This is a genomic window from Halobacterium sp. DL1 (genome assembly GCA_000230955.3).
Classification (GTDB): domain Archaea; phylum Halobacteriota; class Halobacteria; order Halobacteriales; family Halobacteriaceae; genus Halobacterium.
This window is the reverse complement of sequence record CP007061.1, coordinates 1-57671: the sequence shown is the minus strand read 5'-3', so window position 1 is coordinate 57671 and position 57671 is coordinate 1. Positions and strand designations below refer to the sequence as shown.

Genomic DNA, 57671 nt, shown 5'->3' with positions numbered 1-57671 from the left:
GGAAGCGAAGGATCGTGAAACTGCGGCGGCGACCGAAGATCGATCAGATCAGCAGAGGACCGCTTCCACGACCGATAGTGATTCGTCGACCAGTGAGGCAAGAGAGACAGATGACGAGCCGCTGAACATCCGCGAGGATTGGGATTCAGCCACGATATACGTCGAACCGGAGCAAAGCGAAGACGTCGAGATCACGTTCACTCGACTGAAAAAGCAGCTCAAACGCGAAGACATCACGCTGGAGAAAAACAAGCACTTCTACCGTGGGGTTTTCGAGGTGGCGTTCGGCGAGCACCAGGAGGAAACGAAGGAGAAGATTCGCGAACTAGCCAAGGAAGACGTCGATCAGTGAATCACTGATTCACAGATTCTCGAATATTATGAGGATGGCCGGCATCGAACGAGGTGCTCAGAATAGACCCTCTCCTGTTCTTTTGAATGCCAAAATGAATCGTCATTCACGATACTATCGAGTCGTTGGTGAGAAACACAGTTTTGGAGGATGTTCGTTTTGGGTCGGATCACCGTCGACTCGTGGTGCTTTTCGCCAATCGAAAGTGGATTTCGAGTCGTCTGGACGATCTCCTCCTGAGAAGGGCTGATTCTCTTGTGAATCTGCGTCTTCTTGCGTCTCGTCGACGATCTGTGCCTTTGGCCGGACCTCGGATGCGGGGATGTCGTGATCGTGGACTTCCTTGACGACGAAGTGAGCAGCAGCGTAGACGTATTCGTGGGCTGCGTCGTAGGAGCGATTTCGCTACGCTCGTGAGAACGCCGATTCGTCAGGCACTCGGCTGAAGCCGAGAATAATGGCGACTTCCGGTTGCCGGGTGAATCGTGGAATAACCCCTGGTTTTGGTACGGATCGTCCAGTATCGAGATCGGCTACTGGCTCGTGATCAACAAACGTGAGGGCCTCCACACGCACAGCATTCGAGAGGCTTCAGCTCTCTTGATTCTCCGCCAACCGTTCACGGTGTCGCTGGAACTCCTCTTCGCCGATCTCGCCTCGTGCGTAACGGCGTTAGAGAGCTTCTATCGCGGAATCATCACTCCGGGAAGGAGCGTCACCTCACTCCAGTGCCCAGTAGAGGAGTCCACCGACCAGCCCCAGCATTCCGAGTGCCCCGCCGACGAACGGCAGCCCGCCACCCCAGCCACTGTTCCGGCCGTTCATCATTCCAGGGCCAGACCCCATCCCTGGACCCATCATTCCGCCATCGGAGTACCCGTCACCGTCGGTGCTAGATCCATACGCTATCGCGCCCTGTTCAATGATCGCTTCGCTCTCGGGCACGTCACCGTCCGGAATCGGACTGTCTTCTGCTGGACCTCCAGGGCTGCCGACGACGATGCGACCGACCATCCCGACCGACTTGTGTGGGATGCAGTAGTAGTCGTACGTGCCCGGTTTTTCGAACGTGTACTCGAACCCTCCCGACGAGATGACCTCACTATCGAATGCGCTGGCGTCGGACGGAATCCGGTTCTCGTAGGCCGTTGCCGAGTGTGTACCGGCTGCTATCTCGAAGCGAACGGTCGTGCCGGGTTCGATGTGGAGCCCAATCGGTTCGAAGTAGTTGTTGCCCATCTTCACGACGGGCGTTTCCTGTGCGCTCACTGGCTGAGAGAGGCCTGTGCTGGCGACTGCGCCGGCACCGAGTACTCCCAGGAACTGACGTCGATTATAGTTCGTCATGTGATTTGAATTGGTCTGGTGATCGTTATTTTCGAACGACATCGACGAGACGTTGGGCGAGTCCAGACGACTGCTCGGTCGCGCGCTCGATGGCTGACTCGAGGTCGTTCCGCTCGACGATACCGATGAACTCGGCGGTCTGTTTACCGTTCGCGTAGACGAGTGTCGTCGGCGTCTTCCGGACGCCGTATTCCTCGGACGTTTCGAGGTCGGTCTGTATGTCGACCTCCCGGAACTCCACGTCCGGATACTTGTCCTCAAGGCCGTCATTTTTTCCCGCTGTGTTGCGCATGCCCCACACGTCTCTTGAGTGAAGAGGATTACTCCGGTCATATTGTAATCTACGGTCTTGTAACTTAACTGCATTTCTATTCAGAATCGTTAGCTGATAGAGCCCCATCTTCGATTCGAAGGCACGCTCACACAGTGGTGATTGGGAATAGCCTAATGAACGAAGTCGAGTACACAGGCTTGGGGCCTCCGCACCGTGGTATGTACTCGTTGTCTACTCCGACCGTTCGAGTCTCTCGCGGCGGGCTTCGAACTCTTCGTCAGTGAGGTCGCCGCGAGCGTACGCCGTGCGGAGTTCCTCCATCGCGGGATCCTGAGACGTCTGCGTTTCGCTCATGCGCCGGAAGACGAGGTAGCCACCGCCGAGGAGGATGAGGAGGAAGATGAGCGGGAAAAGCATCCCGACGAACGGCCACCACCCGCTGGTGGTCCCGCCGTAGCCCACCATCCCGCCGTAGCCCATCATTCCGCCGAATCCCATCCCCATCGTGAGTAACGGGAGCAAGATGATCGCTCCGAGTATCAGGAGCAGGATGGTCGTGGTGTCGAGTTGGTTCGATGAAGCCATCGTTACTTAGACCTCCGACGCGGGTTCAAACTCGTCAGCGACACTGGCGAGAACACGCTCGAAACGCTCGTTGACCTCGGTCGCGATGGAGTCGAGCGCATCGTTGTCTGCGATGCCGACCAACTGCTCCGGGTCGACGGCACTCACCACGATGTCGCCGTCGTCATTCTCGTAGACGATGACGTTACACGGGAGGAGTGCACCGAGTTCGATCTCCTCGGTCAATCCCTCGTATGCCAGCGGGGGATTGCATGCACCGAGAATGCGGTACTGGCGGAACTCCTCGCCGAGTTTCTCTTTGAGCGTCGCCTGGATATCGATGTCACAGAGGACGCCGAATCCTTCGTCTTTGAGCGCTGCGATCGTCGTGTCGACAACGTCGTCGAACTCGCCGGTTACTGCTGTTTGTATTGTGTATTCCATGAAATATCATACTCCGTCCAGGGAGTTAACAGTTGGGTGCCGCAACGGCGGGCGTTGGGAGTGTGATGCATCTGCTGGAACAACACCTGTCCCGGTCATCCGGAACGTTTGAGCTGTTCTCGCCGTCGATCGAATTCGTCGTCCGAGAGCTCACCGCGGGCGTAGAGCTCGCGGAGAACCGACAGCGACTGCTCATCGTTCCCGCCGGATCCTCGGTTGGGGAGCGCTAGACGATGTAGAGCGGGACGGCGATGAGGAGCCCCATCCAGAGAAGTCCCCAGAGACCAACCGCTCCGCCGGAGAGCCCCAACCGCCGCTCATCATACCGCCGCCGGGGTGTAAATCTACACAGTTAAACGTTCGAGAACGTGTATAGAGTGCTCTAAACGCTTTTCAAGAATAGAATCGTTCATCCGGCTCGAATTCGCCGGGTTGGCACTCAACCCTACTCCCAGACAGGACCACGACCACACGAACGGCAGTGTGAACGATCTAAAATCGGGTCTCCAACCTGGTCACTCGACGTATCTCACGACACGCGCCATCCCTGCGTCGAGATGGTACAGATTGTGACAATGGAACAACCACCGGCCGGGATTATCCGCGTGGAAGTCTATCGTCACCTGCCCTCTATGTCCGGGGACGATGACCGTGTCTTTGATCGCGTTGCCGACTTGGAAGAAGTGGCCGTGAAGGTGCATCGGGTGAACGACTGGGCTCTGATTGGTCATCCGAATCCGGACGTGTTCTCCGGGCCGGATCTGGAGCGAGTCGGCGTCCGGATAGGCCTGTCCGTCGATCGTCCACGTGTAGGACTGTCCCCTGCCACGGGAGAGCGTCAGATCGAACGTTCGATCCGGATCTCCATTCACCCCGTCGAGCGAGGAGATCGCCCGCAAGTCCCGATACCGCAGTTGGTTACTAGCCGGTGACGGGCGCTGTGGGCTTCCCTCGCCCGCTGACTCGTACTCGACGACAGCGCTCGCTGGTGGTTCGTTTCCATCGAGCGCATCCGCTTGCACGGCCCACGTGCCCGGATTCGTCGCCTCAACCACGACGTCGTAGCGCTCACCGGCTCCGAAGACGAACGAGTCCACGTCGACGGGTTCGACAGGTCGACCATCGGCGTGGGTCACCGTCATTTCGTGGCCGGCGATCCGGACACCGAAGACTGTCGCGCTGCCGGCGTTCACGAATCGGAAGCGAATCCGCTCACCCTCCGTTACGTCGAACGTCTGAGGATTCTCTGGGAGTCGACCGTTGATCAGGAGCCCTTCGTATGGCGGCCGAATATCTCCCATCATCCCGCCTCCCCCACCCATTCCACCACCTCCCATTCCCCCGTCCGAAGGGAGTTCCGGCTCTCCGGGGAGGTAATCGTCGACCACGACGACGTACTCGTGGTCGTACTCGACGTGTGGGTCACGTTCTTCGACGATCAGTGGGCCGAGCAGTCCACGGTCGAGTTGGAGTCCGACGTGACTGTGGTAAAAGTACGTCCCGGCGGGTTCGGCACGGAACGTGTACGTGAACGTATCGCCGGAAGCGACCGGGTCCTGCGTTACGTTCGGCACCCCATCGACCGGGTTAGCGACGGGAACCCCGTGCCAGTGAATCGTCGTCTCCTCTTGGAGGTCGTTCGTCAGTTCGACGCTGAGTACGTCACCCTCCTGAACGCGTAGCTCCGGTCCCGGGAACTGTCCCTCGTACATCCAGTTGGTCGTCGACGTGTCGGGGGATGGTCGAATCGACCCGGACGCCGCAGTGAGGCTCACTGATGTATCCGGCTCGGCCGTGACTGTCGCGCGGGGCGACACCTCACGGCCCCTAGCACCGTCGTCGGAGCCCGGTAGCTGACCGGTACAACCCGCGAGCGCGCCGAGGCTGGTCGCCCCCGTCAGCTGGAGGAGGTTGCGACGGGAGAGCAGGTGCTGTGATCTATGCGGCACAGTTGTTCGGTCCCAGTTCGAGTTCCGTCGCCTCACTTTCGTCTTCGACGGTCTCTTTGCCGGTGTTAATGGCGATAACTGTCTCGTAGTTTGGAGGTTTCTCCGGGGTATCCTCGGTCAATCGTTCGACGAACGCCTCGCGGTCGAGCCCGAGGAAGTCGAGTTCGTCGCGGAGATCCCCGAGCCGAGCTTCGAGGGGTTCACCCGGAGAACCGTTCTCGTAGCGGCCGTCGCTCGTGACGGTGAGGTGACCTGGTAGAATCGTCGTGTCATCCGGGAGATTGAGGATCGTCTCGTGGAGCGAGTCGTACAGCAGTTCCGCTCCACGCGAGGCGTCGTCCTCGCCGAACTGGAGTTCGGTCCGCCCGACGGAGTCGACGAACAGCGTATCGCCCGTCAACAGGAGTTCGCCGTCGACGAGATAGTTCATCATCTCCGAGGTGTGGCCGGGCGTGTGGAGCGCCTCGATCTCGACGTCGCCGACTTCGATGACGTCGCCATCCGGTAGCGGGTCGTATTCGTACTCGACACCGCGCTCGCGAGCTGCGTCGCCGAGGTGGTAGGGCACGCCAACCTCGTCGGCGAGGGTCGGACTGCCCGAGATGTGGTCGGCGTGGACGTGCGTATCGAGCACGCGCGCTATGGAGAGGCCAGCGTCCTGCGCAGCGACTTTGAACTGGTCGGTCTGTCTGGTGGCATCGACCACGACGGCCTCTCCAACCTCCTTCGAGCCGACGACGTAGCCGAGACAGCCCTTCGCTCGGCGCTGGACCTGCCGAACGACGAGGTCGTCGCTGGACGTCTCGATGGGGACGACCTCGTAGAGTTTGCTCCACTCCTCCATACCGCCGGTGACGACCGAGATGTCGTCGTAGCCGTGCTCGTCCAACTCGAACGCGAACGGCGTCGACGTCAGACCCTTCCCGCAGATCGCGACGACGGGCCGGCCGTCGACCAGTGTGTCCACCTCGTTCAGTTGGTCCTCGCTCAATCCCTCGTCAGGGTCATACGACACGTTCTCCGCGTCGCGCACGTGCCAGGCCTCGAAGCTGTCTTCGGGACGCACGTCGATGAGCGTGAACTGTTCGTCGGCGTCGATCTTCCCCGCTAGTCGTTCCGCAGTGATGTTGTTGACCATCGTATCTCACCTGTGCCGTATCGAGTGTGCCGTTCGTCGGATCTGTCGCGTTCGCGTCGCCGCCTAGCGCGTTCGATTACGCCCTGCATCGGGAAACGTGTTCCTGCGCGGTATCATGGACGTCTCGCAGTACGCCTCGCCGGCCGCGTAGTCGACGCCGGGCTGGATAAACGGATACGGCCCGTCTGCGGGCGTGTTCTGGACTCGGCCGCCATCCTCGGCGGTCTCGACTAGCCCCATCACCTCGTAGTCGACGGGCGAGTGTTCCTCGAGATACTCGACGATGACGTCGACAGGTATCGTATCGTCGTCGACCTCGACGTCCCGGAACGGGAACCCGCAGTTTCCGAGGTCGCGTTCGGGATCACCGGGTCGGCGGAACGTCGCCACCGAGTACGTCTCCTCCGGGTCGACCGGCTCGCCGTCGATTCGCAGTTCGACGAGGCGGCGGCCACGCTTCGCGGTCGGATCGAGGGTCACCTCGACGTTCGAGGAGAAGTTGCGGACGCGGCCGTCCTCCTGGTCGTAGGGGTACGGTGTGAAGTTGTCCCCGAGGAACTCCTCCATGTGGTTCGTGAGTTGCTGGCCGTAGGCGACGCCACGAGCGACGGGCGTCGTCATCGGGAAGAACGTGTAGAGTTCGCCGAGCGTGATGTCGCCGGGTGGGATGGCAGTCCCGTACCGGAACCCGTGCGAGACGGCGAGGTCGGTGCCGAAGTGTGCACGGAGTGCGTCGTTGAACAGCGCGTTCCACGCGCTCTCAAGGAAGGACTGCCGGTAGAGCGGTTCTTCCGTCCGACCGACGACCGCATCCAGCGGACGGTCGAGCGTGCCAGCCCCTCGCTCGAATCCCGGATCGGCCTCGAAGAAGGGCGCACGCACGGCTTCGACTGTCTCCGCCGCATCGGCGTCCGGTTCCGGCGTGTGCTCGCCGTCCTCGGTCAGACAGTAGAGGTGGTGACGGAACTGTATCTCCCCGTCCCGAACGCGGAGGTCCACACGGCCGATCGCCTCACCCATCCCGGACTCGACGACCACGGTTTCGGTCTCCTCGACGACGATCGGATCGTAGGTGTACTCGTGGGTGTGCGCGCTGAACATCACGTCCACGCTCGCACAGTCCTTGGCGGCTTGGACCATCCACGGGAGGCCGATCTCGGTGACCGCGACCACGACGTCCGCGCCGTCCTCGCGGGCGGCCTGTGCGGACTCCTCGAGGAGTGTGGGGTGTTTACCGAAGCGGTACTTCCCCTCGGAGAACGCGGGTGCCATCCGATCGACGTAGACGTTCGTCATCCCGACGACCCCCACGGAGAGTCCGCCGATGTCGAGGATCCGGTACGCGTCGTACAGTCGCTCGTCGGTCTCCCAGTCGTAGAGGTTGTTCGCGAGAATCGGGGCGTCGAGGTCGTCCATCAACTCCACGAAGTTGCCGTCCTCGGCGGCCTCGTTCGAGTAGTCCCAGTTCCCCGGGACATAGATGTCGGGCGCGACGTGGTCGTTGACGGGATCGAGCATCGCTCGCCCATCGGTGTAGGTGGTCACGGCGGAGCCGTGGAACGTGTCGCCGCTCATGAGCGTACACACGTCGTAGTCCTCGCGGAGTTCGTCGAGTTTCGCTGCGAGCAGGGGGATCCCGCCGCCGCGCTCGACGACGCGATCGTCGTCTCCGAAATTAAAGTCCGGCGTCGACGTCGGATTGTCGTAGTAGACCTGGTAGCGCGGCGTCAGCTGCCCGTGGAGGTCGCTGACGTGAGCGAAGACGGCGTCGGCGTCATCGTTACCGTCTCCGACAGGGGCGCCGCCGAGGGACCGCCACTCGCCGATATCCGTTTCATGCTCGTTCATCGTGATGTGACTGTCGTTACAGACACCGAATGTTCGGAATATCCGGTTATAATTATTTATATAGTAAATATAATATATGATTCACTTACTGCTTCAGAGTTGAGCATTACAATAAAAGATGCAGCCGGAGTATCGTTCATCCAGATGCGTACTCTACCGTGGCAACGGAGGCGCGATCGATGACGAGCGACTGGGTAACGACGGGGCTGTCTGCGGTCGTTATCCTCGCCGCGGCCGCCGTTCACGGTATCGCCGGGTTCGGCTTCGCGCAGGTGTCGATGGGCATAATGCCGCTGTTTCGGTCGCCCTCGAGCGCGTCGATCATCTTCACGGCAACGGCGGTGGTGGCCAACGCCCGCGTCTGGTGGAGCGTCCGGGACGCGTTCGACTGGGAGAAGTGGATCGTTCCTGTCGGTGGGCTCGTCGTCGGGATGCCGCTCGGCATCGTCGTGTTCAGTGGGTTCGACGCGGCACAGATGCGCGTCGCCATCGGGGCGGTTCTCGTGTTAGCGGTCATCGTCGTCGGCGCGACCCAGCAACTCGATGTCGTCACGGACTGGATCGAGGAGAAGGACTACCGACCGGGGAAGATAATTGGCGCGACGGCCGGGCTGCTCGCGGGGATTCTCGGCGGCGCCGTCGCCGTTCCCGGCCCGCCGATGATCGTCTACGGGGCCTTCATGTCGGCGAGCGGATTCTGGACCGACAAGGAGATGAAGGCCACGTTCACTGCCTTCTTCGGGACGCTCATGCTGTACCGCCTCGGGAGTCTCACCTACACGGGAGCCGTGACGACGCCGCTGATGATCGAGGCTGCCGTCGCCGTGCCGATGGTGTTCCTCGGTGCCTGGATCGGTGTATACATCTTCGACCACATCCCCGAGCGCATCTTCCAGTGGGTCGTGCTGGCGCTACTGACCGTGAACGCGTTCGTCCTCCTGTTCACGGCGATTCCGGAACTCTAACCGCGTTCAGCCGTCTTCGTACGGCGGTTTCGGTACCCCTCGACACAGCGGTTGTAGCCAAAAAACAGCGTCGCAACGGTGCTGATTCGTGCGCTATTCGGACGTCGGTCAGGCGCTCATCATGTTGCGACAGCTCTCGGCGCATTCCGTGAGGACCTCGGCACAGACCTGGCAGTGCTCGGCATCGTGACGCTCACATTCTTCGGCACACTCCTCGCAGGCGCCGGCGCAGGCTTCGGCCAATTGCTTGCTGTAGTTGGAGTTGCGAGCCATGAATCGGGCATGCAGCGACGCGATGTCCGCGACGTCGCGACAGAGCCGAGCACACTCTTCCATCTCCTCGTCGCCGAGACACTCGTCGGCGCACCACTCACAGACCCCAGCGGCTTCATTGCAGATCTCGATGCATTCGCGCTCTTCCTCGCTCAGATGATCGATCTTGGAGACTGTTTCGGCAAGTGACATTGCACGTCACCGTACGAGGCCCTTCTAGTTCATCGGCCTGCTTGCCCTTGCGGGGCGATACGATGTCTGTGTCGCTAGAAGGCGTCGAAATTCGTTGGCACTGGCGGGCACAGCAGCAGTCGTCTCTGCCGTCGCGATGCTCCTTCTCGGTGTGTTCGGAACGATCGGTGTCTACGAGGGCGCAGTCGAAGCGATGGAGCAGTGGCACCTGTTCTTCGAACCGACCATCGTCGGGACAGTGGCGGGCATGGTCGAGGCAGCGGTGATTAGCTTCGTCTTGATGTACGCCTTCGCGTGGCTGTACAACGCCTTCGCATCATAAATCGGGGACCCAATCCATGTACGTCACAGATAAAGCCGAAATCGTCATCGACGCATCGTCCGAGGATATATGGGAGTACGTAACAGACCCCGTCCATTGGACGGCGTCGAACCCCGAGGAACACTATGGGCTCGAATACGACACGCCCGATAACCGTCCCCGAGAAGGCGCAACGTTCCACCAGGCCGAAGAGGTTGCCGGGATGTACGCCGACCTGCATGGCCGATTCCAGTATATCGACCATCAGGTGGCGGTCTGGGCGGGGACGGCGTACTATCCGCTCCTTCGAGGACTCGTCACCGTTCGGATTCCCGAAGGAGGGACCATTCGACTCGAAGAGACTGAAGACGGGACTCGGATGTCACACGCCGTCTGGATGGACTTCCCGAACAACCGACGGGGACGGGCGCTGAAATGGGTGTTCACGACCGCTCTCGGTGGAAAGGCAAAGCTCTACGACCATACGAACAGGGAACTCGTCTTCTTCAAGGACCGCATCGAATCAGCGGCACCTGAGAAATCGAAGCCGCTAGGGGCGAGTTCGTAGCAGAATCAGTTTACCAACCGAATCGTGTACACCGACATCTCACCCCAGCCGACGAAGTGACCTTCCACACCGTCACCCCGTCCATGGGGGGGACAATTCAAGAGCCACGTCACCGTAGGACAAGGTATGAACGAACCGTCTCCATTCGACGCAATCCGCGAATTCGAGTTCGACGGCACATCCTACCAGATGGCCAACCTCACAGTCCTCGAAGAGGAGGGTCTCTGTGAACTCGACCAGCTCCCCGTCAGTATCCGCGTTCTCCTCGAGTCCGTTCTCCGCAACGTCGACGGGGAGACGATAACCGTCGAAGACGTTCGAAACGTCGCGTCGTGGCAACCTGACGTTCCGGATGTCGAACTCCCGTTCACACCGTCGCGGGTCGTTCTCCAGGATCTCACCGGTGTCCCCGCGGTCGTCGACCTCGCAGCGCTCCGGTCTGCGGCCGACCGAAAAGGCAAGGATCCCGCCATCGTCGAACCAGATGTACCGTGTGACCTCGTGATCGACCACAGCGTGCAGGTCGACTACTTCGGCTCCGCGGACGCCTACGAGAAGAACGTCAAACTGGAGTACGAGCGCAACGGCGAGCGATACCGTGCGCTCAAATGGGCTCAACAGGCGTTCGACGATTTCCGTGTCGTCCCGCCGGGAACGGGTATCGTTCACCAGGTGAATCTCGAATACCTCGGACAGGTCGTCCACGCCCGCGAGCGTGACGGCGAACAGTGGCTCCTCCCCGACACCCTCGTGGGGACGGACAGCCACACGCCGATGATCGGCGGCATCGGCGTCGTCGGCTGGGGGGTCGGGGGTATTGAGGCCGAAGCCGCGATGCTCGGCCAGCCCATCACGATGAAGCTTCCCGAAGTCGTCGGCGTCCGCCTTACTGGAGAACTCCCCGAGGGCGCGACCGCAACTGACCTCGTGCTTCACGTCACCGAACAGCTTCGAGAGGTCGGCGTCGTCGACCGGTTTGTCGAATTCTTCGGTCCCGGCGTGTCGAACCTGACTGTTCCGGATCGGGCGACCATCGCGAACATGGCGCCCGAACAGGGCTCGACCATCTCGATGTTCGGCGTGGACGAGGCGACGCTCGACTACCTCGAACTCACGGGACGCGACGAAGAGCACATCGAACTCGTTCGAGAATATTTCGACGCACAGGGGCTATTCGGCGAACAGAATCCCGAATACTCTGAAACGGTAGAGTTCGACCTCTCGACGATCACTCCCAGCCTCGCCGGTCCGAAGAAGCCCCAGGATCGCGTCGCGATGGGCGACATGAAGACGCACTTCAGGGGACTGGTCCACGGCGAATTCGAGGAGGAACTCGACGATATCGACGAGGAAGCGATCACCCGATGGCTCGGCGAGAGCAGCGCTTCCGACGACCGACCTGATCCCGATCTTCCGGAACCGGATGTCGGCGACCTCGACAAACGAGTCGCAGTCGACGTGAACAGCGAGGGACGAAGTCCCTCTGGCAGCCCGGCGGAGCCCGGCGACGGCGAGACAACCGAAATCGGGCACGGCAGTGTCGTCGTCAGCGCCATCACCAGTTGTACGAACACGTCGAATCCGTCCGTGATGATCGCGGCGGGCCTCCTCGCTCGTAACGCTGTCGAGCGCGGGCTCGACGTCCCCGCGTACGTCAAGACGAGTCTCGCGCCCGGAAGCCGCGTCGTCACCGAATATCTCGAAGCGTCGGGGCTTCTCCCGTACCTCGAAGACCTCGGCTACAACGTCGTCGGCTACGGCTGTACGACCTGTATCGGGAACGCCGGCCCGCTTCCCGAGCCGATCGAACGTGCGATCGACGCCGAGGATCTCTGGACCACGAGCGTCCTTTCGGGGAACCGCAACTTCGAGGCTCGCATCCACCCGAAGATTCGTGCGAACTACCTCGCCAGCCCGCCGCTCGTCGTCGCCTATGGCCTCGCCGGGCGGATGGACATCGACCTCGAACACGACCCGCTCGGAACGGATGCCGACGGCGATCCGGTCTATCTCGCGGACATCTGGCCCGACGCCGACGAGATCCACGCGGCGGTTCACGACAGTGTCGATTCCTCGATGTTCGAAGAGAAGTACGCCTCCGTGTTCGAGGGAGACGAACGCTGGACGGCACTCGATGCGCCGACCGGTGAGGTCTACGAGTGGGACGACTCTTCGACGTACATCCGCGAGCCGCCCTTCTTCAAGGACTTCCCGCTGGAAGAGCCCGGTGTCACAGATATCGACGACGCCCGCACGCTGATGCTGCTCGGTGATACGGTCACGACCGACCACATCAGCCCGGCCGGCCCGTTCAGCCGTGAGCAACCCGCCGGTGAGTGGCTCGCCGAACAGGGCGTGGAACCCCACGAGTTCAACACCTACGGCGCCCGGCGCGGGAACCACGAGGTGATGATGCGTGGGACGTTCGCGAACGTCCGCATCGAGAACGAGATGCTCGACGGCGTCGAAGGCGGCTACACGATCCATCACCCCACCGACGACCAGACGACGGTCTTCGAAGCCAGCCGTCGGTATCGCGAGAACGACACGCCGCTGGTCGTGTTTGCGGGTGAAGAACTCGGAACCGGATCGAGTCGTGACTGGGCGGCAAAGGGAACGGATCTGCTGGGTGTCCGTGCGACGATCGCCGAGAGCTACGAGCGCATCTTCCGCGACAACCTCGTCGGAATGGGTGTCTTGCCGCTCCAGTTCGACGAGGGCGACTCCTGGGAATCGCTCGAACTCGACGGCTCGGAACGGGTCGCGATCCAGGGACTTGACGACGGCCTCGACGTGAACAACGATCTCACCGCCGTCGCAGAACGTGCCGATGGTTCGACCGTCGAATTCCCGGTCACGGCACAGGTTGGGACGCCTGCAGCCGTTCGATACGTCGAAAATGGCGGTATCCTCCATCTGGTGCTCCGTCGACTACTCAGCGAGGAGTAGCCACCTCTCCGGAGAGTCGCCTTTTTCAGGAACTGCGAAGAACGCTGGTGGTGAAACCAGCGAATTAGCAGTTTGTAGGCGGTAAGCCCCCTTCCTCAAGGAGCGACCAGAGGGAGCGAGTAGGGAGGGATACACCGTCCCCAGAAATCTTCGATTTCTGGTGTGCGAACGAATCGCGCAGCGATTCGTCCACGCCGTCATCATATTACAAACACGTTCGACCCCACCACCCAACCATCCCATCGATACAGTTAAGTTGATATAATGTATAAACACAGGTGATGGATAGGCACGAAATAGAAGGCCACGAAGTCATCGAGGGAGAAGTGAAGCCGACCGGGAACGGCGCACACGTTCTCGTCCCGAAACGGTGGCGAGGAGCTGACGTGAAAATCGTCCGAACGTCTGATCCCGACGAATAGCCAATGCACTACACCTACAGATTTCGGCTTGATCCCACGCCTGAACAGCGTGAACTGTTGGATCATCACCGAGATACCTGTAGGCAACTCTACAACCACGCACTCAACGAATTCAAGCAAATTCCCAAATCGGCGGGTACACTTAACCAACGAGTGCGACAAGTACGCGATCAGCTCACCAGCCTCAAAGACTGGTGGGATGAGCTGAACGATGTCTATTCAACGGTCGCACAAGCTGCTGTCATGCGTATCGAAGACAGCATCAAAGCCCTCTCTCAGTTGAAGCAGAACGGCTACAACGTGGGCAGTCTCAATTGGAAGGCCCCCAAGGATTTCCGTAGTTTCACCTACATACAGTCTGGCTTCGAGTTCGATAGTAAGAACGGCCAACCCGTACTGTCGCTGTCGAAACTTGCGGATATTCCCCTCATCAAACACCGCGCAATTCCTGACGCCGAGACTGTCAAAGAAATCACGATTAAGAAGGAGTCAACCGGTGAATGGTTCGCTTCATTCACCGTCGGCGATAAAGAGACTCCTGAGAAACCGACCGACCCAGATCGATGTGTCGGGATTGACGTTGGCATCTTGAAGTACGCCCATGACACAGACGGCACCGCCGTCGAATCGCTCGACTTATCTGACGAACGCGAGCGGTTGGAACGCGCACAGCATGATCTTTCGCAGAAGGAACGCGGTTCCGCGAATTGGGAGAGACAACGGCAAGTTGTGGCCGAGCGCCACGCCGATCTCAAGCGAAAGCGTCGTGACTTCCTTCACAAACTCTCGAACTACTACGCCACCGAATACGACCTCGTAGCGGTCGAAGGCCTCGACGCGAAGGAGTTGGTCGAACTCCCCGGAAACTCACGGAATCGGGCGGGAGCGGCGTGGGGAACGTTCCTTCGAATGCTTGAGTACAAGTGCGAACGCGAAGGAACACACTTTGCCGAAGTCGATCCAAGGAACACGACGAAAGCGTGCGCGTCTTGCGGCGTCAAGACGGACAAGCCGTTGTGGGTTCGTGAACACTCGTGTCCCTCGTGTGGGTTTGAGGCGGACAGGGACGCGAACGCAGCGTGGAACATTCTTTCTCGCGGTCTTAAAAATATAGGAGTGGTTCACTCCGAATCAACGCCTGTGGAGACTGCGCTCCCTACGGACACCGTTGTGTCTGCAAAGCGCGTCATCGAAACAGGAAGCCCCATCACCAGAAGTCAAAGACTTCGGGTTAGCAGTCAGAACTCGGAGAGTTCTGACGACACCCTCAAGGAGCGAACGGCGTCAGCCGTGAGCGAGTAGGGTGGGGTAGTTCACCGGAGGCGGCCGAGGAGCTCGTAATCGTGATCCGGAGTGTACCGACGGAACAGTAGACTGTTCGACAGCACCGACACACTCGAGAAGGCCATCGCGCCGGCGGCGAGGACGGGCTGAAGCAGCCCGAGTGAAGCCAACGGGATCATCGCCGTGTTGTAACCAAGCGCCCACACGAGGTTCTGCTTGATCTTCTGGAGTGTCGCGTCCGAGATGCGGATGGCCTTCACCACGTCCAGCGGGTCGTCGCGCATCAGCGTCACGTCCGCCGCTTCGATGGCGACGTCCGTCCCGCTCCCGATCGCGGTTCCGACGTACGCGACCGCGAGCGCTGGTGCATCGTTGACACCGTCCCCGACCATCATTGCCTTGCGGCCTTCATCCTGGATGGCCTCGACGGCATCAGACTTGTCCTCGGGGAGCACCTCAGCGTGGACATTCTCGGGGTCGATCCCGACCTGCTCGGCGACGGCACGAGCGGTCCGCTCGTTGTCGCCGGTGATCATCATCACGTCGACGCCGCGCTCCTGCAGCTGGCTCACAGCGTCCTTCGCGCTTTCTTTGACCGTGTCGGCGTCAGCGACCACACCGACGAGTTCGCCCTCGTCCGTGCCAGCGGGCACGCGGGCGACGAGCATCGCCGTCTTCCCCTCGTTCTCGAGGCGCTCCATCGTTTCCTGAGCGGGCGAGGGGTCGATCCCGTTATCGCGGAGGAACTTTCGGTTACCGACCAGCACCTCGCTGTCGCCGACGGTTGCGCGGATGCCGTGGCCGGGGACGTTTTCGAAGTCGTCGGGGTCGCTCACGTCGATGCCGCGATCTCTGGCTCCGTCGACGATGGCCCGGGCGAGGGGGTGTTCGCTCCCGCTCTCGGCCGTGGCTGCGAGCCGCAACACGTCGTTTTCGCTGAGACGGTCACGTCCGGTTAGTTGGCCGCCGTCTGTGATCGGCTGACCGTCACCGTCGAAGACGACGACGTCTGTCAGTTCCATCTCGCCTTTCGTCAGCGTGCCCGTCTTGTCGAAGACGACCGTGTCGACGTCTTTCGCGCGTTCGAGGATGTCACCACCCTTGAACAGAACGCCGTTCTGGGCACCGATCGTCGTCCCAACCATCGTTGCCGCAGGCGTCGCTAACCCCAGCGCACAGGGACAGGCGATCAACACGGACGACGCGAAGACGATGAGCGCGAACTCGAAGACTGAGACCCCTCCTGCGGCGACGGGGCCACCTGCGACGAGTCCCCACAGCGGGATTACCTCGACGAAGTCCGCAAGAGTCGCGGGGAGGAGGTACCAGACGACGCCCCAGAGGACCGCGTTCGCGATGACCGCTGGGACGAAGTACGCCGAGATGCGGTCGGCGAGATTCTGGATGTCTGGCTGGCGGGACTGGGCTTCCTTGACTGTCTGGACGATCTGCTGGAGCGCCGTGTCCGCACCGACCTTCGTCGCCTCAACGACGAGGACACCGTTCTCGTTAATGGTGGACCCGACGACCTCGTCGCCCTCACCTTTCTCGACGGGGACGGACTCGCCGGTGACCATCGACTCGTCAACAGCGCTCTGCCCGTCGATGACGACGCCGTCGGTCGGGATCTGTTCGCCGGGACGGACCTTCATGCGGTCGCCCACGGTGACATCCTCCAGTGGCACTTCCACTTCGATACCGTCCTCGTCGACGAGGGTGGCCGTCTCGGCCTCCATTTCGAGGAGTTTCCGAAGGGCGTCACCTGCCTGCCCTTTCGAGCGGGCTTCGAGATAGTTGCCGAGCGTGATGAACACGAGGATCAGCGCGGCAGTGTCGAAGTACAAACTCCCCGCGATCAATCCGGCAAGTACCGCGACTGAGTAGAAATACGCAGTGGACGAACCCAGTGCGATGAGAACGTCCATGTTGGCGCGCCTGTTGTTGACCAGCGCGTTGTACGAGTTCTTGTAGAACGGCCAGCCGAGCACGACCTGAACGGGTGTCGCCAACAGGAATTCGACCCACCCGAATTCGACGCCGAAGACCGTCTCCGGGAGAATTCCCCCGCCGAGCAGAAACTTCTCTGCGAGGAAAAACAGCATCGGGGCCGACAGTATGGCTCCGAATAGTGTCAGACGGAGCTGTTTTCGAATCTCACCCTGTCGTGCAGTGTCTCGAGCATCTTCACCCGATTCACCGCTGTCGCTGTCTTCACGGACCGGCGAGTAACCAGCGTCCTCGATAGCGTCGTAGAGCGCGTCGAGTGACGTGTCCGCGGGGTTGTACCTGACCTGCGCTTCGTCGGTGGCGAAGTTCGCCTCGGCCGCGATGACACCTGGCGTGTCCTCGAGTGCGGTCTCGTTCGTCTGCACACAGTTGGCACAGGTCATATCGGAGATGCCGATGGTCACCGTGTCAGACACCGCACCGTAGCCGGCGTCCTCGATCGTCTCGTAGATCTCTGCAAGCGATACCTCGTCAGGGTCGTACTCGACGGAGCCTTCGTCCGTGGCGAAATTGGCGTTCGCTTCGATGACGCCGTCGAGTGACTCCAAGGCGTCGCCAACTGTCCCCGAGCAGTTGGCACAAGTCATCCCCGTGACGTCGAGATGTGCTGTGCGTGTTTCCATATCGTACTATAGGGGCAGTTGCCTCATTGGCTGGTGTTGCTGGGTTCGGTGGGCTGTCCGGAATGGCTGCCGGGAGTAAAGGATCGACCGAGCCGAAATCCCGAGCATCTGACGACCCCGACTTCGAAGCAACTGATGTCGAAGTACGTGCGGGTGACGAGGTTCCCCGAGCGACCGCTATGGCGCTGAATAATCCGGAAATCAACAAGCTCAAAGCTGCGATGCGATCCGAAGGGAAGATGCAGCCCTCTGGCATAGTTTCCGTCGATGTTGAGACAACCGATCCTGATCTGAACGATATAGATCCTCGGGTAGTGATCGTTCCTTTTGAACCCGTTGGCAACCGTCCGGTCGATCCTCGGGACACAACTGGACAGACCGATCCAGCGAACGTCGGTGCATTGTTTGCCGTCACCGTCGTACAAGAAGGCGAGCGTCAAGCGGCAACCGCATTCGGGGTTGCTTCTCACCCAACACAGTCAGGAGCAAAAACCATCGAAAGAGTTGACAACGGTGCTTCAGACGCTGGGCAGTTCCAGGCCAAGCTGATGACGTTCGGCCAAGATCAGGCCGGCGAAGAGCCAGCAATGGTCGGATCCCAGACGACCAAACTTCCCATCCGAAATGCTCGTCGCCCGAACCAGGACCAGAACAGTTCCAGTTCGTTGAACTCGGTAGGGACAGGCTCCGGGGCTCTCTCCACGGCGCAGGTATCCGAAAGCTCGATACTCTCCTGTTTCCAATGTACTACGCTGGTCGGTATCCTGTGCAAACTCGGAGGGGGTCGCCTCAGCCAAAGTACCTGTCTAGTGCGGTGTCTGCCTCTGATTACTACTATCGGGGGCTATCTGATCTGTTCCGGGGGCTGTCTGTTGGTCGTCGAGGCGATTTCACGTGTCGGCTGTGGACTTGGCTCAGGGTACGTCTGTATTGTCGCAGGGTACTGTAACTGAACTCTTATCTTTCTCCTTGCGTATTATAAATCATGACTCAAACAAACACGGATTCCGTTCGATTTCGTACTCGAATCGCCCTTTCTGTCGTCGGTGTGGTGGGTGCTGCCGCCCTCGGTTACCTCCTCCGAGGGCCAGAAGTCGCGTTAGCTATCGGCGCCGGCGTAGCTGTCGTGGAACTCTCTGTTGCGCTGTATCAACGCGTTCGGACAACGTGACTCCAGTGCCCCGGGCTCCGGAGTGGATGTCGATCCGCTGGTCGCTCGCTTTTCAAGCTGATTGCGCTTTCAGTACTGCTTTTCTTGGGCGTTGTGTAGCCGCCTGTATTCGCAGCTGGTCAAACGACGCAGCGGCGGCGTATTCAGCCGGCAGTAGTTTCCTCGGCTGGCTGGTGTGGTACTCAACTGCTCGCACCGTTCTCCACGCTGATGGGGCTCATCTTCGATTTCAGACGGCGAGTCACGTCTCTGACACGATGGACAACAGAAATGATAGAGCTCTCCGCCGACACGACTCGTTTCCCCCTCAGAATCCACAGTATTGCTGCACTCGGCACACGTGAGTGCGAACTCGACGGCGTCGTCGTTTCTGACCCGCTCGCGTACCGCATCGAACGACTCGGACGGGAGATCTAGCTTGACGAGTATCGGCACACCAGCTCTGAGTCGGCTACGGTCGACATTGATAGTGAAGTGGTTGATGATTCCGTCTCTTGGAGCCGTGTGACGCGATCTGAGACGGCTGGTCCCGAGAGGCCGACTTCCTCGCCGATCGCGCTGAACGAGCGACGGGCGTTCTCGGCTAACAGCGAGAGAATCTCCATGTCTGTTTCGTCCAAGTCCCGCATACTGGCAGAAAAGGACGCAAGATGCGATACTATTCTCCAGAAGACACTTTGGAATACGTCGTTTCATGGCCGTTCGAACAGCAGTATCGAAGCAGCAAACGACAAAGAGGAGCCGTCCGTATCTCTCACTGGCATGAGTCACACGATCAGCGTCGAGGGAATGACCTGCAGCCATTGTGAACAGATCGTCGAAGAGGCTGGATACACCGCCCACGCCTGAGAGCACCCAGAACGTTCGCGGACGACCGCCCCGTCGTTCTCTTCCGAGTCCGCTTGCCCTGATCGTCCCGCACAGTATCAGGCTCCGAATAGAATAATGAGGTGCGGTACCAACACACAATCTATGAGCAAGCATCCAGACCACGAGCGTATCCGGGACTCTTCGTCGGAAACTGATTCCGGGGGGCCCGTCTACTGCTGCCGTATCTGCCAGTTAGAAGCAAATGGAGGGAGGCGAGCGCCAGATTCCTCATCCGCCACGGAGCCTCCCCACTCCTCCGAGCACGCGAACCACGACCGGACGGACGAGACCACCACGGAACCCGGAGGCACCGACGAACACTCACACCACGATCACGAAGTCGAGTCCGGACACAGCCACGCCGAGGCTACCCACGCCCATACTGGGGGGGACGAACACGACCACGACCACGGCGCGGACGTTCACGAGGGAGAGCACGAAGATCACGGGGCCCACACCGATCACTCGGGTCACGAGCGGATGTTCCGGCGGCGGTTCTGGGTATCGCTCGCGCTCTCGGTGCCAGTCATCTTCTTCAGCGAGTTCATTCAGGATGTCTTCGGCTACACAGCGCCGACGTTCCCCGGAAGCGTCTGGATCACGCCGGTTCTTTCGGTGATCATCTTCGCGTACGGTGGCGTGCCGTTCCTCTCGATGGCCCGGACGGAACTCGAGAACCGCGAGCCGGGGATGATGATGCTCATCTCGCTGGCGATCACCGTCTCGTTCGTCTACTCCATCGGCAGTTTGTTCCTCGAGGGGACGACGCCGTTCTTCTGGGAACTCGTTACGCTGATCGACATCATGCTCTTGGGCCACTGGATGGAGATGCGGTCGGTCCGACAGGCCTCCGGCGCGCTCGACGAACTGGCGAAACTCATGCCTGACACCGCCGAGCGTATCACCGAGAGCGGGGATACCGAGGAAGTACCCGTTTCCGAACTCGGCGAAAACGATGTCGTACTCGTCCGTCCGGGCACGAGCGTGCCTGCCGACGGCGAAGTCGTCGAAGGCGAGTCGTCCGTCGACGAGTCGATGATCACGGGCGAGTCCCGTCCCGTTGACAAAGCGCCCGGAGTGGAGGTCGTCGCCGGGACGGTCAACCAAGACGGAAGTCTCCGCATCAAAATCACGAAGACGGGCGAGGAGACGACGTTGGCGGGCATCATGCGGCTCGTTGATGAAGCCCAGAAATCGAAATCTCGAACCCAGTTGCTCGCAGACCGCGCAGCTGGCTGGCTGTTCTACGTGGCACTCGGCGTCGCGGCGATTACGGCCGTCGCGTGGGTCGTCGCCACGGGGTTCAACATCGGTGTTCTCGAACGCGTAGTCACAGTTCTCGTCATCGCGTGCCCGCACGCGCTCGGACTCGCAGTTCCGCTCGTGGTCGCGATCAACACCTCGACGGCTGCCCAGAACGGGATGCTCATCCGCGACCGGATTGCCATGGAGGAAGCCCGGAACCTCGATACGGTGATATTCGACAAGACCGGGACGCTCACGAAGGGCGAGCAGGGTGTCGTCGGCGTCGAGACGGCAGACGACTGGAGTGAGGAGCGAGCGTTCGAAGTCGCCGCTGGTGTCGAGGGTGACTCCGAACACATGATCGCTCGCGCCATCCGGGACGCCGCCGAGGAACGAGACGTCCAGCGAGCGAGCGTTTCGAACTTCGAGAACTTTCGCGGTCTCGGCGTCAGAGCCACCGTGGACGGTGAGACGGTTCATATCGGTGGACCGAACCTGATTGAGAAACTCGGTATCGAACGATCCGACGGCATCGCTGCCTTCGCTGAGGAAGCCGGTTCGAACGCAGAGACGGTCATCTATCTGGTTCACGACGAATCCGAAGTCGTCGCAGCATTCGCGCTCGCGGACGTTATCCGGGACGAAAGTCGGCAGGCTATCGAGGCGCTACACGCGATGGACATCGAGGTGGCGATGCTGACCGGCGACTCCGAGGATGTCGCGAGGGCTGTCTCAGAGGAACTCGGTATTGACCAGTACTTCGCGGAGGTCCTGCCCGAGGAGAAGGACACGAAGGTCGAACAACTCCAGTCCGAAGGAAAATTCGTCGCGATGGTCGGCGACGGCGTCAACGACGCACCGGCGCTCACGAGAGCAGACGTCGGTATCGCCATCGGCTCGGGGACCGATGTCGCCATCGAGTCGGGGGATATCATCCTCGTCGACAATAACCCGCTGGACGTGGTGCGGCTCATCCGACTGTCGAAGGCGAGCTACCGGAAGATGCAGGAGAACCTCGTCTGGGCGACCGGCTACAACGTGTTCGCGCTCCCGCTTGCGGCGGGAATCCTCGCTCCCATCGGCATCCTCCTGTCGCCGGCGATCGGCGCCGTGTTCATGTCGCTGTCGACGATCATCGTCGCGATCAACGCTCGCAGACTGGGGAACGTCGACCTCTCAGTACCTGCGTAACCCACAATCTCAGCCATGTCAGTCACTACGACAGTGCTGTTCGGGCTTGGACTCCTGTCCAGAGGGATACTACTCGGTGGGCTTCTCGTTCGTATCCGGAGCCAGTCAGGCCGGTTCTGGCCCCACGGCACCCGCAACTGGACGTTCTGGCTCGGGTGGACAGCATGGACCGTCGCACTCGTGATTCTGTTTGGAGTATCAATGTTCGCCAGCTGGACGCGGTCGCGTTAAGTTAGAGGACGAGGCGCTCGACTGCAGAGTGTCTATGGCCGAAATCGAACGCCTCAACGATGGTATCGCGTGAATTGACTTGTCGTTTGTTGCTGTATACGCGCGTTGTATCTCGCACGGCTATCGGAACTCCTCTTTGAATTGGTGGAACACTCGGTGGTCAATATGGCTTCGTTGCTGAGCGACTGTTCTGCTTGCGAACCGGTCTGAAGGAGTAGGATCCGACAGAGCCGATGAAACTCAATGCTTATATCCTCGCCCTATATTCTTCGGATATGTCTCAAAGCATATCAAGAGATGATTCTACGATAGTAGACCTGGCCGAAGCAGGCCAACGAACACTCCAAATTGGAGCAGGCAACCCGATTCGGATCAGCTCGGGCCACCGAATCCTCCATCACGAGGGGAAGTGCTCACGGCCACACGGGCACAACTACGAGATCACCGTCGAAGTGACCGGCCAACTCACCGAGGAGGGGTGGGTCGTCGACAAAGGCGACGTCACGGACGTCATCGACGCGTGGGACCACCGGTTCCTCGTCGAAGAAGGCGATCCGCTCGTCGACGCGTTCGAAGCGTCGGGCGACAGCGATGCCCTCGTCGTCCTCGATCATCCACCGACGGCAGAGGTGATGAGCGTCCTCCTCGAACAGCGAATGCTCGACGCGTTCCCGGACACCGTCTCGGACGTATCGGTGTCGGTGAGCGAAACCGGCGAGCTCTGTGCATCGTACTGATGCCGGTCGCTAGCGATGTCGAGGAGCCCGCAACGGATGTTGACGCGGCTGGTGAGGGGCTCCCGATCAACGAGGTGTTCTACTCGCTGCAGGGCGAGGGAACGCTTGCTGGTGTGCCCTCCGTGTTTGTGCGGACGTCTGGGTGTAACCTGCGGTGTTGGTTCTGTGACTCGTACCATACGTCGTGGGAGCCGACCGGGGCGTGGCGCGACGTCGACTCGATCATTGAGGAGGTTCACTCCCACGAGCAGGCGAATCATGTCGTTCTCACGGGCGGAGAGCCGCTTATCCACGAGGAGTCCATCGAACTTTTGGAACGACTGGCTGCAGACGGGTATCATACGACGGTGGAGACGAACGGGACGATTTACCGGGACGCGCCGATCGATCTGGCGAGTATCAGCCCGAAACTGGCGAGCAGCACGCCGACACCGGACCGTGACCCGAAGGGGGAGGGTGAGTGGGAAGAGAAACACGAACAGAACCGGATCGATATGGATGCGCTGTCCCAGATGGTCGACGACTACGAGACGCAACTGAAGTTCGTCGTGACAGATGCGTCGGATCTCCCACAGATCACGGACCTGGTTGATCGGGTGCGAGAAGCGACGGCGACGACCGTCGCCGATGATGACGTGTTGTTGATGCCGGAGGGAATGACGCGGGAGCAACTTGATGGAACACGAAGTGAGGTCGCCGAGTTAGCGATGGAGTACGGCTACCGGTACACGCCGCGCCTCCACGTTGACCTGTGGAACGACGCCCCGGGAACATGAGCGTTGTACTGGGCCAGTCTGGTCGAGGTAGTGCGGTACTCCCAACGCGATGGGAGCGTCGCAGTCGGCGTGGTGTACAGAGCGAAAATCGATTCGACGCAACTGAGCAATCATGAGCAACAAAAGCGCGGTGATTCTGGTGTCCGGCGGGATGGATAGTGCGACGGCGGTGTACGAGGCGATCGAGCAGGGGTACGAGCCGTACTTCCTCCACACGTCGTACGGACAGCGCACCGAAGACAAGGAGTACGAGTGTGCGAAAGCGCTTGCCGAGGAGGTCGATGCGGCTGACTTTCTCCATATCGAGACGGGGCATCTCTCTCAGATCGGGGCGTCGAGCCTGACGGATGAGGAGATGGAGGTGGCTGACGCCGATATGGAGAGTGACGAGATTCCGACGTCGTACGTTCCCTTCCGGAACGCGAATCTGTTGTCTATGGCGACCTCGTACGCGGAGGCGACTGAGTCGGAGGCGCTGTTTATCGGGGCGCACTCCGAGGACTTCTCCGGGTATCCCGACTGTCGCCCGGCTTTTTTCGATGCGTTTCAGAACGTCATTGATGTCGGGACGAAGCCGGAGACAGCGATCGAGTTGAAAGCGCCGTTCGTTGAGTGGTCGAAAACGGAGATCGCGAAGCGTGGGTTGGAGCTTGACGTGCCGTACGACATGACGTGGTCGTGTTACCGCGATGAGGAGCCAGCGTGTGGGACGTGTGATGCGTGTGCGTTCCGGCTTGAGGCGTTCCGGAATGCTGGGTCACGCGATCCGATCGCGTACGCAGAGCGGCCGGAGTTTTCGTGATTTACCGGTCACGAAGGGTCTAGTCTTCCGAGGCAAGTATATTTATTCGTCTACCGACACGGGATAAGTATGATTGGTGTCCGATCGATGTGTGGTTGGAACTGTTCAGGGGTGCGTTTCAGATGAGTCTTGATGCTCGGGACGTTCGTATTCTACGCTCGATCGCGGAGAACGACTCTACCAGCCCGGAACGCATACAGGAGGAGACGAATATCCCTAAATCGACGGTCCATTACCGCATCAAGAATATGAAGGACCGAGGGGTGATCAAAAATGATTTATTTGAGATCGATTTCGAAAAGGCTGGATTGGGTCTCACGGTTATTTCCGAAGTGCTCGCCGAGTTCGGAGAAGGGTATCAGGAAGAGGTTGGGAAGGCGTTAGCCGAGATTGAGGGGGTAAATGAAGTTTATTTCATGATGGGAGATACTGATTTCATTGTTATTTCACGGCTTCCGTCTCGTGATATGGTTGAAACGCTTGTTGAGGAGTTTGAGGCTGTTGACGGAATCCAACGGACGAGTTCGAAGTTTGTGATCAGTTCGATCAAGGCAGATGAGAGCGTAGGGATATTGCGCGATTACTCTGAAGAGACGTTACTGAACTCGCACGGACTCGACGAGACGGTAGAAAAAATTGAGTGATCTGCTCTGTTCAATCCGGAGAAGGCGGAAGGGTAGAGCCGATTATACACTGGCGACGAAGCGGAAGTGCTGGACCGGTCGTTTGAGGGCGTCTCCGTGTCAATGTGATGTGGGTTGTGTTGAGAGTCTGCGACGGCCTGCGGTCCGTGGTGCTGCCATCGGTGTCATGTTACTCGACCGGGAAGCGGCATGGAGGCAGTACCAGCACCGCTCGGGTCGCCGTGGACGCACGCTGAAAACGGCGGTGTTCGTCGGTACGGGATCGCGTGTGGTCTCTTGATGCTCACGAGTCGGTACGCTGGTCGCACAACGCTATCTTGGCCGTCGAGTCTGGTGAATCCAGAGTGCACACGCGAGGGCCGCGAAGCCGGCAACTGTGGCGATACCGAACGCAACACGATAGCCTGTAAAGGAGTACACGGGCGTGCCGTCGACGATCTTCCCGGTCCAGAAGACATCGAGCACCATACCCATTACTGCGGGCACGACGGCAGCCCCGAAGTAGCCGACGCTGTTTATTGTCCCGCTCACCGTTCCGCTCACCTCGTCGGGGTGTCGCTGACGCCCGACGGTGAACGCGAGTGACACACCGCCATTGACGAACATGGCCGTGAAGAAGTGGAGTTGCGAATGCCGGTCAAAACGTTCACGGGATCGACTCTATTCGGACCAGTACCCGATAGAAATAGCCGCGATTACGCTCTAATAGCTATCATACAGACAGAATTATTATAGTAAACACACTTATCGGTAGAAATCTATCTCAGCAAAGAGTGATGCCTCTCGCGAAGGGCTAGCCCAGATCGAGCTCTAAATGAGTGTGATCAGCTCTTTGTCCAGCCAATCAAGGAACCGACTGAGTGTGATTCTGGGCTTCTTCCGGGTTTCAATGACCCCAATGCGCTCTTGTGTGAGGAAATCGACTAACAGCCACATATTGTAGACCACACACCCGAAGGCGAAATGAAACCACCGTACTCCAAACTCCTTCGAGGTAGTCCACGCTGCTGCGTTCTTGATCGACGAGTACGAGTTCTCGATCGCTCCGCGGTCACTGTACTGTTCGATCTGCTGTTTCGCCCAGCGCCGATCGAGTGCGACCTCATCACTCACATCGAGACTGGTGATAAACGGCTGTGGCGATCCCTCTTCATGGACATCATCATCTTCCGCTGGGGGTAACACGGCAACGGTCGTATGTACCGTGTGGTTTGAGACGCCATCCTTCACTACACCGTGCATGACGAAATCCTCCTCGACATACAGCGGGGTGTCATTCGGTTCGTGATACCCCTGCTTCACTTGGTCAAACCGGTCACACATCGGTCCAATCCGATGTTGATCTTTCTTGGCAGGGATTACGTAATCCAACCGCTTGTTAATAAGCGTCTGAAGGACATCTACAGCGTGAAATTCACGATCGGCATACACCATCCTGATGTCGACATAGTCTTCGGCGATCGAGAGAAGTTGTCGTGCAACATCCCCAACGTAGTAGGAACTATCCTTGCCGGGATAGGCGTCCGTCGCAGCGTAATCCGTACTCCCGAGCGGACACACCCCAACGACGTAGTGGGTGTTCTCGCCGACGATCACGACCGTCGCAAACTTGTGACACCAACTGTACTCTTTTCCTTCAGGTGCGCCCTGTACCCATTCCATCTCGTCGCGATCGCCATAGTAGGCAACGTACGTCATATCCAGAGCGACTTTCGCACGAGTCCCAAACCGTGAGCCGTTCCCGTGTTCGAGCTCCCTGATTCGGGGTTTCGCGCGTGTGTAGGTTTTCCGGAGAGCGAAATTCAGTACAGTCGCAATCTCCTCGATAGACATCTGCTTGAGGGCTTCCAACAGCGTCTCACCAGATGGGCCGTCCTCGTAGAACGGGTCATCAATATCTGGGTCTGGATTTTTCATGTCACCCAGCTTCTGGCCCGAATCGTGTGCTGCCTTCTGTTTGATCGACGCGATTGCTTCTAAGACGAGTAACTCATCGTCGTCGTAGATCGCGTCATCCGGGCGAGAGAGTGAGATTGAAGGGATGGCTACCGACTTCAACTCATCAAGCACCTGATGCCCCTTCTTCCGTAGCAAGCGTTGGACGGTTCGATTTGACAGCGACTGTTTGTCTTCGTCGTCCGCTGTTTTGAGAAGATCATTCCCGATTGGTGCGCCTCGTTCAGCCGCGAGCAGGCGGATCTCTTCAGCACCTGATTCGACGACCGTCTGTAACTTTCTGAATCGGCTTTCAAGCCGGACTGGTTTACAGCTACTTTCTGAGGGGAGATCATCCATCTCAAACCCAAATGCACGGGCGAGTTCCGGTCGGTCAGAGAGGCGTTCTGGGATTCCTGACAGAGATTCACGCTCGACAGTTGCCCACAGATACGCCAGAAACATTGGCCGAAACGGAAGCGACGAACTCCACTCTGGGTGTGCGTCCCGTAGCGTATAGCGGCTCACGTCCAGTTCGTTCGCAAGTGTGATCCAGTCAGTATCTGCAGTAAGGACATCATCAACTTGCTTTGTCAGCCCACTTTGAACCCGACTGCTCTCATTGCTCATCGGCTCTCACCGTCGATCGACAAAGATGAGCTGTCAACAGCCCAGTTGAGTGAGGACATTAGTATCGATAGTAGATTCATTTTGAACTTAACTGCTAGCGTGTCGTTTCCGAAGTTTTCGAAATAACCTTTGATACGGAGAGTTAAATACAAAATTTGAATACTACCGTTCGTCCCAAACAGAGATACATAGAATATTTGAGTATGCTTTGAATGCCAGTATAATTTGAACTAATGTACAAGGTGAATAGCGCTGCATCACAGAGCAGTATGTAATGCCAGATGATATCCCCGATACAGCGCCTAATTTAGAGGATGTGAATTACGATGAACTGTCGGAATTTTTTGAGAAGAAGGGCGCAGTTGAGTTGATCTCTCTTCTTGATGGTGAAGGGTATCGATTCGACGAAATCGACGATTTACTCGATGTCAGCCGTGGGTATCTGAATGATCGCCGTGACGAAGCCGTCCATCTCAGGCTGATTGTTCCTGACCAAGCATACCGAGATGACTCCGTCCGCCGTGTGTGGACTCTTACAACGTTGGGCCACTACCTCCGACAGCGGATGCGCCATCTCGGAGTGACAGAGAGCCACGAGCGACTCATCACCGCTAGACGTGAATACGAAGACCGGAAGGGTGATTTCTTGGACTGGGTTGATGATCCAGAGTCAATTGAAGCGTATGCTGAAGATATGCGAGCTGGCAATCGGGTACATCCAACAGAGTTTCCGGCCAAGATACAAGATCTTTTCCGCCGAATTGATCACGACCGTTTCTAATCCTGCTTGAACTGTTAGTGGACCTTTGGGGTAGTGGATTTGTTGAAATATTCAGCAGGTGACACGACTTGAGGTGGCTTCGGTCAATACAGGGGACTCACGAATCGCTCAGACTGCGTGAGGTGTCTCCCAGTCGGGAGTATCTGTCAAAGCAAATATCCCCCGTCTGAATACAGTTATAGACATGGATCTTGAACAGTTTCGCTACTACACTGCGTGGCACCAACACGCAAATCAGCGTTCTTACGAGGCTCCGGCCTCCCCGTGGAGGCTTCTCTCGGTGAGTCCAGCAGTAGTGGACTGGTACCATCCGAATCTTCAACTAAACTGGGGACTCGGTCGGGTGGAAGGTGGAGAGTGGGACGACACGAGCAACTGCTCACACATCCGAGACACCGTTATTTATCAAGGGCTCAGAGAGTGCTGTGTTGAATAGGTGCTGAGTCACGGTTACAGCGGTTCACACAGTGGTTCTATGTTGGTGATGGCGAACATCAAGACGATTTCACGGAACTGTCGATACCAGCCCAGCGCTCGCACGGCGTCGCCGAGCGAGCGCTTCGTTGTCGAATACGATGTTTCGGCCATCCACCGCTGAGAGTAACCTTTTGCCCGGTTGAGAGCGTTTTTCGCGGCTGCGTTCGCTGACGAGCCGCGATAATGAACGAGGTAATCGATGTCGTGTGCGGCGATCTCGTACTCGGTGTGCCAGTCTCAGTACCTCACAAAGCATCCTCGGCTAGCTGTTTCTGCGGCCTGAGTTCTGTGTCGAAGCGGTTGTACTGACGGTCTCGACGAGAGAATTACGGACGGATCGACGGAGAGCTGTCGCTGTCGGCGGCGGTCAGCCGCCGACGCGACAGCGTCGCCACTCACTCCGCTGGCTTGCTCGGTCGGTGGTTAGCGGTGGAATCGGTCGTCAGGTGGCCGATTCGCGGGGACGGCCCGACGCACCGCGAGGGCCGTCCACGCAGCTCGTCGAATCATATTGACGAACTCCTTGTACGGCCACCACCAGAGGCGACGCCCGCCTCGGCGGGGCGTCGCCACATACTCGTAGTGAAGGTACCGCCAGACGTTCTGTAAGAGGAGACTCACCACCACGTACAGCAGCCGTACCGTTGGATCTCGTGTTGTCGTTGTCGCTATCGCTTGCTCAAACAAGCGATAGCTTGACTCGATACCGAAGCGTTTCGAGTAGTGGTATCGAGCGTCCCGTGGTGAGTCGATGAACGGCGCGTCAGCGGCGTAGCCGTGACGCGCCACACCGTTCTCGTCATACTTCCCATTTAGGTACGTACAGTCGATGTAGACGGGAAAATCGACGGTCCAGCTGTGACCGTCGAGTTTCCCCGTCAGATCATGCTGAATGACGCGACTCCATCCTTCCGAGAGCTCTTGCTGAATCGCCTCACCCCACCGGATGATCGGGATCACGTACGCGTAATTGTGCGCCTGAAGCAGCGTGAGACACTTACTGTCGTAGAATCCGCGATCAAGGTAGACGGCCTTGACCCCGGCGTCAAGGCCGTCGAGGACACCGAAGAACTCAGCGAGGACACTACTTGCGGTATCGCCGTCTTTGAGACGGCGTACCGCCAGCGTGTAGCGTTTGTTCTTCACACGCGCGTAGAGTGTGGCATAGGCGTGGAACGCAGTGGTTCCACGCTTCGCTACCGAGTGATAGAGGCCGTCTGTGTCGTCTTCGTCACCGTAGTAGGGCCGCAGGTGGAGGTCTGCGCAGACCTCCACCTGTTCGGGGAGCAATTCATCGAGATCCTTTCGCAGGAGCGTGTTAGCGACTCGTTCGAGCCGTTCCGGCTCGAACTTCGTCCGAAGATGGTAGAGGACCGTGTTCCCAGCGGGTGAGTTCTGGCTCGACGCACAGAGCGTAGAGACAGAGGTCCCGTCGGCGCAAGCGCCGACGAGGACCTCATAGATGTCTTCAGCAGTGATTTCAGCGTTATTGGCTAACGAGAGCGAAACTTCCTCGTCAAGGCGGTTGACGAGAAAGTTAAGAAGCTGGTCCTCGTGGATCTCACCGTCTGCTTGTTTGGTTTTAGACACACCTTCAGCAAGCAGACGTTCTAACTAAGCGGCTTTGTGAAGTACTGAGTCTTGGAAGCCGTTGTCGGCGGCAACCGACTGCAGGTCGTCCGCGTTTCGGCGGACGACCTGCGGTCCCGTCTTCGTGTCGTGCTTCCACCGAGCTGCAATGTGCACGTCAAGAACAGCCAGCGATTCCACATCAGTCAATGTCGTCACTTTTAGCGTCTGTATCGTTCGTCCTGCCCGCTGACGAAAGTACGATGACGCACGTCGCCGGTCGAAGAACGTGCTGTCGAGCGCAGCGTGTTCGGACTGCGGGTGCTGCTGCGCGGAAACGCGCAGCAGCGCCCGCCATACCCACATTTTCAGCCGATCAAACGACTTGTAGATCGTGCTGTAGTCTGGGAGATCGTCTGGATCTAAGCCGAGTGCGTCACGAATCTCGGCCATATACTTCAGCCGATTCGGCGTTTCTCGGTAGCTGTGGCCGTCTTCGAGCCGAAGACAGTGTAGCACAACGTGTTTCCAGCGGGCGAACCCGCCGCTGGCGGGCTCGCCCGCGTGCTTTCCCAACGCTTGTTTGACTAGGCGACGACACTGCTCAACGAAGTCGAGGAGATCGACTTCCATGGACAGAATCGATTTCCTCGGCTTCGTCCTTCTGCCCCGTGATAACAGCTGATTAGATCGCTATTCAACACAGCATCAGAGAGAGGTTTCAAGAAAGCTACGCATGGGAAGATACAACTCTCTTTCAGTACGTAGCGGAGCAATTTGAGCAGCGTGAGACGGTGCGAGGGTATGAAAGCCCATCAGAGTATGTGAGGGTCCGGTGTGCGTATCTGGATAATCTCTTCAAATCGATACGTGATGACGGTTACCGCTCGAACGCAGCCGCTTACCACGAAATGGCGACCGAGGATAACAAATTCGAAGATGCGTATGCGAATCATTTAGATCCACTTGTTGCTATCTCTCGAACCGGTGAGATATACTGGCTAGAGGGATACCATCGATTCGCAATTGCGTCAATTCTCGAACTAGAGGAGATTCCTGTGTACGTCTTGTGCCGTCATGAAGAGTGGCAACGTGTGCGGGACGCACTCTCCACTGAACCGTCCTCCTCACTCTCCTCTGAGTTGGAGGAGTATGTTAATCATCCAGACACACAGGACATCGATGTGTAGAGTAGTCGGTACCCGATTTGCGCCCTGTATCTCGCACGGTTATCGAAACATCCCTCTGAGCTGGTAGAATTCTGAATGGTCAATACGCAGGTCTCATCGACCAGCCGTTTCAGGCAAGTATATGTCTGAGAAAAAGTATTTCAACAGAGCCGAGCGTTTGTATTTATTTCAACGAAGGCCGATGCGCCTGTAACGTGTGTATATGTACCAAATACTTGCGGGTACCGTCAGCAACTGGGCCGTTGGGACGCCCATCGAAACCAGATGTAAGAGCGCAACGCCACCGTAAACAATCCGATTAGGAGACCAGTTACAGTCTCTCCGTCAAACTGCCCTGATGTCAAGCCACAGGCTCACCGAGAACAACGGAACCAACAGTACCACCGCGATTTTGAATCAGTCAACTCGCAGTCTTCAGCGACCGGCTGTTTCAGGTGAGAATCTATCTGAAGAATGGGATTTCAACAGAGCCTTATAATCATGAAGGTGGAAGGAGATCCGAGTCAATGACGTCTGAGCAGTCGACTGGAATCCCCTCCCACGCAGCATCGACGGCGTGATAGCCTGTCCACCCTTCGCTTTTGAGAAGTTCAACACACGTTTCACAAAACGCTGTTCGCGAGATGAGATCGTTATCGTAGAGAATGTAGAAGAGAAAAGTCGGTGGCACTACACGCGCCTCGAGGTCGCGGTTCTGAATCTCTCGACGGATCGAACGGCGGCCGTGAGCGTCCATCAACACCACGTAATCGACCGCCTTTGGATGCTGCACGAGATGCTGTTCCAGCGATTGTTCACCGGCATCAGCCCCATGCGGTCGAGGGACACTCACGACACGTGTCAACGGTGTCTCTGTATCCTCAAGCGCATCAAGAACACGCGTACTACCGTGGTGAAGGCGATACGAGCGACTTCCTTCTGGAGCGTGAGAGCGGTTCTGCTCGTAATGGCGCTTTAGCTCCTGCTGGCAGACGTTCGTGGTCGTGAGTCCGATGTTCTCAGTAATACAATCCCATAGTGAGCTGTTCCCGACAGCGATCAGGGCGTCAGTATCGACGAGAATCGGATATTGCGATTCCTCAGTCGCCATTCAAACAAGATATTGGCTGGTATCGTCCTCGGCTGCCGCGGCAAACTCTTCGATATCTTCCTGGAGGAGGTCGAACTCCTCGCCAAGCAGCAGGCGAGTAGCCTCCTCGGAGATCTCACCTGCCTTGTAGCGTTCATAGAGGGTGATTTTGTCCTCGTCAGTCATGCTCCGACGGAGCATATCTGCAAGCCCCGCTCGGGCGAGTTCGCTGATATTGATCCCGCCGAGATGGATCGCATCGAGCTCGCCAGCCGCCTCTTTCAGCGCGCCCGCGCGGAATTTGATGGTATCGTCGTACGAGCCCTGACTCATATCTCTATGTACGGGCTGCTGCCAGTATAAATGTTCCCCCAGTCGGGAACACGTGGGTACAAACGATTTGCTTGCGAGAGGATGTTTCTGGCCGCCTTGGTTGTTAGATAACTTATATTCTGAACAAAAATAATTATTTGTAGCCGATCCGGTATTGGATAGGCTACGGCTTATTTCTCGTAATGGAACCGATATCGAATCGGATACAAGAGCGGGTTTCTCTGTAACTGGCTGGAATTTGTCATATCTCCTCTTGTTTTGTTAGATATCCGTTGTGAGAAAAAGAAGTCGTGAACGTTTCGTGTCGTTCGTAACTTAACGGCAACCGACGGTTGACTCAGCTTCGTGAGTAATCGCAAGACTGCAACCCAATCGCATTCACATAATCTACATAATGTGCAATATGTGCAAAACCTAAATAGTAGAGAAAATCGGGCAAATGCAGGGTTAGTCGTTCGAGACCTGCTCGCTAAGCATCTCCACAACTTCCTGGACACGTTCCTCATCAGCTTCGATGCCACGCTCTCGGAGTATCTGTAGGGCAACCTCGTCACCGTGGTCCGCAATTACCCGGAGACACGCATCTTGGAACTCTCTTCCCTCGTACTCGGGAACATCAAACATTGAGCAAGCGGCAGCCACTGATGATCGCATCCGGGTGACGCCATCCCACGTGTCCTCCCGGACATAGAAGCCGTGCATATCGGTCTCATCAAAGGAGAACGCCGGTCCACCGGTGGATTCGTCCACATCCTCCTCATCCTGCTCAGGAATGGACTCAGTCTCCGACTCTGTGTCCTCAGTAGTTATCTCTTCATCCGGTTGCGGTTCATCATGGGTGTCAGTACGTTCGTCGTCATCCGATTCGGCACCTTCCTCCGTTTGTTTGAGCTGTTCAGCGACGTCCCCGAAACGGTCGTCCTCATTAGGCATGGCTGTGTTCCTCCACGAGGTCCGCTAAGTGGTCGAAATTCGGGATCTGGTCGCAATCTTCGTCGAACTCCGAGACGGGCATCCCTTGCTTGAAGGCGCGGGAAATTGCGGTCCGTTCGCGAATCCCCGGCTTCGGGATATTATCGATGGTGCGTCCCAAATCATCGAGGGCATCAAAGATCTCCGGGTCCACACGAGCGTACTCAGGGACGAACGAACCGAACTCTCGGTTGAGATTTTCAACGAGAGTTCGGTGCTCGTTGTGTTGACCCATTGTTTCACGAATCATATTCGGGGTAACTGCGAGGATATCTAACCCGATATTCTGTCGGATTGGGGAGATCTGGCGTTCAATCATTTTGTTGAGACCGTTGATCGAGCCAGCACGCGGAATCAGCGGGATAATGACGCGCTGGACGGCGATAAGGGCATTATCAGAGAGTTTCCCACGGCCGCCTGCGGCATCAATTATCACGTAGTCGTATCCGTTTTGAATGAGCGGGTCGACGACGTTCCGTCGAAGCTTCACGTCTGCGAACCGTTCGTCCTTCAGCCTCGTCTCGACGTTCTCGAGCTCGTTACTCGACGGGAGTAGGTGAACGCCGAAGTCCGTCTCGATAAGCAGGTCTTCGGGGTCCTCACCATCGATAAGGGCGTCACCGAGGTTCGCATCTCGGTCGTACGCATCGTCGTATCCCAACTGGGTCGTCATGTGCCCATCCTTATCCAGATCCAATAGTACCGTCTCATGGCCACGAGCAGCGAGTCGATCAGCGATGTTGAGCGCGATCGTGGATTTCCCTACCCCTCCCTTGAGCAACGAGACAGCTGCTCCGGGGAGTCCTTCAAACTCGTCAGCACTCATAGCTCAGCACCCCCGTAAGAAGCGGATTTTGAACATTTTGTAGATAATGTACATTGGATAGATGTTGAAGGTTGCGCGAGTTTTGTCGATAATGTAAGTTTCGCTCTGGTCATACGCGGTTAATGAAGCTCGTCCACCTTAATTCTGTGTCAGACAGATTGCGTACGCTATCTACACAACTTACATTTTGTACATTCCGTGGATTGTTGGCGCAATTGAGATTGTCCTAATCACCGTCGACTTTACGCAATCTACATAATTTAGATTATCAGCATTACATACATATTCGTCACAATCTTTGCCACCCACACGAACCAATTGAAGATACCCAATTTGCATTATCAACATTATCCACATTATGCAAATTGTCTATGAGATCTGCATTTTCCAGTCATTCAATTGAATAGTCCTGAGTGATAGAACTCAGCCAGAGCCGTTCTACCCTGTCCTCTAGTAAGACTTTTAACTGTTACCGGGTTATTGGTAACTACCAGATGTACGAGGTTCTCGACGACACGGCGGCACAGACTATCCTCGCCATCGAGAGTGGTGACTCCATCCGCCGGGTCGCCCAACACCTCCACACGCCCTACGAGACAGTGAGACAGGCCGTCAATCGGCTGGAAGAAGCAGGCTACGTCACCTATGACGACGGCCTCACTGTCGTCGACGAGCGCGTACGCGACGCAGCCCGCGAGCTCGTCGCTGCCAGCGCCGGCGTCAGTCCACCCTCCATCGAGGAAACGTACGCCATCCCACAGTTCAGTGACTGGCCGTTCGCGTTCACGCGGATCGACGCCGTCTACGTGTGGACTCAGGGCGGCTACCAGGTCGGTCGCGAGCCCGACGACTATCCATTGTTCCTCGCTGTTCGTGAGCAGGACGTCGACGCCTGGGAGACATTTTTCGAGTCGTTCGACCTCCCCACCGCATTCGAACGACAGCCCCAAGACGAGTTGGACGGACCGCTGCAGATCGTCCTCGAGCCACGCGCGTCACTCGACATCGAGCACGTCGAAGGGTACCCGGTGATCCCGAGAGCAGAGACAATCGAGTATATGCGCGAGAACTACGCCCAATTCCAGTCGGGGCTGGCGATGCTCGACCGGATGTACGAGGACCTCGACCTCGGCGTCACGTATCGAGAGACCGAACGGGCACAGCCATGAGCTTCAACAATCGAAGTGACGCGCTCATCGAACTGCTCGAAGAGCTCACCCAACAGGGTCACGAGTACGTTCTTGTTGGCGGCTACGCTGTCTCAGCGTTCAATGCTCGCTTCTCCACGGATCTCGATATCGTCGTCGCGCCAGACTCCAAGGCTGACTTCGTCGAGTTCCTCGAACAGCGGGGCTTCGAAGAAACGGACAGCCACGCCAAGGAGTGGTTCTACGATACCGAGGTAATCGAGTACGAGAAGCGGCTCACGCCGCAGCAGCCGATCGGCTTCGATCTCCTGGTAAACGGACTCGGGTGTCGCCAGACGGAGGCACAGTGGTCGTTCGACTACCTGTACGACCACAGCCACCAACAGGAGGTGAGCGGAGGTACAGTGAGGACCACAGCCAGAGTCATCGATGGGGCAGTCCTCGTGGCGGCAAAGCTCCACAGCGGCCGTGAAACAGACCTCCGGGATGTCCTAGCAGTGGCAGAAGAAATCGACCTTGACGCTGTCACGCCTCACCTGCGGAGAGGGGACGACGATGCGCTCCGGGAGCAGCTTGAGCGTGGTCTGGAAATCTTGGAGAGCGACGAACTCAAGCATGGATTTCGGAGTGACTTCGGGGCCTCAGTTGTCGCAGAAGAAACAGTCAGCGCTCTTCAGGGGTATCTGTCTGCGGAGATTGACCACTTGGACTGAGGAGGTCAGGGCTCCCTTGATCGGAAATAAAGATGGGTTCTTCGATACCCAGGTGTGTGTTATGACTCGCACGGCTCAACCTTGGTCGTGTTCTCGTGTAGGTCTATTTTATTTATACCAGTACGGGTTTACACGGCTTTGCGAGAAGCACTACCTTTCTGCTCAATTGCACCATGGATGACTTTGCTTCAACCCCACGAGGGTACGTCTGAAACGATGACGACTCTGGTGGTGTTTCATACCTATGACAACTTCAACCCCACGAGGGTACGTCTGAAACTCCCCCTCGGAGGGCGGCCCAGGCGGCCCCGTCACGACTTCAACCCCACGAGGGTACGTCTGAAACCGGGGTTCACCTCTTTGACCCGCTCGATTTCGGAGTTACTTCAACCCCACGAGGGTACGTCTGAAACTTCTTTGACGTGTCGGGTTGCTTTACCCCATGTCTCACTTCAACCCCACGAGGGTACGTCTGAAACTTCCGTCGACTCCGCTCGGCGCGAGCTACCCGCAGACTTCAACCCCACGAGGGTACGTCTGAAACCACGTCATCACCCCCAGCGGCGACCGCGAGCACGTCACTTCAACCCCACGAGGGTACGTCTGAAACGCACATGCGGTCGGTGTTCGCCTCCCTGTTCATCACTTCAACCCCACGAGGGTACGTCTGAAACTCTACGAGTGGCTCGAGAAAGCCGACGACCAGGAGACTTCAACCCCACGAGGGTACGTCTGAAACGGAAACGTAGTTTCCGCCGTCCGCGCCGTTGATGTCACTTCAACCCCACGAGGGTACGTCTGAAACCCCCTCCGGCGACGCCAGGGAGTGGCGGCCACGAGACTTCAACCCCACGAGGGTACGTCTGAAACCGGTCGAGGCCGCCGTCGCCGTGTCCCCGAGGAGACTTCAACCCCACGAGGGTACGTCTGAAACAACTCGAAGCCGGGGATCTCGCTGCGGATCCGGCTACTTCAACCCCACGAGGGTACGTCTGAAACGCCGACGGCCGCACCTCCAGCGAGCTCCAGGAGGCACTTCAACCCCACGAGGGTACGTCTGAAACTAGGTCGTCGGGTTGAGGCCGGCAATCCCGGCGGCACTTCAACCCCACGAGGGTACGTCTGAAACGAGCAAAACAACGCTACCATGGGCGCGACGCTAACCACTTCAACCCCACGAGGGTACGTCTGAAACACGACGACGCGCCGATGCTCGACGTCGAGCTTGAAACTTCAACCCCACGAGGGTACGTCTGAAACTCCCGTTAGTCGCAGCGACATCACACCCCTTACAACTTCAACCCCACGAGGGTACGTCTGAAACTTCATCGTCGAGCACCTGGAGCACTCCCAGATCTCACTTCAACCCCACGAGGGTACGTCTGAAACGAGCCAGCCGAGCTGGAGCCGGGTGAGCTCCTGGGGCACTTCAACCCCACGAGGGTACGTCTGAAACGAGTTGAGTATCGGCTTTAAGAGGTTCTTCCAGATACTTCAACCCCACGAGGGTACGTCTGAAACACGTCGATCCCGTGGTCGTCGAGGTATGAGGCGGTCCACTTCAACCCCACGAGGGTACGTCTGAAACTTGCGGGGCCGACACCGTCGGCGACGAGCCCTGCCAACTTCAACCCCACGAGGGTACGTCTGAAACTAGTCGGCACCGTTGAGGCCGGCTCGACCCGCCGCACTTCAACCCCACGAGGGTACGTCTGAAACTGGCCGATGTTGGTGATCTCCTCGCTGATGCGGTGACTTCAACCCCACGAGGGTACGTCTGAAACAGTAGACCGCCACCGCGACCGCGACGGCGCCGAGAAACTTCAACCCCACGAGGGTACGTCTGAAACCCGTCGACCGCGGTCTCTGCGAGGCGGTAGACGTCACTTCAACCCCACGAGGGTACGTCTGAAACTCGTCCTCGATGGACAGCCACCAGGGCGGTGAGAACTTCAACCCCACGAGGGTACGTCTGAAACTACTTCACCACGACCACCGCGACGGTGATCAAGATACTTCAACCCCACGAGGGTACGTCTGAAACCTGCCGTTCAACACGGGCACCCCCGGTGGGGACGCACTTCAACCCCACGAGGGTACGTCTGAAACGAAAGTCGTGGCACCTGCAAGCGTGGATAGAGCGACTTCAACCCCACGAGGGTACGTCTGAAACAAGGACCGCATCCATGACATGCTGCTCGGGTCCGGCACTTCAACCCCACGAGGGTACGTCTGAAACTCGCCGGTCCGCTCGTCGACGACGTCGTCGGCGCACTTCAACCCCACGAGGGTACGTCTGAAACCTCTCCAACGCGAGTGACATCGCGACCGAGTACCAACTTCAACCCCACGAGGGTACGTCTGAAACCGGACACGACAGCGCCAAACCGACGTCGCTCTGGGGACTTCAACCCCACGAGGGTACGTCTGAAACGCGGGATCTTCCCCGAGGTCCTCGCGAAGCTTGGGACTTCAACCCCACGAGGGTACGTCTGAAACACGGTCACAGTGGCCGTCCTCGAAGTCGACCTTGAAACTTCAACCCCACGAGGGTACGTCTGAAACTCACGATAGCCCGGCCTCCCGGCGAGCAGTGCGGGAACTTCAACCCCACGAGGGTACGTCTGAAACTGCCGCATTTTGCTGATTCCGAACATCTCAGGGGGTACTTCAACCCCACGAGGGTACGTCTGAAACCGCCTGATGCCCCGGATGGACACCAGCGGCGAGCAACTTCAACCCCACGAGGGTACGTCTGAAACCCAGCAGCTCCACGCAGACGGCGAGGTCTACCAGCCACTTCAACCCCACGAGGGTACGTCTGAAACGCGTCGACGCGAGACTCTCACCTCCAGAACTTCGCACTTCAACCCCACGAGGGTACGTCTGAAACTGGAGTCTCGCGTCGACGCGTCGACCTCCTCGGGACTTCAACCCCACGAGGGTACGTCTGAAACAACCCGGACTACCCGCTGTACATCGCGGGCTACTAACTTCAACCCCACGAGGGTACGTCTGAAACGCCCACGCTCCGCGACGGCCGGTTGTGGTGCTCGAGACTTCAACCCCACGAGGGTACGTCTGAAACTAGCCTTCCCGAAGTCATGGAGAGCCGCCGCCGCTTACTTCAACCCCACGAGGGTACGTCTGAAACGCAGCGAGACACGGGTTTGCACGTGCGGACAATGCGACTTCAACCCCACGAGGGTACGTCTGAAACGTCTTCCAGATCGGCGGAGTCCACGGGTGGACGACTCACTTCAACCCCACGAGGGTACGTCTGAAACTGCTCGTCATCGCTGCGGAGTCCGCGAACTTCTGACTTCAACCCCACGAGGGTACGTCTGAAACGAGAGGTCGATGACGGCGTCGGTGTCGTCGCGGAGACTTCAACCCCACGAGGGTACGTCTGAAACCAGGAGTTCGGCGCCGACGTCGGCGTTGTTCAGGTCACTTCAACCCCACGAGGGTACGTCTGAAACGCCCCTTCTCCCGATGACCATGTCGGGAATCCCGAAACTTCAACCCCACGAGGGTACGTCTGAAACGGACGAGATCCGGATGCCGCGCATCGCCGAGGTCGAACTTCAACCCCACGAGGGTACGTCTGAAACTGGGAGGAACCGCGCGAACAGGCCATTATCCGGGGACTTCAACCCCACGAGGGTACGTCTGAAACGCGGGTCCGCTGACCCATCGACCCCGGCGACCACTCACTTCAACCCCACGAGGGTACGTCTGAAACGGTCGGATGAGTCGCTGAACCGCTTTCGATCACTCAACTTCAACCCCACGAGGGTACGTCTGAAACCATGGTGATTTTGTCCACCATATCACCTCTACCAGTGGAATACACTTCATCATTTCCGTCGACCCGCAATCCCCCCCAAACCCCCTGGGGGTCGACATCAGTTAGAGGAACCGACTATCTTCGGTCGGGTCGTCTCCGTACACGGTACGGTTCAATAACTGGTCCGAAGAGAGTTCGTAGACCATGACTGATTCTCCCTCCTGAAGGAGATCTTCAATCTCCCCCTTCAGTGTCGCTAGATCTCCCTCCGAGATTTCCCCTTCCAGTACTGAGTTCTGGACGTGAACAAGATATCGGCGACAGAGCTTCAGCATCAGGTGGGTCCTGTCAGCCTCCATGTCGTAGACGACGATGACGTACATCTACCACCATCGCTTGAACGAATCATAGGATTCACCGGCTAGCAAGTGCTTTTTGAGCTTGTATACCTCCAAGCGAAGCAAATACTGATAGCTCACCTTCCGGTTCAGCGTCGGGTGCTCAACTGTTCGTTCGAGTGTCTCCTCAAACTCCTTCAGAAACGTCGTTCGCCCTTCCTCGTTAAGTAGACAGGAGCCAACCTCGTCTCGAAAATCGTCTCGGCTGATCTGCTTACGGTTGACCAGTCTGAACAGCAGCCGATCCGTTAGCACTGGTTTGAACAGGTCGGCAATATCCAGCGAAAGGGAGTAGCGCCGTTCTCCCGGCTCGTGGAGATAGCTGATGGTCGGGTCAAGTGCGGTAGCACGGATTGCGGAGACACAGTTTGCGTACACCATACTATTCCCGAACGAAATGAGCGCGTTCACCGGATTCGGTGGTGGATTGTACTCTCGGCCGTCGAACGCGAACGAGTCGGGAAGAACCGCCTCGAACGTCTGGTAGTACGCTCTCCGGGCCGTCGCTTCCACACCCATGAGCTCGGAGATATCCCCAGCGTCGTCGATACGCGCAGTCGCGTTGTCCAACTCCTCGATTACGCCCCCGAGCTCGTACTCCCGACTGTCGTAGTACGTGACGTTCGTCCGCATGTTGTGGATACTCCCACGGACGAACGAGGCAGCGAGAGACTGACGTTGCTCAGGATCGTCGTACGCCCGGACCTGCTCGACGACAGTTCGACCGCTCGTCTGCCCGCGTTCGGGCATCAGTGACCCTGCATAGCGATCGTTCCATCCGAAGACATGGACAGCAACGCCGTGGTCATTGAGAAACGACATTAGCCGCGTGTTGTAGTCGATCTGTCCGTGCAGGTAGATCGCCTCAGCGTGTTCGACGGGGATATGTTTTTTTTCGCCATCATCGGTCTCCAGCCGAACTGTATCCTCGCTCCGTTCGATGCGGCCGTCCGAAAAGATGTGGTAGTTCTTGTCCATGATTAGACCCAACAGAAGTCGTGGTAGGCACACGACTCGCAGTACGGTTTCTCAGTGGCTTCCGGCGGGCTGTCCGCGGTCACGATCGCGTGAATCCCTCGGATTGCCGACTCGACTTTGTCGCATCGGTCGTCGTCGAGGGAAACGTCCTCACGTCGACGCTCAGTCGGGTGTGCCAACACGCCCTCACGTTCGACGCCTAATACCCGGTCGAGGTACCAGAGGTAGTACGAGAGCTGCATTCGCGCTGGCTCTGTCAACGTCGATGAGGGTTTCACCTCTACCACCCGACCGTCTTCAAGTAGGTCGAGAGCGATCATCCCGAGTCGAAGGTTCTCCTGTGAACGTTCGCCGTAGGAGGACTCATCGACGCGAGTCCCTCGGGCAACGCTTGCGTTCTCCCGGTCGATTTCGACGTTCCGGCTCTCGAACCAGAGCTCGCGTTCACAGACGTAGTAGTACTGCATCATCACGCCAGTGACGCGAAACGGGTTGTCGACGGCGTCGCCCTGTGCTGTGGCCACCAGCCGAGAGACGGGATCGCTCACAGTAGACGTGCCTCCACGCTCGTGTCAGGGATGACGACGCCGTCGGTGGCGTCGAAGTAGCCGTCATGCCGTCCCGGGCGCCCGTCGAGCACCAGTCGGTCGGTGTCGGGGAACAGCGGCTCGCATGCAGCGAGCTTCTCCATCGTGTCGTCGTCGCCGGGGTAGACGGGAACAGAGACCTGCCAGTCCGCGGTCGACTCGACGAGGTCGTCCAGGTCGTCCCACCGGTACTCGCCGAACGCTCGCCGGATCTCTTCGACGGTCTCGCGCTCATCGGCCGTTCTCGTCACGATCACGTCGACGGCGAGCCGCTCGTCGATGAGCGAGAGTCGCCCGAGCTCTTCGGCTTCTGCCCGCTCGAGGTATTCCACGTACTCGTCGGCACCGACGTCACGCCCATCGAGCAGGTCGAAGTAGTGTTCGACGGCGTTTCGAGTAACGTCTGGCTCGGGCATCGGGTCACCGTCGTAGACCGTTGCCAGCGCTTGGCCAGTCAATTTGGTGAGACTCTCTCCTCGACCGTAGACCGCGCTTGCGGGCGTTGTCTCGCGGTTCGGCGGCGGCGCGAGCTGCCAGACCGTCACGCGCCCACGGTTGCGGCCGTATGACCGGTTACACCGACCCGCAGCCTGCACGAGGCTGTCCATCGGCGCGAAATCACGGATGACCTCGTCGAAGCTCACGTCGACGCCGGCCTCGACCAGCTGGGTGGAGACGAACAACACTGGTTCACCCGCTTCGGCGAGGTCGGACGCCACGTCGATGAGGTGGCGTCGGTCACACGGCCGGTGGCGTGTCGTGAGGTGGACCAACAGAGGTTGCCCCGAGCGTCGTCGACGGGCCGCGTCGGCACTCGTTCGCTTGGGCGGTATCGATTCGGTCGATTCATCCGCGTCGTTGAGCAGTTCGTCGTACACCTCATTGACGTCCACTGGTATTGTTCGGTCGGCAATTGACTCGGCGAGCTCACGCGCGCTGTCGATCGTGTTGCAGATCGCCAACACCGAATCGCCGTCGTCGGCCCGGGTCGCGACGAGGTCGCCGGCTCGGTCGTAGGAGAGTGCTGCTGACTCCGCGTCGTCGTCGATCGTATCGCTCTCTTCACTGTCCTGCCCGGGAAGCATCGCGATCGCGGACGGGTGAAGCACGAAGTCGAGCCGGTCCAGCTCGTCGTAGTACGGATCAGGATCCGCGACAAGGGAGAACGGCTCTCGGTCGCCCGCAGACAGGAGTTCGGGCTGAGTGGCCGTCATGGCGATCACCGACGCACCGTACTCCTCGGTCAACAGTTCGACCAGCCGGTCCACAAGCGGCCACCACTCGAGCGGCAGCGCCTGCGGTTCGTCAAGAACTACCACGCTCCCGTACAGCGAGGGGAGCTTCATCGAGCGGGCGTTTGTCGGCCCGGCCAGACTCTCGAACACCTGGACGAATGTCGTCACGACCATCCCCGACCGCCAGCTCTCGCCGAGGAGGGCGGCGACGTTCTCGACGGCGTCGTCGGCGACTGATTCGGGCTCGTCCGGCGGCGAGACGAGGGTATCCGCAAGGTGGTGGTCGACGGTGAGCCGTTCGCCTCTCTCACGGGTCCCGAACAGTTCGCGGCTCTGTTCAGCCACCTGATCGATAATGGACGTGTACGGCAGTGCATAGACAAGACGCCCCTCGTTAGGGTTCGACGCCATCTCACTCCCCTCGAGCACTGTTAGGGCGGCGTCCAGTCCAGTGAGTGTCTTCCCCATGCCCGTCGGGAGCGTCAGCGTCGCGACGTTCCGATCGTCATCGACGAACTCTTTGGCGCGAGCGTGAACCTCCTGTCGAGCGTCCTCGCGCCGCTCGTTCATCTGTTCCGTGCGCGGGTCCAGCTCTGTCTCAGCGTTCTCAGTCTGGAGTTCGTCGATGTACGCGTCGATTTCTAGCCGCCCAGGGGTCGGCGATCGGTAGGCCTTCCGGCCGATTTCGATTCCGGTCGACAGGTACGTCGCGCTCGCCTTGTCGGCGAAAACGAGCGCACTCCAGACCTGTAGCACTGACTCGTAGAAGCTGGGAGGAAGTTTCTCCGGTGCGGGGCGAAGTCGCCGGCCGCTACAGACGGCTTCCGCGACCCACGGGAGCTCGATGGCTGCATCGGAATCGGCGAGCCGTTCGTGGAACGTTTCCCAGTCTCCAGCACCGCCCGTCGCTCGGTCCACGAGTGCCTCAGCGAGTTCAGGAACCGTCTCGTCGATGTGTGCTGCCTGTTCGAGCGCGTCGGACCGGTAGAGTGTCTGTATCCGTCCGGACTGCTCGACGCTCGCTCGGTGCACGTAGTCGGCGGTATCGGGGAGGCGTCCGTGGTGTCTCGCGACGGCCAGAAAGCCGACGAGCTGATCGGCGCCGTCGAACCCGCGTGCCTCCAACGCGTAGTGGGCGAGTAGCGCCGATATGGGGGCGTGGTGTTTCGGTCCAGTTGGCTGTGCGTCGTCCGAAAGGAGATGCTCGCGGAACCACGCGGTCAATTTTCCGAAATCGTGGACTCGTGTCACCACCTCCGCCAGCTCGGAGAGTGAGTTCCCCTCCGGCGTCTCGGCGTCGTCGGGGACGAGCCATCCGACCCGCTCGCGGACATCGTCGAGATGTTCTTCGAGTGGGATCTGTTCCCCGTCTGGTCCGATGTGTGACGGTCGGTCGGTGAAATCGACCATGACTACGCCCCCTCGCGGCTCACGAGAACATCACCCGTCGACCGTCGACCTCGTGAGTCTTGACATCATGTACTCGGAGTGGCTCCGCTCCAGTTGCGTACGCAATCGACTGGAACGCTGTCGTCGTCCGACCACCTTCGTCGGCCGCCATAAACGCCGGTGACCGTTCGACTTTGACCTCCGTTTCAGGGGTAAGTTCGACGCTATCGACGGCTTCGAGTACCGCCGAATCGACATTGGTAGTCTCGCGCTCGTGTGGCGTTACCTCGAACTCGCCGAGATACGTGACCTCTGCAAGATGCTCCGAGAGGCCGAGACTCGGCGGGTAGTAGGACGTCCCATCGCAGAGTCGGTCCTGCAGTCGGCCTCGGAGATCGTCGTTCGCGAGCTGAAGGTCGACACGGTAGGCCGGTTCGACCAGCACCTCGTAGTTGTGTTGCTGGCGGAGTTCCGACGGGTCCGGCATCGAGATCCGTGCATGCCCGCGGCTGGGCATCGTCGTCATGTGCTCTTTGGCCGTCGAGAGCGTGTTCATCGGCATATTGATCGCTCGGAGCTCGTCGATCGGCTCCACCGCGACAGCCGACACGTTCTGGCTGAACGCCTCGTAGTAACTGTCTCGGTCCAGTCCGAGCATCGCGGCGACGAGGCCGGCGACGGTCGTCCGGGGAATGATACGGTACGTCTGTTTGACGATGTTCCCCTCAACCCGTCGAAAGTGACCCCACTCTCCGCGGAGTTCGAACGAGAGACACGTCTCTGGGAGCCCGTCGCCCTCGTCGGTCCAGCTCTCAAGTGACTCTTGGGCCATCACTTGGGCATCGTCGCGGCAGCCTCGTCGTAGACGTCGACGACCTCGACCGCGTCGCCGACAGCCTCGCGGAGCGCGTCATAGAAGCCATGCTCGCTGGGCTTGTCGCCCGCAGTGTAGACCTCATCGCCGACGGTCACGTCGAGCACGTCGCTGGCGACGACACGAACGCGGGCGATACGGTCGGCGTGGCGGCCCAACCGGGAGACGAGATCGGTCCCGTCGAGCATGAAATCCCGAACGTTCCGAAGTTCGTCGACAGGTGCCGAGTGCTCTTCGTCGATATCGAGATCGCGAGTGAGCCCACCGAGGTGGAAGCTCTCGTCCTCGTACTCGACACGGAGGTAGAGTCGTGGCTCTTGGCCGACCTTGCTCCGGCTGATTGTCTGGTTCTTGATCGCGCGCCACGGTAGGGTGTCCAGGCGCTCGACGTCCGCCTCGGAGAGCTTCGTGTCAGCGGCACCATTCTCGTCGACCAACCCATGAAACGCGATGAAGCCGTACTGAATGCGGTGGTCGTCGAGGTCGAACCCACCTTGTTCCTTCCCTTCGCCAGTCGCGATGACGCTAGTGAGGCTGTTGTACTCCTCGTTCTCGGTTACGGGGTGGAGCGTCTTCGCGGGCGAGAACTGGACAGGGCCGGTAAAGTGGTCTGGGAGGTAGTCCTCGAACCCCTCGTAATTCCCCTTCATGTCGACGCTCATCGTCGCGCCGAAATACCGTACGTCGGCGCTGGCGTCGAGGAAGGTGCCAAACACCTCTTCGCGGAGTTCGGCGGCCTCGTCGTCGTCCAGGTCGCCGAGGTCCCAGTCGTCCGGATCTAGTTCACGCATCCGGTCGGCAAGCAGGTCTTCACGTGAGGACTGCTTGCCCGCATCGTTTTTCACGTTCCGCACGTAGACGCCGTGGCCGTCGTCGTCTAGCTGGTCGCGGAGGTAGCGCTTCAGCCGGACGTCCGTCACGATCGCCTGCTGGGTCTCGGGATCGATCCGCGGTCGATTTGCCCCGCTCAGGGGATTCCCGTTCGGGTTGGCGTCGACGGCGTCGTAGCAGAAGACGATCTCGGAGCGGTTCGTTACGGGGTCGTAGCTGTCGTCGGCGTATGTGTCGTCAGTCATGCTTCTTCCTCCTCGGTTTCGGGCTGGTCGTCGGCCTGTTCATCGTCGCTGCTCGCCCAGTTGTTCATCCCATAGGCGACCCCCAGCGAGTAGTAGAACCGGAGGTCTGTCGTGTCGAGTTCCCAATCGCCGTCGATGTCGATCCGGGGAAGCGTCGTTACCAGTCGGTCGACGACTTCACGGTACATCGTCCCGGACATGTTGTTCTCCCGGGAGTAGATGACGTTCTTGTCGAGGACGTCGCTGGCAAGGCGCTTCAGCTTCGACTCTGTGACGGCCTTGATCGGGTACTGGTCGATTAGCGTCGTCGAGCGCCCCTCACTGACTTGCTGGTAGCCGGTTACTTGACCGACCAGTGCGCCGAGGAGGAAACTGCCACGCCGTTCAGGCTGATCCTCCGCGAGCGCCGGCGTCTGTTCAAGGAACTGTTCGAGTTTCGTCTCCCGAGCCGCGGCGACGTTCCCACCGTCAGCTCGGGCTGGTGTGTCCTGTTGCATATCGTCTGTATGGTTGTGTGTCAACTGCCGCGGCTCTGTAACCGGTTCGTACGCGTCGCGTCCGGTGAGAAGCCCCGCTTCGGCGAGCGCACAGAGCTGTGCGTACTGTGCGGAGACACGGAAGCTCGGGAACTCCTCGCCCTCGTCCTCGAGCAGTCGTTCCACGTACTCTGTGAGCACCATCTCGACATCGAGCGGTTCGCCCGAGAGCACAGCCACGAGCGCACGGATCCGGTAGTCGTCGGCGCTGGCGTCGTCGTCATCGGCCGGCGCGAACGTCTGTTCGAAGTACCAACCGGTTGCGAGGATGCTCAGCAATGCCGACTCCTCCGGAACGAAGATGTCCCAGTTGTCCGGTGTCGGGAACACGGCTCGAAGCCCCGGACCGGGGTGGTCGGCGTCACCCTCCGCGTCGTACAGCCACGACTGGAGCACCCGCTGGTGAGCTCTAGTGAGCTCGACGGGCGAGAATAGCGTCCCGTCCATGCTGTCGCCGAACACGTCGAAGCGCTTCGTCTGGTGTTCCATCACCGCGGCGACGTAGAACCGGAAGCGTTCTCCCACTTCCTGCAGTCGCGGGGTGTCCTGATAGCTTCGGTAGGCGCTCTCTAGCGGGCTCATCTCTCCGGCGTGTACTAGGTCGTAGAGGAGTCCGTAGAGGTCCCTCGCGTCTGCCGGACCGAGCCGCCCGAAGAAGTACGGGAGGTAGTAGACGTTCGCTCCCATCGTGTAGTAGTCGCAGGCGTCGACGAACGTACTCGCGTTCATCAGCGTCACTGCAACGTCTTCCGAGACTGGGTGCGTCCGCCACGCCTCGTCTGGATCGAACCCGGGGAACTTCTCAAGCTGCTTGCCAAGGAAGTAGTTCAGCGGATCCTCAGCTGTCCCGACAGTCGGGCCTCGATTGCCGGTCACGAGATCGGTTGCCTCACCGATGGAGTCCGTAGCCTCTCCCTTCGAGACGAGCTTCGATCGCTTGCGCGCTCGCATTGCTTCGTTGAACACGGAACTCGCCTCACCCGGAAGGAGATACTCGCCGTCAGGCTCGAGTTTGACTGCGACGGTCGTGAGCGCCGTCGTCTTGCCGTCGAGCTGTTCCTCAACGGCGGTCTCGATGCGCTCTCTAAGTCCCTCACTCTCGCCGAGTTCGGCGAGCGCGTCGACGATCCATCCGTCTTCGTGATCGGCGACAGCCTCTTGGATCACGTCGTCGGCTGCCCACGCGGTGAGTCGTTCGTGGAGATACTCCGCGACCTTCTCTGGCTCTTTGTTCTTGCCCGTTCGGTGGGTGACACTGTGGTCGAATCCTTTTGCGGCGTTATACCACGAGTGGGCGACTGCCTCGACTTTCTCCTCGCCGTAGCTCTCGACACCGATCGGTTGGTCGGGGTCGAGGCGGGGCTTGTCTCCACTCAGATCGACGCGGAGATAGAGTAGGCTCTCGGGCTCGTCGAACAGGTCGGTCGATTTTTCCGGCGTCAGGTAGGCTGCGTACTCGCCACCTCCGGCGGTTGCAAGCGTGTATAGACGCCCGTAGACGTACTGGAGATCGCGGAGCGAGGTGATCGGTCGATCAGGCAGCTCGCTCGCCAGCTTCTCGTCGTCGCTGTAACGCTTCTCGAACGTCGACGGCTCGGGGAGCAGACTCATCCGTGGACCTCCGCCGCGGGTTCGCCGTACGGGTTGCGCTTCTCGACCAGGTTACAGAAGCCCAATCCCAGCGCGTTTCGTTCCCCAAGCCCGCAGTCCAGCGCGAGGTTGAGGTGGCGTCGATGGTCATCGTCTCGAACGGTGTAGTTGAACTGCCACTTCGAGAGCACGAAGGTTAGCTCCTGGTCTGCGGTTACCTGGAGCGGGACAGCGAACGTCTTCAGTAGCTCGTATCCCTCGAAGAGATCACCCTCTGTGTCGCTTGGGCCGGGAAGGTATTCCGGGCTGAACAGATCATGTTTCTGGTCGAGATTCGCTTCGACCTGCTCGCGCAGTGGCTCGATTGTGTGTTCTGGCTGCCAATACACCGCCTCTTCGCCGGGATTCTCAATTCCATAATCGTCACAACGCCATGGTGGAATGCGCACGAGGAGTCCAGTGCCAGTTTCGATCGTTCCGCTGCTCCCTGGTTCGCCGACATCCGGTGACAGTGAGGTGAGTTCGTCGATGTGGAACGGCATCTGGCCGATATTGAGCTCGCGATCGGTGGTCAGGTCTTCTGCAACATCGACCAGTAGTTGCTCTTGGGGGGCCGAAATTAGCAGAGTTCGCTCGTCCCCTTCCTGCATATCTCCCGGCGGGAAGGGGTTACTGTAATTGAATCCTGGTGGGTGGTTTTCGTCATGATACTGTTCGTACTCCGTGTCTTGTAACGCTCGCCAGATCCGACCTCGGAGCTTGTGGTGATACGCGTTGTCGTATGCGGCATCAGCCCGCGCGTGTAACCGTGCTAGTAGTCTCACAGTGTTGTGTCGATTTATCTACTTATCCTATGGTACTTATTCTTTTCGCTGATGAGAAGTACATGCGAGCACCCACCTCACTGAAGTTCATCGGCTCTGTTGAAATCCTCAACAACTGATACAAACGGCGTGCAAGATACAGAGGGTGAATGCAGCAATGAAACGTGTCGGAATTGGCATTTCCGAAAAGACTGTGACCTGACTTCTTTGGCAATCGGGAACACGAATGGATGTAAGTCCAATGAGCGAACGCCACTGCCCGGATTGTGATGTCCAAATGGAGAAGACGAACGTAACCGCAGAAGGAGTCGGTGACCTCTACGTTGAAACCGAAAGAGACGGTGGTGTGCTTGATCGGCTCGGTATCGGGCATCAAACACCGCTTCATGCGTTTCTTTGTCCGGAGTGTGGATTGACTCAGCTCTATGCTGAACTTTCCGGGTAGCACATCGAAATCGGTGACTGCGTTTTGCAAGATACGCGCTCTGTATGCAGCACGGTCTCAACAAACTATCAGCAACGAAGGATTTCAACAGAGCCAGTTCATCTGAAACTTGTGACGGAGTTGGCACCATACTCGTAACTTCAGCCGTGGTGGCGTTCATCTGATACAGATTGGGTGCCTCATCAAGCCACAACCATCGATTTGAACGTCTCTCTGAGTCGAATAGAGTTCACCCAGGTTTAAGAACTACAAACAGTTCATCCGAGATGGTCACCCAATTGAGGATATTGAGTCTTATTGGCTACGACGAGACCTAACGGCAACAAGGATTTACTTGAGTCGCTAACACGCACCTCGAAGAACTCTAAGAAGAAAGTCAGTCGAAACCGACATTGCCGGCCTGACCGCTACTAGCGAATATATCCGCCCTTTCGGCGGCGGTGACATCGTTGAGATCGACGGCCAGGACGCGGAGCTAGAGAGTGTCAAGTGAGTTTTCGGATGTTTCCGGAAATAGCCTGTTTCCACAGTTAGAATCGGGAGACAGCGATACTATAGAAGAGGCAATTCCACGGTGATGAGGAGCTTTCCGGAACTGACCCGATGAGGTTTTTACTATCTGACCAAGAATCATTCTGTCACTAACAGATGATTCGCGATGCTCGCGTCCTTCGCGCCGGGTTCGTCCCTCGAGAAGTTGAGCATCGCGACGCCGAAGTCAACCACCTCTCAAGCGTCCTCGAACCAATCACGAACGGCGAACCCGCCGACACCGCCATCGTCACCGGGCCCAGCGGCACCGGAAAGACCTGCATCTCGAAGTTCGTCACCGAACGGCTCAGGGAAGAAGTCCTTGACGTCGAGGCCACCTACGTCAACTGCTGGCGCAACTACACCCGATTCCGGACGCTCTATCAGATCCTCGACGACCTCGGCGCCACCATCGACATCCACCGCCAGTCGACGCCGCACGACGAACTCGTCGACCGACTCCAACAGCACGACGGCCCGCGAACAGTCGTTATCCTTGACGAGGTCGATCAGTTGGAGGACCCCAGCGTCATCTACGACCTCCACAGCCTCCCGCAGTTCGCAATTATTTGCATCGCGAACAAGGAAGAGGAGCTGTTCAGCCGCGTCGACGACCGGCTTGTGAGTCGGCTGCGCTCCAGCGAACACGTCCGAATGGACAAGTACCACGACGAGCAGCTGTACGATATCTTGAGTGCTCGGGCGAAGTGGGGGCTCGACGAGGACGTCATCACCGACGACCAGCTCTACCGGATCGCTGACGCAGCCGCCGGCGACGCCCGTCTCGCAATTGGTATCCTCCGAACAGCCGCGGGCAGGGCTGATCGCGAAAATCACGAGCACATCACCGACGACATGCTACTGGACGCCGCCGAGGATGCGCGGGCCCAAATCAAACAGCGAAGTCTCGACTCGCTCACACCCCACCAGCGCGTCGTCTACGAGGTTGTGCGCGAACACGGGCCGGTTGGGCCCAGCGAGATTCACGAGCGCTATACTGAGGAGGCAGATGACCCGCGGACCAAACGGACTGTGCGAACGTACCTCTCGAAGATGGCACAGTACAACCTTCTGGAAGCGGAGGGAACGAGTCGGGACCGGGAGTATTCCCTTGTTGATTCGACAGCAGCATCGCCGATGGAGTGACAGTAGCGTTGTTAGCTATCCCCAACAGCACTCGCTAAACCCGATTGTTCGTTCGCCAGTAGCTCGAGAACCAGCGAATCGCTGTTCTCGCGGGGTGGTCTTCCACGTTGGCCTCTCGTAGCTCCCCATCGGTCGACCTCAGCGCCCTGCCGATACATAATAACTAGCCGGTCACGAATATCCCATCGGAGTTTGTGTTCTTAACCAACATTTGACGATTGAGATTGCGGTTTGTTGGTTAATTTAGAAAGATCGGCCAAGTCTGATACTGGAAACGTTCTCGGAAGCCCCGACCGGCAACAGAAAATCGCCGACTGAAGACGATTAAGCAACTGTCTCGGATCTTCTGTGAAACGCGGAAGCGCCACGCCGCGGCTTATCGGGTTTGTGGACAATTACTCGAGTATGGCAGAACACACACCGTCGAACCGACTGGCGGCGGACCAGCCAACACGAGGAGCAGACCGCAATCAGGCCCTTGCTGACCAAACCGATCCGACCACGGAAGAAATGCTGTTGCCGCAGCTCGACGACGGCATCACGCTGCTCGACGTTGAGGGAGGCCGCGGCGTCCCGATCCTCCAGTCGCTCGTGCTCGATCATCTCCTCCTCAACGACGGACCCGCTTTCTGGGTCGACGCAAACGGGCACGCAACGACGGCAACACTCGCGCAGATCTCCCCTAGCCAGCGGTTGCTCGACCGGATTCATGTCGCACGTGGGTTCACCGCCTACCAGCACTACGGTGCCGTCTGTGATCTCCCAACGGCAGTGAACAAGTCGATCCGGGCGTCCACCGCCGATTCCGGGGCAGCCGATCGAGGGCAACCAAGTCGCGACGACGACACGTCGCCTCACACCCCCGCGCTCATCGTCGCGCCGGCCGTTGACGCCCAATACCGTGCCGACGATACACTCGGAGAGGCTCACGCGGAAACCCTCCACGCGAGAACGCTCGCCCGGTTGGCGACCTACGCCGATGGGTACGACATCCCGGTACTCGTTACGCGAAACGAACGAAACGAATTCACCGAATCGGTCGCGACGGTCGCCGACCACCACCTGGAGTGCGAGCAGACCCGAATGGGCCCACGGGTCGTCGGCGAGGACTTCGAGACGCTCGTCTATCCCGTCGACGACGGCGCGTACTACCAGACGACGTTCGCGTACTGGCAGCAGCTGCTCTCGGCACGCGCCATGCAGGTCGGCGTGGAACCGACGACGCCGGCGCCGTCGACGCCCACTCCGGAGGGCGTCGGAACGGGCGTCACAGCTGACGGTGAGACGGTGGCGGCCACCGCAGATCCCCTGCTCGATGCGTGGACGGCGAGAGGTACAGGAGGCCGATAGCGATGGGGCGCACGAACCCAACCTACCGAGATGCACTGCGGGCCATCGAAGAGCGCTGGGCGGAGTTCCGGCGGGCACTGCGGCGTCGCGACCAACCGCGCTTCGACCGGGTGTTCGAGTACGCCCGCGAACACGCCGACGCGAGCGGGCTGTTGAATCACCAGAACCCACTGCTACCGGCGCTACTCAGCATCGATCTCGAACAGGAGGGCCGCCTCGATGACCACGAGGAACGCCTCGAGGAACTCGAAGCCGCGGTCGCAGCACGCGATGACCAGGAGAGCGCCCCACCGGACGCGAACCCGTGACGATGCCATTCAGTATCGACTTTCTGGACGACGGCCGCATCCTAGAGTGGGAGGCAACCGCCGACGGCACCGTCGCGACCGAACGCGATGATTATACCCCATGCTTCTACGTCGGCGCTCGCGACCCAGAGACCGACCTCGACCTCACGACCCTCCAGTCGGTGTACGACCAGCACCCGGACGTCGTCGCGACCGAGATGGTTACGCAACGGCCGGGCTTTCGACGGGACGAGGAGGCCGTTCTCGCGGTCGACGTCGCCCACATCGACCGCGTCACCCCACTCGCCCGGCAAGCGCGCCAGCTGTCGGCCTATCCAGTCGGGGATCTCGCCTGTTTCAACGTCGACTTCTCGCGAGAGTTCCGGTACTGTCTGGAGACCGGCGCCGATCCGACGCCGGCGAGCGAGCTGTCGACACTGCGGCTCAGCGTCCCAGTGACCGAAACGAGCAACGATGTCTATGGGGAGCTGTCCGTTGCCGGCGACACCGTCACCGGCTCGTCGACGGATATCCTGACCGCCGTCCAAGGGGCGCTCGAAACACACGATCCGGACGTCTTGGTCTGCTCGACGAGCGAGATCGTCCCGACGCTGTACGAGATGGCGACGGACGCCGACGTCGACGACTTCTCGCTAAGTCGGTGGCCGGACGTCGATTATCAGCAGCTTGCGAGCCGGTCGACGTACTCGAGTTACGGCCGCGTCGGTCACTCGCCGGCGCGGTACAACGTGCCCGGCCGGGCGATCATCGACGAGTCGAACACGTTCTTCTACGGGGAGACAAACCTCGACGGCGTCCTCGACCTCGTGTCGCGCTCGAAAAAGCCCGTCCAGGAACTCGCGTGGGCGTCGATCGGGAACGTGCTCACCGCCATCCAAATCTGCGAGGCCAACGACCGCGGCGTCCTCGTGCCGTGGAACTCCTGGCGCCACGAGTTCTACAAGCCGGTGGGGACGCTCCACGACGCCGACCGCGGCGGCTTCATTTTCGCACCCGAGGTCGGCCTCCACGAGAACGTCCACGAACTCGACTTCTCCTCGTTGTATCCGAATATCATCTGCACTCGAAACGTCTCACCGGACGTCATCCGGTGTGACTGCCACAGCGACCGCGACGACGTCCCCGGCCTCGGGTACTCGATCTGTGACGACCGGGGCTACCTCGTCGACGTCCTCCAGCCGATCATCGACGCCCGCGACGAGATCAAGGCGGCCATCCGTCACGAGAAGGAACGGGACGACCCCGACGAGGACCGACTGGCGGAACTCGAGGGACGGTCGGGAGCGCTGAAGTGGATCCTCGTTGCCTGTTTCGGCTATCAAGGGTTCAGCAACGCGAAATTTGGCCGCATCGAGTGCCACGAGGCAATCAACGCGTTCGCTCGCGAGATTCTGCTGATGGCGAAACAGCGGCTGGAAGCCGGCGGCTGGCGGGTCGTTCACGGCATCGTCGACTCCATCTGGGTGATCCCGGATCCCGACGTCGACGACGAGGACCGCGAGGACCTCCAGACGCTCGCGACGGAGATCACAGAACGCGTCGAGATTCGGCTCGAACACGAAGCCCACTACGACTGGGTGGCGTTCGTCCCGCAGCGCGAGAGCGACACCGGCGCGCTGACCAAGTACTTCGGGAAGGTCGCCGGCGACGACGACTTCAAGATACGTGGTATCGAAGCCCGGCAGCGCTCAACCCCACCGTTCATCGAGGACGTCCAGCGGGACTGTCTCGACCGGCTCGATGTTACGCGGTCACCGGACGCGGTGCTCGGACGGCTCGAACGAGCAATCGACGAACTGCAGGCGGGCAACGTAGCAGTGGAGCGGCTTGTCGAGCGGAACCGTGTCTCCAAGCCGCTGGAAGGCTACTCACAGAATACCCAGAACGTGGCCGCCTTGAAGCGAGCCCGCGAGCAGGATCTGGCAGTCCACCCGGGACAAGATATCGAGTATGTGGTCGTCGACGACGAGAAATCCTCGCGAGACCGGGTCGCCCTCGCCCACGAAGCGATCGGGACCTACGCCGCCTCGTACTACGAAACGCAGCTGGTCAGAGCGGTCGAAAGCGTGCTCTCACCGCTCGGGTGGGACCGATCCGACATTCGCCGAGAGCTCTCCGGCGAGAGGGACGCCGTTTTGAGCTCGTTCGGAGCCACCGACGAACAGTCGTGGTAGACCCCACCCCTGATTTCCGTCGTTTCGATCCAACCCCACGTTTCCGACGTAATTTTCGACCCCCCTCGTTTCCGTCGTTTCCTCACGCCCCACCCCGGATTTCCGTCGTCCGTACCCACTCAGTAGTAGGGGGTCATTACTCGCGAGTCCAGTCCTGCATCCGGCTGTCCTCGAGGATCGTTTCGCGGACGACCTGGGGATCTTCGATGAGTCGGTTCTGGAGGTGGATGCCGCCCGCACTCCCCTTGTTGATCTTCTCGATTTCGACAACCCCGAGGAAGGCCTGCTCTTTCAGGATGTCGCGGAAGCGACGGACGGAGAGGATATCCATATCGAGATGGTTGCAGATGCGTTCGTACTGGTCGTACACCCGGCTCGTGAGGAACGCATCGTCGTTGCTGTTGACACTCAGTTCCGTGAGCGCCAGCAACGCCGCCTTCGCCTGCGTGGGTGCGCCGTTCACGAGTTCTCTGAACCGGTCCTTTTCGGCGTGTTGCTGCGCCTGGCGGACGTGTTCCTCCGTCACTTGCTCTGCTCCGGCCTCGTAGGCGACCTCCCCGGCGTGGCGAAGAATGTCGATCGCCTTTCGAGCATCGCCGTGTTCCTGCGCGGCGAAGGCCGCCGAGAGCGGAATTACGTCCTCGGAAAGGACGCCGTCCTGGAAGGCGTCCTCGCGGTTGAACATGATCTCCCGGAGCTGGTTGGCGTCGTACGGCTTGAAGAACAGCTCCTTGTGCTGGAAGCTGCTTTTCACGCGCTCGTTCACGTTGTCGACGTACTGGATCTTGTTGCTAATCGCGATGACACCGACGCTACAGTCGATTTTCCCCGCCTCCTCAGCGCGCGAGAGCTTCATCAGCACGCTGTCGTCGTTCATCAAGTCGATCTCGTCGAGGATGATGATCACAGAATCGAATTGAGCGTCGAGCGTCTTCCAGAGAAGTTTGTAGTATTTCGACGTACTGAGGCCGGTATGGGGGACGGTGATTCCAGTCGATGATTCATCGTTTAGCTTCGCGGCAAGTGAAGAGATTGCTTGGGTCTCGGTATTGTCTTCTGCACAGTCGATATACGCTGTTCCAATTTCGACGCCATCCTGAGCAGCATTTTGGGCTCGTTGACAGACGTGTTTTGAAACGAGAGATTTACCGGTCCCTGTTTTCCCGTAGATCATCACGTTCTCTGGGGAGTACCCGTGGACAGCCCCATTGAGGCGTTTTGCGAGTTTCGAGATTTCCTCGTCGCGACCGACGATCCGGTCGGCCTCTGGAACGTGGCCGATTTTCAGGAGATCCTTGTTCGCGAAGATACGATGCCCGGATTCAAAGAGTGGATCGTCGACAGAACTGGGTGAAGAGTCGGGCGTCATTGAATATCACACGGTGTGAGCGGGGAGAGTATAAATCTAGTGGAGGACACCACCCCACATTTCCGACGTTCCTTGTCCGATATCGGCGGGAGAATGCCGTAATTCGGTGGAATTGGATTACTGATAATATAGCCGCGTTTCCGACGTGAGGGAGGAAACCCGAAGACGGAAGCGTGGTCGTGATCTCGAATCCTGAACCCACACACCCCACGTTTCCGTCGTAATCACCGAACAGGTGGGGAGGGGACTCGAAGAAGACGT

The 57671-nt window shown here is 59.0% G+C and carries 47 protein-coding genes and 1 CRISPR repeat array (1 of these 48 running past the window's edge); of the genes, 20 read left to right on the top strand and 27 right to left on the bottom strand.

The genetic code is table 11. The annotated features are described in order from the left end of the window. A protein-coding gene (locus HALDL1_00235; GenBank protein ID AHG05481.1) for a hypothetical protein crosses the window boundary here: on the top strand, positions 1-352 show its 3' portion. 101 nt of this gene lie to the left of the window's left edge; only the last 352 of its 453 coding nucleotides appear in the window; the start codon falls outside the window, past its left edge; the stop codon is at positions 350-352. Between the two features lie 720 nt (positions 353-1072). Here the strand turns inward: HALDL1_00235 and HALDL1_00230 are convergent. The 4 genes from HALDL1_00230 to HALDL1_00215 all read right to left on the bottom strand — a co-directional run bounded on the left by HALDL1_00230 (position 1073) and on the right by HALDL1_00215 (position 2981). Then, a complete protein-coding gene (locus tag HALDL1_00230) occupies positions 1073-1699 on the bottom strand; it encodes a halocyanin (GenBank protein AHG05480.1) in 627 nt (208 codons plus the stop codon). Positions 1700-1724: 25 nt separating this feature from the next. Further along, the gene (locus tag HALDL1_00225; GenBank protein ID AHG05479.1) at positions 1725-2099 is read right to left on the bottom strand and encodes a hypothetical protein; all 375 of its coding nucleotides are present in this window, start codon (positions 2097-2099) and stop codon (positions 1725-1727) included. Between the two features lie 105 nt (positions 2100-2204). Then, a complete protein-coding gene (locus tag HALDL1_00220) occupies positions 2205-2558 on the bottom strand; it encodes a hypothetical protein (GenBank protein ID AHG05478.1) in 354 nt (117 codons plus the stop codon). Positions 2559-2564: 6 nt separating this feature from the next. Next, entirely contained in the window at positions 2565-2981 is a 417-nt protein-coding gene (locus tag HALDL1_00215; protein ID AHG05477.1) for a hypothetical protein, read from the bottom strand. Positions 2982-3046: 65 nt separating this feature from the next. Here HALDL1_00215 and HALDL1_00210 point away from each other — a divergent pair, with 65 nt between their 5' ends. Next, positions 3047-3211 (top strand): hypothetical protein, encoded by a 165-nt coding sequence (locus HALDL1_00210; protein AHG05665.1) that lies wholly within the window; start codon positions 3047-3049, stop codon positions 3209-3211. A gap of 285 nt (positions 3212-3496) precedes the next feature. On the opposite strand, the gene HALDL1_00205 is transcribed toward HALDL1_00210, so the two are convergent. The 3 genes from HALDL1_00205 to HALDL1_00195 all read right to left on the bottom strand — a co-directional run bounded on the left by HALDL1_00205 (position 3497) and on the right by HALDL1_00195 (position 7916). Then, positions 3497-4930, bottom strand: coding sequence for a multicopper oxidase (locus HALDL1_00205; GenBank protein AHG05476.1), 1434 nt, complete (start codon positions 4928-4930; stop codon positions 3497-3499). Then, positions 4920-6068: a rhodanese gene (locus HALDL1_00200; protein ID AHG05475.1), complete on the bottom strand. Its 1149-nt coding sequence runs from the start codon at positions 6066-6068 to the stop codon at positions 4920-4922. The genes HALDL1_00205 and HALDL1_00200 overlap by 11 nt, the downstream gene beginning before the upstream one ends. A gap of 63 nt (positions 6069-6131) precedes the next feature. Then, a complete protein-coding gene (locus HALDL1_00195) occupies positions 6132-7916 on the bottom strand; it encodes a 5'-nucleotidase (GenBank protein ID AHG05474.1) in 1785 nt (594 codons plus the stop codon). Between the two features lie 179 nt (positions 7917-8095). Between HALDL1_00195 and HALDL1_00190 the strand changes: the two genes are divergently transcribed. Then, positions 8096-8881 (top strand): hypothetical protein, encoded by a 786-nt coding sequence (locus tag HALDL1_00190; GenBank protein AHG05473.1) that lies wholly within the window; start codon positions 8096-8098, stop codon positions 8879-8881. A gap of 108 nt (positions 8882-8989) precedes the next feature. Here HALDL1_00190 and HALDL1_00185 read toward each other — a convergent pair whose 3' ends face one another. Then, positions 8990-9346: a hypothetical protein gene (locus HALDL1_00185; GenBank protein ID AHG05472.1), complete on the bottom strand. Its 357-nt coding sequence runs from the start codon at positions 9344-9346 to the stop codon at positions 8990-8992. A 94-nt stretch (positions 9347-9440) separates the two neighbouring features. Here HALDL1_00185 and HALDL1_00180 point away from each other — a divergent pair, with 94 nt between their 5' ends. The 4 genes from HALDL1_00180 to HALDL1_00165 all read left to right on the top strand — a co-directional run bounded on the left by HALDL1_00180 (position 9441) and on the right by HALDL1_00165 (position 14888). Beyond that, entirely contained in the window at positions 9441-9668 is a 228-nt protein-coding gene (locus HALDL1_00180; protein ID AHG05471.1) for a hypothetical protein, read from the top strand. A gap of 16 nt (positions 9669-9684) precedes the next feature. Continuing rightward, a complete protein-coding gene (locus HALDL1_00175; GenBank protein ID AHG05470.1) occupies positions 9685-10215 on the top strand; it encodes a hypothetical protein in 531 nt (176 codons plus the stop codon). 126 nt (positions 10216-10341) lie between these two features. Next, positions 10342-13164, top strand: coding sequence for an aconitate hydratase (locus HALDL1_00170; protein AHG05469.1), 2823 nt, complete (start codon positions 10342-10344; stop codon positions 13162-13164). A 425-nt stretch (positions 13165-13589) separates the two neighbouring features. Continuing rightward, positions 13590-14888, top strand: coding sequence for a transposase IS605 (locus HALDL1_00165; GenBank protein ID AHG05468.1), 1299 nt, complete (start codon positions 13590-13592; stop codon positions 14886-14888). A gap of 11 nt (positions 14889-14899) precedes the next feature. On the opposite strand, the gene HALDL1_00160 is transcribed toward HALDL1_00165, so the two are convergent. Further along, positions 14900-17500, bottom strand: a complete 2601-nt coding sequence (locus HALDL1_00160; protein AHG05467.1) for a molybdenum-binding protein — start codon at positions 17498-17500, stop codon at positions 14900-14902. 1441 nt (positions 17501-18941) lie between these two features. On the opposite strand from HALDL1_00160, the gene HALDL1_00155 reads away from it, so the two are divergent. Beyond that, a complete protein-coding gene (locus HALDL1_00155) occupies positions 18942-19088 on the top strand; it encodes a hypothetical protein (GenBank protein ID AHG05466.1) in 147 nt (48 codons plus the stop codon). On the opposite strand, the gene HALDL1_00150 is transcribed toward HALDL1_00155, so the two are convergent. Continuing rightward, complete coding sequence (locus HALDL1_00150; protein ID AHG05664.1) at positions 19085-19300, bottom strand: hypothetical protein; 216 nt, start codon at positions 19298-19300, stop codon at positions 19085-19087. The genes HALDL1_00155 and HALDL1_00150 overlap by 4 nt on opposite strands. A 343-nt stretch (positions 19301-19643) precedes the next feature. On the opposite strand from HALDL1_00150, the gene HALDL1_00145 reads away from it, so the two are divergent. The 5 genes from HALDL1_00145 (at position 19644) to HALDL1_00125 (ending at position 25167) form a co-directional block, all read left to right on the top strand. Beyond that, the gene (locus tag HALDL1_00145; protein ID AHG05465.1) at positions 19644-21977 is read left to right on the top strand and encodes an ATPase; all 2334 of its coding nucleotides are present in this window, start codon (positions 19644-19646) and stop codon (positions 21975-21977) included. A gap of 506 nt (positions 21978-22483) precedes the next feature. Then, a complete protein-coding gene (locus HALDL1_00140; protein ID AHG05464.1) occupies positions 22484-22945 on the top strand; it encodes a 6-carboxy-5,6,7,8-tetrahydropterin synthase in 462 nt (153 codons plus the stop codon). Beyond that, positions 22945-23721, top strand: coding sequence for a radical SAM protein (locus HALDL1_00135; protein ID AHG05463.1), 777 nt, complete (start codon positions 22945-22947; stop codon positions 23719-23721). Before HALDL1_00140 ends, HALDL1_00135 begins: the two co-directional genes overlap by 1 nt. Before the next feature lie 112 nt (positions 23722-23833). After that, positions 23834-24523: a 7-cyano-7-deazaguanine synthase gene (locus HALDL1_00130; protein AHG05462.1), complete on the top strand. Its 690-nt coding sequence runs from the start codon at positions 23834-23836 to the stop codon at positions 24521-24523. A 122-nt stretch (positions 24524-24645) separates the two neighbouring features. Continuing rightward, entirely contained in the window at positions 24646-25167 is a 522-nt protein-coding gene (locus HALDL1_00125) for a transcriptional regulator (protein AHG05461.1), read from the top strand. Between the two features lie 312 nt (positions 25168-25479). Here the strand turns inward: HALDL1_00125 and HALDL1_00120 are convergent, their stop codons facing one another. The 5 genes from HALDL1_00120 to HALDL1_00100 form a co-directional block, all read right to left on the bottom strand. Continuing rightward, positions 25480-25773, bottom strand: coding sequence for an MFS transporter (locus HALDL1_00120; protein AHG05460.1), 294 nt, complete (start codon positions 25771-25773; stop codon positions 25480-25482). A gap of 204 nt (positions 25774-25977) precedes the next feature. Further along, positions 25978-27732, bottom strand: a complete 1755-nt coding sequence (locus HALDL1_00115) for a transposase IS4 (GenBank protein AHG05459.1) — start codon at positions 27730-27732, stop codon at positions 25978-25980. Positions 27733-28150: 418 nt separating this feature from the next. Continuing rightward, positions 28151-28327 carry a hypothetical protein gene (locus HALDL1_00110; GenBank protein ID AHG05663.1) on the bottom strand — a complete coding sequence of 59 codons (177 nt, stop codon included), beginning with the start codon at positions 28325-28327 and terminating at the stop codon, positions 28151-28153. Positions 28328-29413: 1086 nt separating this feature from the next. Next, positions 29414-30580: a transposase ISH3 gene (locus HALDL1_00105; protein ID AHG05458.1), complete on the bottom strand. Its 1167-nt coding sequence runs from the start codon at positions 30578-30580 to the stop codon at positions 29414-29416. 24 nt (positions 30581-30604) lie between these two features. Continuing rightward, entirely contained in the window at positions 30605-31192 is a 588-nt protein-coding gene (locus tag HALDL1_00100; protein ID AHG05457.1) for a transposase, read from the bottom strand. Positions 31193-32305: 1113 nt separating this feature from the next. Here HALDL1_00100 and HALDL1_00095 point away from each other — a divergent pair. Continuing rightward, positions 32306-32707: a hypothetical protein gene (locus HALDL1_00095; protein ID AHG05662.1), complete on the top strand. Its 402-nt coding sequence runs from the start codon at positions 32306-32308 to the stop codon at positions 32705-32707. 132 nt (positions 32708-32839) lie between these two features. Here HALDL1_00095 and HALDL1_00090 read toward each other — a convergent pair whose 3' ends face one another. From HALDL1_00090 to HALDL1_00080, 3 genes are all read right to left on the bottom strand, one after another. Then, positions 32840-33151, bottom strand: a complete 312-nt coding sequence (locus HALDL1_00090) for a hypothetical protein (protein AHG05456.1) — start codon at positions 33149-33151, stop codon at positions 32840-32842. A gap of 447 nt (positions 33152-33598) precedes the next feature. Continuing rightward, positions 33599-34084, bottom strand: a complete 486-nt coding sequence (locus tag HALDL1_00085) for a hypothetical protein (protein ID AHG05455.1) — start codon at positions 34082-34084, stop codon at positions 33599-33601. After that, on the bottom strand, positions 34077-34949 hold the full coding sequence (locus HALDL1_00080; protein ID AHG05454.1) for a plasmid partitioning protein ParA: 873 nt from the start codon (positions 34947-34949) through the stop codon (positions 34077-34079). Before HALDL1_00080 ends, HALDL1_00085 begins: the two co-directional genes overlap by 8 nt. Positions 34950-35443: 494 nt before the next feature. Between HALDL1_00080 and HALDL1_00075 the strand changes: the two genes are divergently transcribed. Beyond that, positions 35444-36118 (top strand): sigma-70 like region 4 HTH domain-containing protein, encoded by a 675-nt coding sequence (locus HALDL1_00075; GenBank protein AHG05453.1) that lies wholly within the window; start codon positions 35444-35446, stop codon positions 36116-36118. Beyond that, complete coding sequence (locus tag HALDL1_00070; protein ID AHG05452.1) at positions 36115-36810, top strand: hypothetical protein; 696 nt, start codon at positions 36115-36117, stop codon at positions 36808-36810. Before HALDL1_00075 ends, HALDL1_00070 begins: the two co-directional genes overlap by 4 nt. A 185-nt stretch (positions 36811-36995) precedes the next feature. Continuing rightward, positions 36996-40621: direct repeats of the CRISPR family, unit length 30 nt; unit sequence ACTTCAACCCCACGAGGGTACGTCTGAAAC. 101 nt (positions 40622-40722) lie between these two features. Here HALDL1_00070 and HALDL1_00065 read toward each other — a convergent pair. From HALDL1_00065 to HALDL1_00030, 8 genes are read right to left on the bottom strand one after another with little or no spacing between them, the layout of a single operon-like run. Beyond that, positions 40723-40983 carry a CRISPR-associated protein Cas2 gene (locus HALDL1_00065; GenBank protein ID AHG05451.1) on the bottom strand — a complete coding sequence of 87 codons (261 nt, stop codon included), beginning with the start codon at positions 40981-40983 and terminating at the stop codon, positions 40723-40725. Further along, a complete protein-coding gene (locus tag HALDL1_00060) occupies positions 40984-41976 on the bottom strand; it encodes a CRISPR-associated protein Cas1 (GenBank protein ID AHG05450.1) in 993 nt (330 codons plus the stop codon). 2 nt (positions 41977-41978) lie between these two features. Then, entirely contained in the window at positions 41979-42524 is a 546-nt protein-coding gene (locus HALDL1_00055; protein AHG05449.1) for a CRISPR-associated protein Cas4, read from the bottom strand. Beyond that, positions 42521-45208 (bottom strand): helicase, encoded by a 2688-nt coding sequence (locus HALDL1_00050; protein AHG05448.1) that lies wholly within the window; start codon positions 45206-45208, stop codon positions 42521-42523. Before HALDL1_00050 ends, HALDL1_00055 begins: the two co-directional genes overlap by 4 nt. A 19-nt stretch (positions 45209-45227) precedes the next feature. Continuing rightward, a complete protein-coding gene (locus HALDL1_00045) occupies positions 45228-46019 on the bottom strand; it encodes a CRISPR-associated protein Cas5 (GenBank protein ID AHG05447.1) in 792 nt (263 codons plus the stop codon). Continuing rightward, positions 46019-47137, bottom strand: coding sequence for a CRISPR-associated protein Csh2 (locus tag HALDL1_00040; protein ID AHG05446.1), 1119 nt, complete (start codon positions 47135-47137; stop codon positions 46019-46021). The genes HALDL1_00045 and HALDL1_00040 overlap by 1 nt, the downstream gene beginning before the upstream one ends. After that, a complete protein-coding gene (locus HALDL1_00035; GenBank protein AHG05445.1) occupies positions 47134-49284 on the bottom strand; it encodes a CRISPR-associated protein Csh1 in 2151 nt (716 codons plus the stop codon). The genes HALDL1_00040 and HALDL1_00035 overlap by 4 nt, the downstream gene beginning before the upstream one ends. Next, a complete protein-coding gene (locus tag HALDL1_00030) occupies positions 49281-50087 on the bottom strand; it encodes a CRISPR-associated protein Cas6 (protein AHG05444.1) in 807 nt (268 codons plus the stop codon). The genes HALDL1_00035 and HALDL1_00030 overlap by 4 nt, the downstream gene beginning before the upstream one ends. A 1093-nt stretch (positions 50088-51180) precedes the next feature. Here HALDL1_00030 and HALDL1_00025 point away from each other — a divergent pair. The 4 genes from HALDL1_00025 (at position 51181) to HALDL1_00010 (ending at position 56041) form a co-directional block, all read left to right on the top strand. Then, positions 51181-52209 (top strand): orc / cell division control protein 6, encoded by a 1029-nt coding sequence (locus HALDL1_00025; GenBank protein ID AHG05443.1) that lies wholly within the window; start codon positions 51181-51183, stop codon positions 52207-52209. A 405-nt stretch (positions 52210-52614) separates the two neighbouring features. Further along, positions 52615-53559 carry a hypothetical protein gene (locus HALDL1_00020; GenBank protein AHG05442.1) on the top strand — a complete coding sequence of 315 codons (945 nt, stop codon included), beginning with the start codon at positions 52615-52617 and terminating at the stop codon, positions 53557-53559. 2 nt (positions 53560-53561) lie between these two features. Continuing rightward, positions 53562-53867, top strand: coding sequence for a hypothetical protein (locus HALDL1_00015; protein AHG05441.1), 306 nt, complete (start codon positions 53562-53564; stop codon positions 53865-53867). Positions 53868-53869: 2 nt separating this feature from the next. Then, complete coding sequence (locus HALDL1_00010) at positions 53870-56041, top strand: DNA polymerase I (GenBank protein AHG05440.1); 2172 nt, start codon at positions 53870-53872, stop codon at positions 56039-56041. A 136-nt stretch (positions 56042-56177) separates the two neighbouring features. On the opposite strand, the gene HALDL1_00005 is transcribed toward HALDL1_00010, so the two are convergent. Then, entirely contained in the window at positions 56178-57410 is a 1233-nt protein-coding gene (locus tag HALDL1_00005) for a cell division control protein Cdc6 (protein AHG05439.1), read from the bottom strand. Positions 57411-57671: the final 261 nt, after the last annotated feature.

Bases quoted from the DNA above. Each gene is read 5' to 3' on its own strand.
- HALDL1_00230 (AHG05480.1), bottom strand. From the start codon at position 1,699: ATGACGAACTATAATCGACGTCAGTTCCTGGGAGTACTCGGTGCCGGC.
- HALDL1_00225 (AHG05479.1), bottom strand. From the start codon at position 2,099: ATGGGGCTCTATCAGCTAACGATTCTGAATAGAAATGCAGTTAAGTTA.
- HALDL1_00220 (AHG05478.1), bottom strand. From the start codon at position 2,558: ATGGCTTCATCGAACCAACTCGACACCACGACCATCCTGCTCCTGATA.
- HALDL1_00215 (AHG05477.1), bottom strand. From the start codon at position 2,981: ATGGAATACACAATACAAACAGCAGTAACCGGCGAGTTCGACGACGTT.
- HALDL1_00210 (AHG05665.1), top strand. From the start codon at position 3,047: ATGCATCTGCTGGAACAACACCTGTCCCGGTCATCCGGAACGTTTGAG.
- HALDL1_00200 (AHG05475.1), bottom strand. From the start codon at position 6,068: ATGGTCAACAACATCACTGCGGAACGACTAGCGGGGAAGATCGACGCC.
- HALDL1_00195 (AHG05474.1), bottom strand. From the start codon at position 7,916: ATGAACGAGCATGAAACGGATATCGGCGAGTGGCGGTCCCTCGGCGGC.
- HALDL1_00190 (AHG05473.1), top strand. From the start codon at position 8,096: ATGACGAGCGACTGGGTAACGACGGGGCTGTCTGCGGTCGTTATCCTC.
- HALDL1_00185 (AHG05472.1), bottom strand. From the start codon at position 9,346: ATGTCACTTGCCGAAACAGTCTCCAAGATCGATCATCTGAGCGAGGAA.
- HALDL1_00175 (AHG05470.1), top strand. From the start codon at position 9,685: ATGTACGTCACAGATAAAGCCGAAATCGTCATCGACGCATCGTCCGAG.
- HALDL1_00170 (AHG05469.1), top strand. From the start codon at position 10,342: ATGAACGAACCGTCTCCATTCGACGCAATCCGCGAATTCGAGTTCGAC.
- HALDL1_00165 (AHG05468.1), top strand. From the start codon at position 13,590: ATGCACTACACCTACAGATTTCGGCTTGATCCCACGCCTGAACAGCGT.
- HALDL1_00160 (AHG05467.1), bottom strand. From the start codon at position 17,500: ATGGAAACACGCACAGCACATCTCGACGTCACGGGGATGACTTGTGCC.
- HALDL1_00155 (AHG05466.1), top strand. From the start codon at position 18,942: ATGATAGAGCTCTCCGCCGACACGACTCGTTTCCCCCTCAGAATCCAC.
- HALDL1_00150 (AHG05664.1), bottom strand. From the start codon at position 19,300: ATGCGGGACTTGGACGAAACAGACATGGAGATTCTCTCGCTGTTAGCC.
- HALDL1_00145 (AHG05465.1), top strand. From the start codon at position 19,644: ATGAGCAAGCATCCAGACCACGAGCGTATCCGGGACTCTTCGTCGGAA.
- HALDL1_00140 (AHG05464.1), top strand. From the start codon at position 22,484: ATGTCTCAAAGCATATCAAGAGATGATTCTACGATAGTAGACCTGGCC.
- HALDL1_00135 (AHG05463.1), top strand. From the start codon at position 22,945: ATGCCGGTCGCTAGCGATGTCGAGGAGCCCGCAACGGATGTTGACGCG.
- HALDL1_00130 (AHG05462.1), top strand. From the start codon at position 23,834: ATGAGCAACAAAAGCGCGGTGATTCTGGTGTCCGGCGGGATGGATAGT.
- HALDL1_00125 (AHG05461.1), top strand. From the start codon at position 24,646: ATGAGTCTTGATGCTCGGGACGTTCGTATTCTACGCTCGATCGCGGAG.
- HALDL1_00120 (AHG05460.1), bottom strand. From the start codon at position 25,773: ATGTTCGTCAATGGCGGTGTGTCACTCGCGTTCACCGTCGGGCGTCAG.
- HALDL1_00115 (AHG05459.1), bottom strand. From the start codon at position 27,732: ATGAGCAATGAGAGCAGTCGGGTTCAAAGTGGGCTGACAAAGCAAGTT.
- HALDL1_00100 (AHG05457.1), bottom strand. From the start codon at position 31,192: ATGGAAGTCGATCTCCTCGACTTCGTTGAGCAGTGTCGTCGCCTAGTC.
- HALDL1_00090 (AHG05456.1), bottom strand. From the start codon at position 33,151: ATGAGTCAGGGCTCGTACGACGATACCATCAAATTCCGCGCGGGCGCG.
- HALDL1_00085 (AHG05455.1), bottom strand. From the start codon at position 34,084: ATGCCTAATGAGGACGACCGTTTCGGGGACGTCGCTGAACAGCTCAAA.
- HALDL1_00080 (AHG05454.1), bottom strand. From the start codon at position 34,949: ATGAGTGCTGACGAGTTTGAAGGACTCCCCGGAGCAGCTGTCTCGTTG.
- HALDL1_00075 (AHG05453.1), top strand. From the start codon at position 35,444: ATGTACGAGGTTCTCGACGACACGGCGGCACAGACTATCCTCGCCATC.
- HALDL1_00070 (AHG05452.1), top strand. From the start codon at position 36,115: ATGAGCTTCAACAATCGAAGTGACGCGCTCATCGAACTGCTCGAAGAG.
- HALDL1_00065 (AHG05451.1), bottom strand. From the start codon at position 40,983: ATGTACGTCATCGTCGTCTACGACATGGAGGCTGACAGGACCCACCTG.
- HALDL1_00060 (AHG05450.1), bottom strand. From the start codon at position 41,976: ATGGACAAGAACTACCACATCTTTTCGGACGGCCGCATCGAACGGAGC.
- HALDL1_00050 (AHG05448.1), bottom strand. From the start codon at position 45,208: ATGGTCGATTTCACCGACCGACCGTCACACATCGGACCAGACGGGGAA.
- HALDL1_00045 (AHG05447.1), bottom strand. From the start codon at position 46,019: ATGGCCCAAGAGTCACTTGAGAGCTGGACCGACGAGGGCGACGGGCTC.
- HALDL1_00040 (AHG05446.1), bottom strand. From the start codon at position 47,137: ATGACTGACGACACATACGCCGACGACAGCTACGACCCCGTAACGAAC.
- HALDL1_00035 (AHG05445.1), bottom strand. From the start codon at position 49,284: ATGAGTCTGCTCCCCGAGCCGTCGACGTTCGAGAAGCGTTACAGCGAC.
- HALDL1_00025 (AHG05443.1), top strand. From the start codon at position 51,181: ATGATTCGCGATGCTCGCGTCCTTCGCGCCGGGTTCGTCCCTCGAGAA.
- HALDL1_00020 (AHG05442.1), top strand. From the start codon at position 52,615: ATGGCAGAACACACACCGTCGAACCGACTGGCGGCGGACCAGCCAACA.
- HALDL1_00015 (AHG05441.1), top strand. From the start codon at position 53,562: ATGGGGCGCACGAACCCAACCTACCGAGATGCACTGCGGGCCATCGAA.
- HALDL1_00010 (AHG05440.1), top strand. From the start codon at position 53,870: ATGCCATTCAGTATCGACTTTCTGGACGACGGCCGCATCCTAGAGTGG.
- HALDL1_00005 (AHG05439.1), bottom strand. From the start codon at position 57,410: ATGACGCCCGACTCTTCACCCAGTTCTGTCGACGATCCACTCTTTGAA.